At 71.8% G+C, this 53,893-nt stretch carries 47 protein-coding genes (1 of these 47 cut by a window edge); 23 read left to right on the forward strand and 24 right to left on the reverse strand.

The window, feature by feature from the left end:
- The 3 genes from ACFY6U_RS01030 to ACFY6U_RS01040 form a co-directional block, all read right to left on the reverse strand.
- Positions 1–2,188, reverse strand: the 5' portion of a protein-coding gene (locus ACFY6U_RS01030) for a SpoIIE family protein phosphatase (protein ID WP_390034437.1). It extends 260 nt beyond the left edge of the window; only the first 2,188 of its 2,448 coding nucleotides appear in the window; the start codon lies at positions 2,186–2,188; its stop codon lies beyond the left edge, outside the window.
- Positions 2,189–2,363: 175 nt separating this feature from the next.
- A complete protein-coding gene (locus ACFY6U_RS01035) occupies positions 2,364–4,751 on the reverse strand; it encodes an MFS transporter (protein WP_390034438.1) in 2,388 nt (795 codons plus the stop codon).
- Positions 4,752–4,932: 181 nt separating this feature from the next.
- The gene (locus ACFY6U_RS01040) at positions 4,933–5,376 is read right to left on the reverse strand and encodes an SRPBCC family protein (RefSeq protein WP_390034439.1); all 444 of its coding nucleotides are present in this window, start codon (positions 5,374–5,376) and stop codon (positions 4,933–4,935) included.
- Between the two features lie 192 nt (positions 5,377–5,568).
- On the opposite strand from ACFY6U_RS01040, the gene ACFY6U_RS01045 reads away from it, so the two are divergent.
- From ACFY6U_RS01045 to ACFY6U_RS01055, 3 genes are all read left to right on the forward strand, one after another.
- The gene (locus ACFY6U_RS01045) at positions 5,569–6,609 is read left to right on the forward strand and encodes an Rv2578c family radical SAM protein (protein WP_390034440.1); all 1,041 of its coding nucleotides are present in this window, start codon (positions 5,569–5,571) and stop codon (positions 6,607–6,609) included.
- Between the two features lie 151 nt (positions 6,610–6,760).
- Positions 6,761–8,329, forward strand: a complete 1,569-nt coding sequence (locus ACFY6U_RS01050; RefSeq protein WP_390034441.1) for an alpha/beta hydrolase — start codon at positions 6,761–6,763, stop codon at positions 8,327–8,329.
- Positions 8,330–8,401: 72 nt separating this feature from the next.
- Positions 8,402–8,935: a GNAT family N-acetyltransferase gene (locus tag ACFY6U_RS01055; protein WP_390034442.1), complete on the forward strand. Its 534-nt coding sequence runs from the start codon at positions 8,402–8,404 to the stop codon at positions 8,933–8,935.
- Here ACFY6U_RS01055 and ACFY6U_RS01060 read toward each other — a convergent pair.
- Positions 8,922–9,497 carry an adenylosuccinate lyase gene (locus ACFY6U_RS01060; RefSeq protein ID WP_390034443.1) on the reverse strand — a complete coding sequence of 192 codons (576 nt, stop codon included), beginning with the start codon at positions 9,495–9,497 and terminating at the stop codon, positions 8,922–8,924. The two genes, ACFY6U_RS01055 and ACFY6U_RS01060, sit on opposite strands and share 14 nt — an antisense overlap.
- A 379-nt stretch (positions 9,498–9,876) precedes the next feature.
- On the opposite strand from ACFY6U_RS01060, the gene ACFY6U_RS01065 reads away from it, so the two are divergent.
- The 10 genes from ACFY6U_RS01065 (at position 9,877) to ACFY6U_RS01110 (ending at position 22,407) form a co-directional block, all read left to right on the forward strand.
- Positions 9,877–11,682, forward strand: a complete 1,806-nt coding sequence (locus ACFY6U_RS01065; protein WP_390034444.1) for a 3-hydroxyacyl-CoA dehydrogenase family protein — start codon at positions 9,877–9,879, stop codon at positions 11,680–11,682.
- A 136-nt stretch (positions 11,683–11,818) separates the two neighbouring features.
- A complete protein-coding gene (locus ACFY6U_RS01070) occupies positions 11,819–12,634 on the forward strand; it encodes a TetR family transcriptional regulator (RefSeq protein WP_390034445.1) in 816 nt (271 codons plus the stop codon).
- Between the two features lie 526 nt (positions 12,635–13,160).
- Complete coding sequence (gene ccrA, locus ACFY6U_RS01075; RefSeq protein ID WP_390034446.1) at positions 13,161–14,504, forward strand: crotonyl-CoA carboxylase/reductase; 1,344 nt, start codon at positions 13,161–13,163, stop codon at positions 14,502–14,504.
- Positions 14,505–14,521: 17 nt separating this feature from the next.
- On the forward strand, positions 14,522–16,570 hold the full coding sequence (locus ACFY6U_RS01080; protein WP_390034447.1) for a protein meaA: 2,049 nt from the start codon (positions 14,522–14,524) through the stop codon (positions 16,568–16,570).
- A complete protein-coding gene (locus ACFY6U_RS01085; protein WP_361299735.1) occupies positions 16,567–17,529 on the forward strand; it encodes a CoA ester lyase in 963 nt (320 codons plus the stop codon). Before ACFY6U_RS01080 ends, ACFY6U_RS01085 begins: the two co-directional genes overlap by 4 nt.
- A 5-nt stretch (positions 17,530–17,534) precedes the next feature.
- The gene (locus ACFY6U_RS01090; protein WP_351959935.1) at positions 17,535–18,047 is read left to right on the forward strand and encodes a MaoC family dehydratase; all 513 of its coding nucleotides are present in this window, start codon (positions 17,535–17,537) and stop codon (positions 18,045–18,047) included.
- A gap of 3 nt (positions 18,048–18,050) precedes the next feature.
- Positions 18,051–19,256: an acyl-CoA dehydrogenase family protein gene (locus ACFY6U_RS01095; RefSeq protein WP_390034448.1), complete on the forward strand. Its 1,206-nt coding sequence runs from the start codon at positions 18,051–18,053 to the stop codon at positions 19,254–19,256.
- Positions 19,257–19,425: 169 nt separating this feature from the next.
- Positions 19,426–20,082, forward strand: a complete 657-nt coding sequence (locus ACFY6U_RS01100) for a phosphatidylserine decarboxylase (protein WP_294001328.1) — start codon at positions 19,426–19,428, stop codon at positions 20,080–20,082.
- 22 nt (positions 20,083–20,104) lie between these two features.
- A complete protein-coding gene (gene pssA / locus ACFY6U_RS01105) occupies positions 20,105–20,929 on the forward strand; it encodes a CDP-diacylglycerol--serine O-phosphatidyltransferase (RefSeq protein ID WP_294001429.1) in 825 nt (274 codons plus the stop codon).
- 233 nt (positions 20,930–21,162) lie between these two features.
- Positions 21,163–22,407: an alpha/beta fold hydrolase gene (locus tag ACFY6U_RS01110; protein ID WP_390034449.1), complete on the forward strand. Its 1,245-nt coding sequence runs from the start codon at positions 21,163–21,165 to the stop codon at positions 22,405–22,407.
- A 6-nt stretch (positions 22,408–22,413) separates the two neighbouring features.
- On the opposite strand, the gene ACFY6U_RS01115 is transcribed toward ACFY6U_RS01110, so the two are convergent.
- A complete protein-coding gene (locus tag ACFY6U_RS01115; RefSeq protein ID WP_390035170.1) occupies positions 22,414–23,532 on the reverse strand; it encodes a glycerate kinase in 1,119 nt (372 codons plus the stop codon).
- A gap of 159 nt (positions 23,533–23,691) precedes the next feature.
- On the opposite strand from ACFY6U_RS01115, the gene ACFY6U_RS01120 reads away from it, so the two are divergent.
- The 3 genes from ACFY6U_RS01120 (at position 23,692) to ACFY6U_RS01130 (ending at position 26,089) form a co-directional block, all read left to right on the forward strand.
- On the forward strand, positions 23,692–24,786 hold the full coding sequence (locus tag ACFY6U_RS01120; protein ID WP_390034450.1) for an ADP-ribosylglycohydrolase family protein: 1,095 nt from the start codon (positions 23,692–23,694) through the stop codon (positions 24,784–24,786).
- On the forward strand, positions 24,783–25,277 hold the full coding sequence (locus ACFY6U_RS01125; RefSeq protein WP_390034451.1) for an NUDIX domain-containing protein: 495 nt from the start codon (positions 24,783–24,785) through the stop codon (positions 25,275–25,277). The genes ACFY6U_RS01120 and ACFY6U_RS01125 overlap by 4 nt, the downstream gene beginning before the upstream one ends.
- Before the next feature lie 83 nt (positions 25,278–25,360).
- Complete coding sequence (locus tag ACFY6U_RS01130; protein WP_390034452.1) at positions 25,361–26,089, forward strand: NAD-dependent deacetylase; 729 nt, start codon at positions 25,361–25,363, stop codon at positions 26,087–26,089.
- Here ACFY6U_RS01130 and ACFY6U_RS01135 read toward each other — a convergent pair.
- From ACFY6U_RS01135 to ACFY6U_RS01145, 3 genes are all read right to left on the reverse strand, one after another.
- Positions 26,086–26,568 carry a methylated-DNA--[protein]-cysteine S-methyltransferase gene (locus tag ACFY6U_RS01135; RefSeq protein ID WP_390034453.1) on the reverse strand — a complete coding sequence of 161 codons (483 nt, stop codon included), beginning with the start codon at positions 26,566–26,568 and terminating at the stop codon, positions 26,086–26,088. The two genes, ACFY6U_RS01130 and ACFY6U_RS01135, sit on opposite strands and share 4 nt — an antisense overlap.
- Positions 26,569–26,588: 20 nt before the next feature.
- Complete coding sequence (locus tag ACFY6U_RS01140) at positions 26,589–28,055, reverse strand: AlkA N-terminal domain-containing protein (RefSeq protein ID WP_390035171.1); 1,467 nt, start codon at positions 28,053–28,055, stop codon at positions 26,589–26,591.
- 113 nt (positions 28,056–28,168) lie between these two features.
- Positions 28,169–29,059, reverse strand: coding sequence for an SDR family oxidoreductase (locus tag ACFY6U_RS01145; RefSeq protein ID WP_390034454.1), 891 nt, complete (start codon positions 29,057–29,059; stop codon positions 28,169–28,171).
- Positions 29,060–29,218: 159 nt separating this feature from the next.
- On the opposite strand from ACFY6U_RS01145, the gene ACFY6U_RS01150 reads away from it, so the two are divergent.
- Both ACFY6U_RS01150 and ACFY6U_RS01155 read left to right on the forward strand, forming a co-directional pair.
- Positions 29,219–30,139: a LysR family transcriptional regulator gene (locus ACFY6U_RS01150; protein ID WP_390034455.1), complete on the forward strand. Its 921-nt coding sequence runs from the start codon at positions 29,219–29,221 to the stop codon at positions 30,137–30,139.
- A gap of 29 nt (positions 30,140–30,168) precedes the next feature.
- Positions 30,169–31,068 (forward strand): LacI family DNA-binding transcriptional regulator, encoded by a 900-nt coding sequence (locus ACFY6U_RS01155; protein ID WP_390034456.1) that lies wholly within the window; start codon positions 30,169–30,171, stop codon positions 31,066–31,068.
- Positions 31,069–31,106: 38 nt separating this feature from the next.
- Here the strand turns inward: ACFY6U_RS01155 and ACFY6U_RS01160 are convergent, their stop codons facing one another.
- The 5 genes from ACFY6U_RS01160 to ACFY6U_RS01180 all read right to left on the reverse strand — a co-directional run bounded on the left by ACFY6U_RS01160 (position 31,107) and on the right by ACFY6U_RS01180 (position 36,526).
- Positions 31,107–31,553: a hypothetical protein gene (locus ACFY6U_RS01160; protein WP_351493628.1), complete on the reverse strand. Its 447-nt coding sequence runs from the start codon at positions 31,551–31,553 to the stop codon at positions 31,107–31,109.
- Positions 31,554–31,586: 33 nt separating this feature from the next.
- Positions 31,587–32,063: an SHOCT domain-containing protein gene (locus ACFY6U_RS01165; protein ID WP_390034457.1), complete on the reverse strand. Its 477-nt coding sequence runs from the start codon at positions 32,061–32,063 to the stop codon at positions 31,587–31,589.
- Positions 32,064–32,374: 311 nt separating this feature from the next.
- A complete protein-coding gene (locus ACFY6U_RS01170; RefSeq protein WP_351493632.1) occupies positions 32,375–32,578 on the reverse strand; it encodes a hypothetical protein in 204 nt (67 codons plus the stop codon).
- 212 nt (positions 32,579–32,790) lie between these two features.
- Positions 32,791–35,469 carry a LuxR C-terminal-related transcriptional regulator gene (locus tag ACFY6U_RS01175; protein ID WP_390034458.1) on the reverse strand — a complete coding sequence of 893 codons (2,679 nt, stop codon included), beginning with the start codon at positions 35,467–35,469 and terminating at the stop codon, positions 32,791–32,793.
- Between the two features lie 130 nt (positions 35,470–35,599).
- Positions 35,600–36,526: a YhjD/YihY/BrkB family envelope integrity protein gene (locus tag ACFY6U_RS01180; RefSeq protein WP_390034459.1), complete on the reverse strand. Its 927-nt coding sequence runs from the start codon at positions 36,524–36,526 to the stop codon at positions 35,600–35,602.
- A 141-nt stretch (positions 36,527–36,667) separates the two neighbouring features.
- Here ACFY6U_RS01180 and ACFY6U_RS01185 point away from each other — a divergent pair, with 141 nt between their 5' ends.
- The 3 genes from ACFY6U_RS01185 to ACFY6U_RS01195 all read left to right on the forward strand — a co-directional run bounded on the left by ACFY6U_RS01185 (position 36,668) and on the right by ACFY6U_RS01195 (position 38,216).
- Positions 36,668–37,348 carry a GAP family protein gene (locus ACFY6U_RS01185; RefSeq protein WP_390035172.1) on the forward strand — a complete coding sequence of 227 codons (681 nt, stop codon included), beginning with the start codon at positions 36,668–36,670 and terminating at the stop codon, positions 37,346–37,348.
- A 114-nt stretch (positions 37,349–37,462) separates the two neighbouring features.
- Positions 37,463–37,927: a DUF6325 family protein gene (locus tag ACFY6U_RS01190; RefSeq protein ID WP_351500518.1), complete on the forward strand. Its 465-nt coding sequence runs from the start codon at positions 37,463–37,465 to the stop codon at positions 37,925–37,927.
- A 16-nt stretch (positions 37,928–37,943) separates the two neighbouring features.
- Entirely contained in the window at positions 37,944–38,216 is a 273-nt protein-coding gene (locus tag ACFY6U_RS01195) for an SHOCT domain-containing protein (RefSeq protein WP_390034460.1), read from the forward strand.
- A gap of 13 nt (positions 38,217–38,229) precedes the next feature.
- Here ACFY6U_RS01195 and ACFY6U_RS01200 read toward each other — a convergent pair whose 3' ends face one another.
- From ACFY6U_RS01200 to ACFY6U_RS01225, 6 genes are all read right to left on the reverse strand, one after another.
- Positions 38,230–38,739, reverse strand: coding sequence for an O-acetyl-ADP-ribose deacetylase (locus ACFY6U_RS01200; RefSeq protein WP_390034461.1), 510 nt, complete (start codon positions 38,737–38,739; stop codon positions 38,230–38,232).
- Positions 38,736–40,145 carry a phytoene desaturase family protein gene (locus ACFY6U_RS01205; protein WP_390034462.1) on the reverse strand — a complete coding sequence of 470 codons (1,410 nt, stop codon included), beginning with the start codon at positions 40,143–40,145 and terminating at the stop codon, positions 38,736–38,738. Before ACFY6U_RS01205 ends, ACFY6U_RS01200 begins: the two co-directional genes overlap by 4 nt.
- An 84-nt stretch (positions 40,146–40,229) precedes the next feature.
- A complete protein-coding gene (locus ACFY6U_RS01210; RefSeq protein ID WP_390034463.1) occupies positions 40,230–41,078 on the reverse strand; it encodes an inositol monophosphatase family protein in 849 nt (282 codons plus the stop codon).
- 131 nt (positions 41,079–41,209) lie between these two features.
- A complete protein-coding gene (locus ACFY6U_RS01215; RefSeq protein ID WP_390034464.1) occupies positions 41,210–43,024 on the reverse strand; it encodes a gamma-glutamyltransferase family protein in 1,815 nt (604 codons plus the stop codon).
- Between the two features lie 102 nt (positions 43,025–43,126).
- A complete protein-coding gene (locus tag ACFY6U_RS01220; RefSeq protein ID WP_390034465.1) occupies positions 43,127–44,836 on the reverse strand; it encodes an LCP family protein in 1,710 nt (569 codons plus the stop codon).
- 236 nt (positions 44,837–45,072) lie between these two features.
- On the reverse strand, positions 45,073–45,435 hold the full coding sequence (locus ACFY6U_RS01225; protein WP_351500532.1) for a metalloregulator ArsR/SmtB family transcription factor: 363 nt from the start codon (positions 45,433–45,435) through the stop codon (positions 45,073–45,075).
- Positions 45,436–45,702: 267 nt separating this feature from the next.
- On the opposite strand from ACFY6U_RS01225, the gene ACFY6U_RS01230 reads away from it, so the two are divergent.
- Both ACFY6U_RS01230 and ACFY6U_RS01235 read left to right on the forward strand, forming a co-directional pair.
- Entirely contained in the window at positions 45,703–45,969 is a 267-nt protein-coding gene (locus tag ACFY6U_RS01230; RefSeq protein WP_390034466.1) for a GlsB/YeaQ/YmgE family stress response membrane protein, read from the forward strand.
- Between the two features lie 259 nt (positions 45,970–46,228).
- Positions 46,229–46,912 (forward strand): hypothetical protein, encoded by a 684-nt coding sequence (locus ACFY6U_RS01235; RefSeq protein ID WP_390034467.1) that lies wholly within the window; start codon positions 46,229–46,231, stop codon positions 46,910–46,912.
- 40 nt (positions 46,913–46,952) lie between these two features.
- Here ACFY6U_RS01235 and ACFY6U_RS01240 read toward each other — a convergent pair whose 3' ends face one another.
- The 5 genes from ACFY6U_RS01240 to ACFY6U_RS01260 form a co-directional block, all read right to left on the reverse strand.
- Positions 46,953–48,473 carry an NCS1 family nucleobase:cation symporter-1 gene (locus ACFY6U_RS01240; protein WP_390034468.1) on the reverse strand — a complete coding sequence of 507 codons (1,521 nt, stop codon included), beginning with the start codon at positions 48,471–48,473 and terminating at the stop codon, positions 46,953–46,955.
- Positions 48,474–48,604: 131 nt separating this feature from the next.
- Positions 48,605–49,624, reverse strand: coding sequence for a TIGR03842 family LLM class F420-dependent oxidoreductase (locus ACFY6U_RS01245; protein ID WP_390034469.1), 1,020 nt, complete (start codon positions 49,622–49,624; stop codon positions 48,605–48,607).
- Positions 49,625–49,635: 11 nt separating this feature from the next.
- Entirely contained in the window at positions 49,636–51,039 is a 1,404-nt protein-coding gene (hydA, locus tag ACFY6U_RS01250; protein ID WP_390034470.1) for a dihydropyrimidinase, read from the reverse strand.
- A 99-nt stretch (positions 51,040–51,138) separates the two neighbouring features.
- On the reverse strand, positions 51,139–51,981 hold the full coding sequence (locus tag ACFY6U_RS01255) for a nitrilase-related carbon-nitrogen hydrolase (RefSeq protein ID WP_351500544.1): 843 nt from the start codon (positions 51,979–51,981) through the stop codon (positions 51,139–51,141).
- Positions 51,982–52,136: 155 nt separating this feature from the next.
- A complete protein-coding gene (locus ACFY6U_RS01260) occupies positions 52,137–53,717 on the reverse strand; it encodes a PucR family transcriptional regulator (RefSeq protein WP_390034471.1) in 1,581 nt (526 codons plus the stop codon).
- Positions 53,718–53,893 lie beyond the last annotated feature (176 nt).

Here is a 53,893-nt window from a genome sequence, read left to right on the forward strand (position 1 = left end):
GTTCGGCCGGGTCGGCGAGCCGGGCGAGACCCCAGTCGTGGAGCTGCTCGCGGACGACGGCGCGGGCCCGGCGGACCTCGGCGGGGTCGAGGGCGAGCCGCCACTCCGCGACGTCCTCGGGCGCGATGCCGTTGAGGCGGGCCATCAGCAGCGCCACGTCGTCCTTGCGGCCGCCGCGGGTGTTGAGGGCGCGGATGATGGTGTCGCAGGCGTCGTCCATGGAGGCGGCCGGGTGGGCGGCGGACTCGCAGAGGGTGGCGAGGCCGACGCCGATGTCCTCGCCGCGCATCTCGACCAGTCCGTCGGTGCACATGACCAGCCGGTCGCCGGGTTCCACCCGCACCCGCAGCGACTCGAAGGCGACCCCGCCGACGCCTATGGGCGCCCCGGTGGGCAGGTCGAGGAGTTCGCTGCGCCCGTCGACCGCACGGACCAGCACGGGAGGGATGTGGCCCGCGTTGGCGAGGTGCAGCTCGCTCTCGATCGGGTCGTAGACGGCGTAGAGGCAGGTGGCGAGGTAGCCGTCGCCGAGGCGCTGCGCCAGGTCGTCGAGGTTGCGCAGGAGTTGGGCGGGCGGCAGGTCCAAGGCCGCCATGGTCTGCACGGCGGTCCGCAACTGGCCCATCATCGCGGCCGAGTTGAGGCCGTGGCCCATCACGTCGCCGACGACCAGGGCGGTGCGGGCGCCGGGGAGTTTCACGGAGTCGAACCAGTCGCCGCCGACGCGGCCGAGCAGGGTGCCCGGCAGATAGCGGGTGGCGATGTCGCAGCCCGCCATGCGCGGCGGGATGTGCGGCAGCATGCTGTCCTGGAGGGTCTCGGCGACGCTCTCCTGGTACGTGTACATGCGCGCGTTGTCGAGCACGAGCCCGGCGCGGGCGGCGAGTTCGGCGCCGGTGACCCGGTCCATGTCGTTGAACATCTCGCGCTCGGGGTGGCGCAGCAGGATCATGAAGCCGAGCACGACATTGCGTGCCTTGAGCGGTACGACCAGCATCGAGCGGCCGGTGATCAGCGGCCGGATGTCACGCTTCTCGAACTGGGAGGCGATGGCGTGACCCATCTCCACGCTGATCCGCGGTACCAGGACCGGTTCACCGGTGGTCATGCACTGGAAGAACGGGGTGTGCGCCGGGAACGGCATGGCCTCGCCGACGGGGACGACGTCGTCCCAGCGGCCGGGTTCGTCGGTGTGCTCCAGGGCGACCCGGTGCCACATGGTGGTGGTGTCGGGCACGCCGTCCGGGAACCCCTCGCCGGCGACCACCTGTTCACGCAGGTAGGTGCCCGCGACATCGGTGAAGCGGGGTACGACGGCTCTGCTGACCTCGACGATGGTGCGGGACAGGTCGAGCGAGGTGCCGATCTTCCCGCTGACCTCGGTGAGGAATTCGAGGCGTTCGCGGACGGCCGTGTACTCCAGGTCCTCGCCCTCGTCGTCGGCGAGTTCGGCGGGCACCGGCAGCCCCTGGGCGGCGACCCGCGCCGCGCGCTCCCGGCGTGCCATCCGCTCGGTGCGCCGGGCGACACCCCAGTCGGGGGTCACGGGCACCCGGTCGTTCTGGCTGAACTCCAGGATGGGATAGCCGAGTTCGAGGACCTGGGCGACGATCCGGGCGCTTTCGTCGACGCTCATGCTGGGCAGGATCTCGGGCAGCCTGCGGGCCAGCTCCTCCGCGCCGGGGAAGTCGGTGTGCAGGGCGAAGCCGGGTGCGATGCGCTCGAAGGCGATGCCCTCGTCGCGTTCGGCCTGGCGCAGCCGCTCGGCGTCGGCGGCGAGCACCAGCAGCCGCTCGTTCCCCGGGCCGACCAGCGGGTAGGCCCACCAGAGCACGTCGACGCGGTCGTGGTCCGGCACGGTGAGCCGGGCGCGGCCGGCGGCCGGGAAGTTGAGCCGCCCGTCGAGGGAGGACTCCAGGTCGGGGCCGAGTCCGTCGTACGCCGCGTAGGCGCCGTACGGGGTGATCTCGTCGTCCTCGGGGAGCGCGCCGGAGACGGGCAGCAGGTCGAGGACGGAGCGGCCGATGGCCTCCTCCTTGGCGGCGCCGAAGAGCCGCCGGGCGCCGGTGCTCCAGTGCGAGACGTCGCCGTCGCGGTCGACGACGACCACGGCCAGGGGGATGCGGCCCGACGCGCCGTCCCCAGCACCGAGGCCGGGATGTGTGTCCCGCTCGCTGCCATGGTCCATGGCCCAGGCCCTCTCTCCCCACGGCTCCGCAAAAGATCTGTGCCGCCCGCCACTACGGTACGGTGGCCGCCCGTTGCGATGTGTGCCAATCCTGGAATTGGTTTCACCCGATCGCACCGGCGCGCAGGTCCGCGCCCCGCGGCCGTGCGCGGCCGCTCCCCTGCCGGTCCTCTTCTCAGTCCTCGTGGCCGAGCTGGAGGTCCCGTTCGGTACGGCCGCCGCCCGCGACCTGCAGGACCGTGGCGACCGGTGGGTAACCTGCGGCGATGACGGTGTACTCGCCGGAGGAGAGGTCGACGAACCGGAACGTTCCGTCGGCGCCGGTGGTCAAGGTGTCCACCACGTTCCCGGCGGCGTCGAGCAGCGTCACCCGGGCGTCCTCCACCGGACGGCCGCCCCCGGCCCGGACCGTGCCCTTCAGCACGGCGCCGCCCGCGAGTTCGACGTTCTGCCGGGTCTCCCGGGAGGCTTGGACGGTGACCGGGAGGGCGGCCGGGCGGAAGGCGGGGGCGCTGGCGGCGAGGGTGTACTCGCCGGCCACCAGCTCGGTGATCACGTAGCCGCCCTCGCGGCCGCTGCGGACGGCGGCGACGACCTCGCCGTGCACGTTGGTGAGGGTGACGGTGGCGTCCCGCACGGGGGTGCCGTCGGCGGTGAGCACGCTGCCCGCGAGCCGCCCGGCGCCGCCGAGGACGACGTCCAGCTCGACGGGCCGTTCGCCGACCGTCACGGAGACGGCCTGCGGCTGGTGGCCGCCGGCGGCGGCGATCAGGACGTAGGACCCGGTGCCGGGCGTGGCCAGCGCGTAACGGCCGTCCTCGGCGCTGGCGCCGCGGCCGACCTGCCGGCCGACGGCGTCGATGAGGGTGAGCGCGGCGCGCGGCACCACGGTCCCGTCGGGGTGCTGCACCGTGCCGCAGACCGGGACCCCGGCGCCGGTGCGGGGCGACCGGGCCGGCGGGATCGGGGCGTTGGCGGATGTCGGTTCCGTTTCGGCGGTGGGGTGGGACACCAGCGGTTTCTCCTTGAGGAAGCAGGCGACGAGCAGGCCGAGGACGAGAACCGGGACCAGGTAGAGGAAGATCCTGGGCATCGCGTCGGCGTAGGCGCGGATGTAGGCGTCGCGCAGCGCGGGGGGCAGCGCGTGGACGAGCTGCGGGGTGAGGGACTCGGGGTCGGGCAGGCGGGCGCCGGCATGGGCGGGGAGGCGTTCGTGCAGGGCGTCGGTGAGCCGGTCGGCGAAGAGGGTGCCGAAGACGGCGGCGCCGACGCTGCCGCCGATCTGCCGGAAGTAGTTGTTGGCGCTGGTGGCGGTGCCGAGGTCGGCGGGCCGTACGGAGTTCTGCACGGCGAGGACGAGCACCGGCATCACCATGCCGATCCCGGCGCCGAGGACGGCCATCCAGATGCTGTACTGCCAGCGCGGGGTGCCGACTTCGAGGCGGGACAGCAGCCACATGCCCACCACGGACACGGCGCCGCCGAGCACCGGGTAGACCCGGTAGTGCCCGGTGAGGCTGATGAGCTGTCCCGCGACGATCGAGGCGCCGACGATCCCGCCCATCATGGGCAGCATCAGCAGCCCGGACCCGGTCGCCGAGGCGCCGTCGACCATCTGCAGGAAGGTCGGCAGATAGCTGGCGGCGCCGAACAGGGCGACCCCGACGACCAGTCCGACCAGGCCGGTGACGTTGAAGACGGAGTCGCGGAACAGCCGCAGCGGGATGAGGGGTTCGGCCGCGTGGTACTCGGCGACGGCGAACAGCACCCCGGCGGCCAACGCGCCCGCGCCCAGCCCCAGGATGACGCGCGAGCCCCAGGCGTGCTCCGTCCCGCCCCAACTGGTGAGCAGTACCAGGCAGGTCGAGGCGGCGGCGAGCAGCAGGGTGCCCAGCACGTCGAAACGGGCGCGGAACTGAGGCTTCGGCAGCTTGAGCACGAGGGTGATGACGGCCAGCGTGATCAGCCCGAAGGGCACGTTGACGTAGAAGCACCAGCGCCAGGAGAGGTGGTCGGTGAAGTAGCCGCCGAGCAGCGGCCCGGCGACGGAGGCGAGGCCGAAGGCGGCGCCGATCAGGCCCATGAAGCGGCCGCGCTGCCGGGGCGGCACGATGTCGGCGATGATCGCCTGCACTCCGATCATCAACCCGCCCGCGCCGACGCCCTGGACGGCGCGGAAGGCGATCAGCTGGTCCATGTTCTGCGCCCGTCCGGCCAGCGCGGACCCGACGGCGAAGACGAGGATGGCGAACTGGAAGACGCCCTTGCGGCCGATGAGGTCGCCGAGCTTGCCGTAGACGGGGAGGCCGACGGTGGAGGTGAGCAGGTAGGCGGTGATCGCCCAGGACATCTTGTCCAGGCCGTGCAGTTCACCGACGATCTTCGGCAGCGCGGTGGCGACGATCATCTGGTCCAGCGCGGCGAGGAGCAGGGCGAGCATCAGCCCGCAGAACACCAGCCGGGTGCGGCGCGGCCCGAGTCCGGCGACCGGGGCGGGTTGCGGCACGGGGTCCGCGGACACCGCGGCCGGCTCCTCGTACTGCACCAGCGTCGTTCCGCCCACGTACCGCTCCCCTCGTCGCACCTGCGCACAATTGCCGCCTTATTTCCCGTAGGGCGACAACTGCGAGCAAGCACGACGAGTTACGGCACGAGACCGGTCGGTCCGGAGATCCACTCGAACCGGTGAGGGAGCCAACGCCCCCTGTCCGTCCGGAGGTTGCTCACCTCCGCACGAACCGGTACTACTTCTCGACCTCGGTGGCGAGCTTGTCGAGCACGGCGTCATAGATCCGACCGAGGCCCTTGGGCGCGAAGGTCTTCTCGAAGAAGCCGCCGATGCCGCCGGCACCCTGCCAGGTGGTGTGCACGACGACCTTGGACTTCCCCTCGCCGGCCGGGGTGACGCGCCAGGTGGTGACCATGGAGGAGTTGCGGTCCTTCTCGACCAGCTCGCCGTCGGTGGGCTCGCTGACCTCCAGGAGGCAGTCCCGGACCCGCTTGCTGGTGGCCTGCAGCTTCCAGTGGACGAGGGTGCCCTCGCCGTCGCCGCCCTCGCGCACCTCGTACTCGCTGAAGTGTTCGGGGAGCAGCTTCGCGCGCGTGCCGCTGTAGTCGGCGATCGCGTCGAACACCGTCTCCGCGTCCGCGGTGACGACCCGCTCCGTAGTGGCCTCGACCTGCGCCATCGCTTTCCTCCAGCACCTGAGTTCTCGGGGTTGCGCCAAGCCAACCACCCCGGCACCCGGCCGCCCAAATCGGGGTGCCGCAAGCGATCGGAAACGTGATCGGAAACGGCGTCCGCGCGGTCTCCACAGATCGTTCGCACGATCATGGGAACAGATGTTCTATTCTCTGTGCAGTGCTACCGAGGAGGCGTCATGCGCTGGGAGAACCTCACCGAGGAGGCCGGTCACGGCCGGGCCGGGGCCGCGTTGTTCGGCGCGGACGCGGTCACGACCCGGACCTTCGACACGCCTGAATTCCGGGGAATCACGTTCCACGAGGTGCGGGCACGGTCGATCATCAACCGGGTGCCGGGCGCCTCGCGGATGCCGTTCGAGTGGACGGTGAACCCGTACCGGGGCTGCTCGCACGCGTGCGTGTACTGCTTCGCCCGCAAGACCCACAGCTACCTGGACCTGGACACCGGGATCGGCTTCGACACCCAGATCGTGGTCAAGGTCAACGCGCCGGACCTGCTCCGCCGCCAGCTGGGCTCGCGCCGCTGGCTCGGCGACCACATCGCGATGGGCACCAACGTCGACTGCTACCAGCGCGCCGAGGGCCGCTACCGGCTGATGCCGGGGATCATCTCCGCCCTCACCGAGCACGCCAACCCGTTCTCGATCCTGACCAAGGGCACCCTGATCCTGCGCGACCTGGACCTGCTGCGCCGGGCGGCGGACGTGACGGACGTCGGCATCTCGGTCTCGGTCGGCTTCGTCGACCCCGAGCTGTGGCGCACGGTGGAGCCGGGCACCCCGGCCCCCGAGCGCCGCCTGGACGTCGTCCGCGCCCTCGCCGGGGCCGGTATCGGCTGCGGGGTCCTGATGGCGCCGGTGATCCCCTTCCTCGGCGACCACCCGGCCCAGCTCCGGGCCACCGTGCGGGCCGTCGCGGCGGCCGGGGCCACCTCGGTGACGCCCCTGGTGCTGCATCTGCGGCCGGGCGCCCGCGAGTGGTTCATGAGCTGGCTCGCGGCCCACCACCCGCACCTGGTGCGGCGCTACGAGCGGCTGTACGCGGAGGGCGCCTACGCGCCCAAGTGGTACCAGCGCCGGATCACCCGTCAGGTGCACGAGCTGGCCGAGGAGTACGGCATCGGGCCGAACCGCGCGGGCACCGCCCGCCGGATCCCGGTACCGGCGGCGGAGGAGGAGCCGGCGCTGCCGGAGCCGACCCAGCTCACCCTGCTCTGACCGGCTTGCGGACCCGGTGGCGTTCGGGCGCAAGCCTCGGACCAATTGGGTCATTCATCGTCAGAATGCGTTCTTCCGGGCCCCGTTTCCGGGACGATGCGGCGAGGACCGTGGCACGTGCGGTCCGCGACCCTCCGTCCTGGGAGGACCCATGCGAACACGCGCAGCCGTGCTGTGCGCCGTCGCCGCCGTCGTGGCCGGTTCGTTCACCGCCCTGCCCGCGACCGCCGCCACCCGAGCCCCCGTCCAGGTCTCCGCGGTGACCTGGAAGAAGTGCGGCACCACCGACTACCCGACGCTGCAGTGCGGCTCGGTCAAGGTGCCCCTCGACCACCGCAACCCGCGCGGGCGGCAGATCACGCTCGCCCTCTCCCGCGTCCCGCACACAGCGTCGGCCTCTCAGGGGCCGCTGCTGGTCAACCCCGGGGGCCCCGGCGGCAGCGGGCTGGCCCTCGCGGGCTTCGTGGCGTCCACGCTGCCCAAGAAGGTGGCCGCCCAGTACGACGTCATCGGCTTCGACCCGCGCGGCGTCGGGAAGAGCAGCCCGGCGATCGACTGCGCGCCCGGCTACTTCAAGCCGGTGCGCCCCGACTCGGTCCCGGCCACCCCCGCCCTCGAACAGGCGAACCTCCAGCGGGTGCGCTCGTTCGCGGCGGCCTGCGGCAAGAAGTACGCGAACCTGCTGCCGTACCTCGACACGGTCGACGCCGCACAGGACCTCGACTCGGTCCGCCAGGCCCTGGGCGCCCGGCAGATCAGCTACTTCGGCTACTCGTACGGCACCTACCTGGGCGCGGTCTACGCGAAGCTGCACCCGGACCGGATCCACCGCCTGGTCCTGGACTCGATCGTCGACCCCACGGGCGTCTGGTACGACGACAACCTGAGCCAGGACTACGCCTTCAACGACCGCCAGCGCGCCCTGATGGCCTGGATCGCGAAGTACGACTCGACGTACAAGCTCGGCACCGACCCGGAGAAGGTCGAGGCCAAGTGGTACGCCATGCGGGCCGCGCTGGCGAGGAAGCCGGCCGGCGGCAAGGTGGGCGCCGCCGAGCTGGAGGACACCTTCATCCCCGGCGGCTACTACAACGGCTACTGGCCCTACCTGGCCGACGCGTTCTCCGCCTACGTCAACGGCAAGAAGACGGCGGCCCTGGTCGAGGCGTACCAGAACTTCGCCGCCGTCGACGCGTCCGGCGACAACGGCTACAGCGTCTACGCGGCCGTCCAGTGCCGGGACTCCTCCTGGCCGCGGGACTGGAACCAGTGGCGCAAGGACAACTGGGCGGCGTACGCGAAGGCGCCCTTCATGGTCTGGAACAACGCCTGGTACAACGCGTCCTGCGCGTACTGGCCGACGAAGGCGCTCAAGCCGCCGAACATCGCCAACGCGAAGCTCCCGCCCGTCCTCCTCTTCCAGGCGACGGACGACGCGGCCACCCCCTACCAGGGCGGCGTCACGGTCCACCGCCTGCTGACCGGCTCCAGCCTGGTCGTGGAGCAGGGCGGCGGCAACCACGGCATCACGCTCAGCGGCAACACCTGCCTGGACACCCGCCTCGCCGCCTACCTGACCGACGGCACGGTCCCGCACGGCACCGGCACCGTCGACGCGGTCTGCAGGAAGACCCCCGACCCGAAGCCCCTCACCGCCAAGGCGGCCTCGACGTCGTCCCGCGGCTCGACCCTGCACGGGCTGCTGGGCTTCCGCGGCTGAGCGGCGCACCTGCGGCCCCGGTGACCCGGAAACGCCGGGCCGCCGGGGCCGTTCGCCGCCTAGGGTGCCGCCATGAACGACGCCCCCCTCCGCATCCGCCCGATGACCCTCGACGACTGCGACCGTGTCTCGGAGATCCGCATCCGGGGCTGGCAGTACGCCTACCGGGGCCTCATGCCGCAGCCCTTCCTGGACGGGCTCGGTGTCGAGCGGGACGCCGAGCGGCGCCGGGCCCGGTTCCGGGACGGCGGGGACGGAGTGACGGAGCTGGTCGCCGTGCGAGGCGGCACCATCGTGGGGTGGGCGGCGCACGGGCCGTACCGGGACGGTGAAGTGCGCACCGGTGACGCCGAGTTGTACGCCATCTACGTGGACTCCGCACACCTCGGCACGGGCGCCGGGCGGGCACTGCTCGCGACGGTGCTGGAGCAGTGCGCCGGGCACCCGCGCCTGTACCTGTGGGTGCTGAAGGAGAACGCGCGCGCCCGGCGGTTCTACGAGATCGCGGGTTTCGCGGCCGACGGCGCCGAGGAGCCGTACGAGGTCGGCGGGGTGCCGGTGCCCGAGGTGCGGTACGTCAGGGAGCTCGGCATCACCGCTGCCTAGGAATGCGGGCGAGGGCCTGGACCGCCGCCTCGGCGAGGGTGGGGTGGGCCAGGGCCTCGGTCAGGACGCGGCGGGCGCGGGTGTCGCCGAGGGCGCCGAGACCGTCCACGCAGGCGAGGGCGACCCTGCGGTAGGGGTCGTGCGGGCGCAGCCGGCGCTCCAGGGTGGTGATCAGGGCGGGGACGGACTCCGGGGCACGGAGTTCGACCAGGAGACGGACGGGGTGCAGGGCGTAGGCGACACGGAGTTCGTTGGTGGCGAGGGCGGCGGCCGCGCGGGCGGTGCGCGGGTCGTGCAGGCGAGCGAGGGCGTAGGCGGCGGAGGCGCAGCGGGGTGGGTCACGGTGGTTGAGGAGGAGGACCAGGGTCTCGAAGGCCCGCCGGTCACCGGCCTCCCCCAGCCGGAACGCCGCCAGCTCCCTGGCCCACAGCGGCTGTCCGGCCGCGGTGAGCACCTCCGCCAGTGCGTCGTGGTCCTCGGTGGCCAGAAGCCGGTCGAAGGCGGCCGTCCCCTGCGACTCCTGCCGCAAACGCTCCGTGAGTGATCGCAACTCTTCGTCCACGAAGCCCAGCGTAGAGGGGTTGCGGTGAGCGAGGGACGTACATCACAAAGTCGGAGGGCTGGCGCGCTCGTTACCCGCCGGTTAAGCTCAATCGAGCGAGTCACCCACTCGCACTAACGCTCACGCCGGTTTGGTGACGCAGCCGCCGTGAGTACGAAGGTCGGTTCGGTACCTCGTACCGCAGTACGACCCGGCTCCGGGACAGGGCCGGTCGGAATCCGCCGCTGCCGGGCGTGTGCGCGCCCGTGGCGGCAGCACCGGGCGTGTGCGCTCGCAGCCCGGCACCACCCGCATTCACGCAGCTCTCTCCGCACCCGGTGCGCCCCTCGGCGCACCCGGGCGCGTTTCCAGTCGTCACCCTCATTCCTGGAGTCCCGCGATGGCCACTCCCCAGTCCGACCCTTCCCTGTCCCCGCTCCAGACGATCGCCGTCGTCGGCCTCGGCACCATGGGCACCGGTATCACCGAGGTCCTCGCGAGGGCCGGCCGCCAGGTGATCGGCATCGACGTCGGCGAGGCCCAGGCCGCCCGGTCCGTCGCCGCGCTGGAGTCCTCCACCGCCCGTGCCGTGGCCCGCGGCAAGCTGACCGAGCAGGAGCGCGCCGACATCCTCGGCCGGGTCCGCACCGGCACCGACCTGTCGGCCGCCGCCGACGCCGACCTCGTCATCGAGGTGGTCCCGGAGTCGTACGACATCAAGCACCAGGTCCTGCGGGAGCTGGACGGCATCGTCCGCCCCGAGACCATCCTCGCCACCGGCACCAACGCGCTCTCCGTGACCCGGCTGGCCGCCGACTCGGCCCGCCCCGAGCGCGTCCTCGGCCTGCACTTCTTCAACCCGGCCCCGGCGATGAAGCTGGTCGAGGTGGTCTCCTCGGTGCTCACCGCGCCGGGCGCCGTCGCCGCCGTCACCGACCTGGCGATCGAGCTGGGCAAGGAGCCGGTCGCGGTCGGCGACCGCCCCGGGTTCGTCGCGGACGGGCTGCTGTTCGGCTACCTCAACCAGGCCGCCGCGATGTACGAGGCGAAGTACGCCTCCCGCGAGGACATCGACGCGGCCATGCGGCTCGGCTGCGGCCTGCCGATGGGCCCGCTGGCCCTGCTGGACCTGATCGGCGTCGACACGGCGCGTACGGTCCTGGAGGCCATGTACGCCGAGTCCCGCGACCGCCTGCACGCCCCGGCGCCCATCCTCAAGCAGCTCAGCGAGGCCGGCCTGACCGGCCGCAAGTCGGGCCGCGGCTTCTACTCCTACGAGGCCCCGGGCAGCGCCACCGTCGTCCGGGACGCGCTCACCCCGCTGGACGGCGCCGCGCTCACCCCGGGCCGTACGGTGCGCTCGGTCGGCGTCGCCGGCTCCGGCACCATGGCCTCCGGGATCGCCGAGGTCTTCGCCAAGGCCGGGTACGAGGTCGTCCTCGCCGCCCGCAGCGAGGAGAAGGCACAGGCGGCGAAGGCCCGCATCGGCAAGTCCCTGGACCGCTCCGTCGGCAAGGGCCGGATGACCGCCGAGGCGGCCGCGCAGACCCTGGACCTGATCACCCCGGCGGGTTCGTACGACGCCTTCGCGGACGTCGACCTGGCCGTCGAGGCGGTCGCCGAGGACCTGGAGGTCAAGCGGCAGCTGTTCCAGACCCTGGACAAGGTCTGCAAGCCGGGCGCGGTCCTGGCCACCACCACCTCCTCGCTGCCGGTCGTCGCCTGCGCCCGCGCCACCTCGCGTCCGCACGACGTGATCGGGATGCACTTCTTCAACCCCGCGCCGGCCATGAAGCTGGTCGAGGTCGTCCGCACCGTGCTGACCGGCGAGGACGTCCACGCGACCGTCCGCGAGGTCTGCGGCCGCATCAGGAAGCACGCGGTCGACTGCGGCGACCGGGCCGGGTTCATCGTCAACGCGCTGCTGTTCCCGTATCTCAACAACGCGATCAAGATGGTCGAGGAACACTACGCGTCCCTCGACGACATCGACGCGGCGATGAAGCTCGGCGGCGGCTACCCGATGGGCCCGTTCGAGCTCCTGGACGTGGTCGGCCTGGACGTCTCGCTCGCCATCGAGAAGGTGCTGCACCGGGAGTTCCGCGACCCGGGCCTCGCGCCCGCGCCGCTCCTGGAGCACCTGGTGGCCGCGGGCTGCCTCGGCCGCAAGACCGGCCGTGGCTTCCGCGAATATGCCCGCCGCTGACGGCGTCGGCGACTGGTTCCGGGACGAGAAGGACTGGGGCGGACTGCTCGACCCCGCCGACGGTCCCCCGCCCTTCGCGGGTGGGGGAAACCCCGGACCTGCGCATCAAGCTGCGCACATGCAGTACGTTCGGGTCATGTCCCAGCCCGCCAAGTCCTCACGTACCCCCGCCACGCCCGACGCGCCGGAGAGCGCCGCGGGCAGCCGCGCGGCGGCTCAGCGGCTCAAGATGCGCCGGGAGCTGGCGGCCGCCGCGATGGAGCTCTTCGCGACGAAGGGGTACGAGGCGACCACCGTCGACGAGATCGCGGCCGCGGCCGGGGTCGCCCGCCGCACCTTCTTCCGCCACTTCCGCTCCAAGGAAGAGGCGATCTTCCCGGACCACGACGACACACTGATCCGCGCGGAGGCCGTGCTGAACGCGGCCCCGGCCCACGAGCACCCGCTCGACACGGTGTGCCGCGGCATCAAGGAAGTCATGAAGATGTACGCGGGCCGGCCGGACATCTCAGTCGCCCGCTACAAGCTCACCCGCGAGGTGCCCACCCTGCGCGAGGCGGAGATCGCGTCGGTGGCCCGCTACGAGCGTCTCTTCACCCGCTACCTCCTCGGCCACTTCGACGAGCACGCCCACGCGGACGACGCGAACGACGACCCGCTGCTGGCCGAGGTCGCGGCGTCGGCGGTGGTCACCGCCCACAACCACGTGCTGCGGCGCTGGCTGCGGGCCGGTGGCCAGGGGGACGTCGAGCTCCAGCTGGACCATGCCTTCGCGATCGTACGGAAGACGTTCGGGAACGGGATCGGGGCGGGCAGAGAGGCTGCGCCCCGCCCGGCCGCGCCGGCCTCGGTCTCCTCGCAGGGGGAGGTGCTGGTGACGGTCGCTCGCACCGACGCGCCCCTGGACGAAGTGATGCGGACCATCGAGCAGGCGCTGAAGGAGCGCTCCTAGCGTGACGGTCGCGGTGGGTCGCGGTCACCGAACCGCGGCTCCGCCGCTCGTCCTCAATCGCCGGACGGGCTGAGTTGGTGGCCCCGGCGACCGGCCGCCCCGCCGCCGACGCCGGCATGCGCTGCCGGGTGCGTCACACCGTTCGTGTGATCGACGCCCCACAGCCCGCCCCCAGCATCCGGACGTCTCCCACAAGACGGGCCATTTTCCCCTACCCGTCAGTAGGTTTGATCGATCATCGCTCATTTGTTACGTAAAGATTTCATCTGAGAGCGATTCCTGGCACTCAGTGCCTTGCCACCTGACACGCGGTGTCATACCTTCGAGGTGTTCGGCCTGTCCCGGTGAGCCCATCGGCCCACCCCGCCGGACGCCTGCGTCACAGGCAACCTCCCGCGCCACAAAGCGCTGCCGAAGCACCACCCCCGCCGAACCGACGGCATCTTTCCCGAAACCCTCAGCAGCACCGACGTAACCCTCAGCGCCCCTTCCCTCAAGGGGCGCAAGCATCGCCGGAGGCAACACCGTGACCACTCAGGCCATTCTGGACGCCATCCAGTCGCCGGACTCGACGCCGGCCGACTTCGCCGCCCTGCCGCTCCCCGAGTCGTACCGCGCGATCACCGTGCACAAGGACGAGACGGACATGTTCGCGGGCCTGGAGACCCGCGACAAGGACCCGCGCAAGTCGATCCACCTCGACGAGGTCCCCCTGCCCGAGCTGGGTCCGGGCGAGGCCCTGGTCGCCGTCATGGCATCGAGTGTCAACTACAACTCGGTGTGGACCTCGATCTTCGAGCCGCTGTCGACGTTCGGCTTCCTGGAGCGCTACGGCCGGCTCAGCGAGCTCACCAAGCGGCACGACCTGCCGTACCACATCATCGGCTCCGACCTCGCGGGCGTCGTCCTGCGCACCGGCCCGGGCGTCAACGCCTGGAAGCCCGGTGACGAGGTCGTCGCGCACTGCCTGAGCGTGGAGCTGGAGTCCAGCGACGGCCACAACGACACGATGCTCGACCCCGAGCAGCGCATCTGGGGCTTCGAGACCAACTTCGGCGGCCTCGCCGAGATCGCGCTCGTCAAGTCCAACCAGCTGATGCCGAAGCCGGACCACCTCAGCTGGGAGGAGGCCGCCGCCCCGGGCCTGGTCAACTCCACCGCCTACCGCCAGCTGGTCTCCCGCAACGGCGCCGGCATGAAGCAGGGCGACAACGTCCTGATCTGGGGCGCGAGCGGCGGGCTCGGCTCGTACGCCACGCAGTTCGCGCTCGCGGGCGGCGCCAACCCCATCTGTGTCGTGTCCTCGCCGCAGAAGGCGGACATCTGCCGCGCGATGGGCGCCGAGGCGATCATCGACCGCAACGCCGAGGGCTACAAGTTCTGGAAGAACGAGCAGGAGCAGGACCCGCGCGAGTGGAAGCGCTTCGGCAAGCGCATCCGCGAACTCACCGGCGGCGAGGACGTCGACATCGTCTTCGAGCACCCGGGCCGCGAGACCTTCGGTGCCTCCGTCTACGTCACCCGCAAGGGCGGCACGATCGTCACCTGCGCCTCCACCTCGGGCTACAACCACGAGTACGACAACCGCTACCTGTGGATGTCCCTGAAGCGGATCATCGGCTCGCACTTCGCCAACTACCGCGAGGCCTGGGAGGCCAACCGGCTGATCGCGAAGGGCAAGATCCACCCCACCCTGTCGAAGGTCTACTCCCTGGAGGAGACCGGCCAGGCCGCCTACGACGTGCACCGCAACCTGCACCAGGGCAAGGTCGGCGTCCTCTGCCTCGCCCCCGGGGAAGGCCTCGGCGTGCGCGACGGGGAGATGCGTGCCAAGCACCTCGACGCCATCAACCGCTTCCGCAACATCTGAGACACCCGAGGTCATAGATGACTGAGCGTCAGAATGCCGAAGGCAGGCGGGAGAAGGACCGGCCGTGGCTCATGCGCACGTACGCCGGGCACTCCACGGCCGAGGCGTCCAACGAGCTGTACCGGCGCAACCTCGCCAAGGGCCAGACGGGTCTGTCGGTGGCGTTCGACCTGCCGACGCAGACCGGCTACGACCCCGACCACATCCTCGCCCGCGGCGAGGTCGGCCGGGTGGGCGTACCCGTCTCGCACCTCGGTGACATGCGCCGGCTGTTCCAGGACATCCCCCTGGAGCAGATGAACACCTCGATGACGATCAACGCCACCGCCATGTGGCTGCTGGCGCTCTACCAGGTCGTCGCGGAGGAGCAGGGCGCGGACGTCACCAAGCTCCAGGGCACGACCCAGAACGACATCGTCAAGGAGTACCTGTCCCGGGGGACGCACGTCTTCCCGCCGGGGCCCTCGCTCCGGCTGACGACGGACATGATCGCGTACACGGTCTCCCACCTCCCGAAGTGGAACCCGATCAACATCTGCAGCTACCACCTGCAGGAGGCGGGCGCCACGCCGGTCCAGGAGATCGCGTACGCGATGTCCACCGCCGTCGCCGTCCTCGACGCGGTGCGCGACAGCGGCCAGGTGCCGCAGGAGCGCATGGGTGACGTCGTCGCCCGCATCTCCTTCTTCGTGAACGCCGGCGTCCGGTTCGTCGAGGAGATGTGCAAGATGCGGGCGTTCGGCCGCATCTGGGACCAGGTCACCCGCGAGCGGTACGGCATCGAGAACCCCAAGCAGCGCCGCTTCCGGTACGGCGTCCAGGTGAACTCGCTCGGGCTGACCGAGGCGCAGCCGGAGAACAACGTCCAGCGGATCGTCCTGGAGATGCTCGCCGTGACGCTCTCGAAGGACGCACGCGCGCGTGCCGTGCAGCTTCCCGCCTGGAACGAGGCCCTCGGCCTGCCCCGGCCCTGGGACCAGCAGTGGTCGCTGCGCATCCAGCAGGTGCTCGCCCATGAGAGCGACCTGCTGGAGTACGACGACATCTTCGAGGGCTCGCACGTCATCGAGGCGAAGGTCGCCCAGCTGGTCGGGGACTCGCTCGCGGAGATGGACCGGATCCAGGAGATGGGCGGCGCCATGGCGGCCGTCGAGTCCGGCTACCTGAAGTCGCAGCTGGTGGCGTCGCACGCCGAGCGGCGGGGCCGGATCGAGTCCGGCCAGGAGAAGATCGTCGGCGTCAACATCTTCGAGACCACCGAGCCGAACCCGCTCACGGCCGACCTGGACACCGCGATCCAGACGGTCGACCCGGCGGTAGAGGCCCGGGTCGTCGAGGCGATCGGGCGCTGGCGCGACACGCGCTACCAGCCGCCGTTCAACCACCCGCGGCCCTGCAAGGCCCTGGAGCGGCTGAAGGAGGCCGCCAAGGGCACCGACAACCTCATGGAGGCCACCCTGGAGTGCGCCCGGGCCGGCGTCACGACCGGCGAGTGGGCGGGCGCGCTCCGGGAGGTGTTCGGCGAGTTCCGGGCGCCCACCGGGGTCTCCTCGGCTCCGATAGCCGTTCCCGTCGAGGCGGGCTCGGCGCTGGCCGAGGTGCGGGCCAGGGTGGACGCCACCGCACGCGACCTGGGCAGCGGCAAGCTGCGCTTCCTGGTCGGCAAGCCGGGTCTCGACGGCCACTCCAACGGCGCCGAGCAGATCGCCGTCCGCGCCCGGGACGCCGGCTTCGAGGTGGTCTACCAGGGCATCCGGCTCACCCCCGAGCAGATCGTGGACGCGGCCCTCGCCGAGGACGTGCACGCGGTCGGCCTGTCGATCCTCTCCGGGTCGCACGCCCAGCTGGTCCCGGACGTCCTGGAACGACTCCGTGTGGCCGGTGCCACAGATATACCCGTGATCGCCGGTGGCATCATCCCGAACGGTGATGCCGAGCAGCTGCGGGAAGCCGGAGTGGCCGCGGTCTTCACCCCGAAGGACTTCGACATCACCGGAATCATCGGCCGCATCGTCGACGAGATCCGGAAAGCGAACAAGCTCGACCCCCTGGAGGTCCCCGCATGACGACCGTCAACCGTCTCCGCCCGCGGCGCTCGTGCCTGGCCGTACCCGGTTCGAACCCCCGCTTCCTGGAGAAGGCGCAGGGTCTCCCGGCGGACCAGGTCTTCCTCGACCTGGAGGACGCGTGCGCGCCGCTCGCCAAGCCCGAGGCGCGGCACACCATCGTCAAGTTCCTCAACGAGGGCGACTGGACGGGCAAGACGCGCGTGGTGCGGGTCAACGACTGGACGACCGAGTGGACGTACCGTGACGTCGTGACCGTGGTCGAGGGCGCCGGGCAGAACCTCGACTGCATCATGCTGCCGAAGGTGCAGACGGCCCAGCAGGTCGTCGCGCTCGACCTCCTCCTCACCCAGATCGAGAAGACCATGGGCTTCGAGGTCGGCAAGATCGGCATCGAGGCGCAGATCGAGAACGCCCAGGGCCTCAACAACGTCAACGAGATCGCCACCGCGTCCCAGCGCGTCGAGACGATCATCTTCGGCCCGGCCGACTTCATGGCGTCCATCAACATGAAGTCGCTGGTCGTGGGCGAGCAGCCGCCCGGCTACCCGGCGGACGCCTACCACTACATCCTGATGAAGATCCTGATGGCCGCCCGCGCCAACAACCTCCAGGCGATCGACGGCCCCTACCTCCAGATCCGCAACATCGACGGCTACCGCGAGGTCGCCCAGCGCGCCGCCGCGCTCGGCTTCGACGGCAAGTGGGTGCTGCACCCGGGCCAGGTCGAGGCGTCCAACGAGATCTTCTCGCCGTCGCAGGAGGACTACGACCACGCCGAGCTGATCCTGGACGCGTACGACTACTACACGTCCGAGGCGGGCGGCAAGAAGGGCTCCGCGATGCTCGGCGACGAGATGATCGACGAGGCCAGCCGCAAGATGGCCCTGGTCATCTCCGGCAAGGGCCGCGCGGCCGGCATGCAGCGCACCAGCAAGTTCGAGATCCCGGAGGGCTGAGCGCGATGCAGTTCGGACGCACGTACGAGGAGTTCGAGGTCGGGGCGACGTACAAGCACTGGCCCGGAAAGACGGTCACGGAGTACGACGACCACCTGTTCTGTCTCCTCACCATGAACCACCATCCGCTCCACATGGACACGAACTACGCCGAGAAGACGACGGACTTCGGCAAGAACGTGGTGGTCGGGAACTACATCTACTCGCTGCTGCTGGGCATGTCCGTGCCGGACATCTCGGGCAAGGCGATCGCCAACCTGGAGATCGAGTCGCTCAAGCACGTGGCGCCGACCTTCCACGGCGACACGATCTACGGCCAGACGACCGTGCTCGACAAGTGGCCCTCCAAGTCGAAGGACGACCGCGGGATCGTCTACGTCGAGACCAAGGGCTACAAGCAGGACGGCACGCTGGTGTGCATCTTCCGCCGCAAGGTGATGGTGCCGACCGAGACGTACATCAAGGAGCGCGGCGGCGAGCAGCCGGGCCGCCCCGAGCTGAAGGAACAGGGGAAGTAAGCGATGGCCCGTCTCGCCCAGACCGCCGGTCTGACCGACGTCCAGCAGGAGATCCTCTCCACCGTCCGCGACTTCGTGGACAAGGAGATCATCCCGGTCGCCACCGAGCTGGAGCACCGCGACGAGTACCCGCAGCAGATCGTCGACGGCCTCAAGGAGCTCGGCCTGTTCGGCCTGATGATCCCCGAGGAGTACGGCGGCCTGGGCGAGTCCCTCCTGACGTACGCGCTGTGCGTCGAGGAGATCGCCCGGGGCTGGATGTCCGTCTCCGGGATCATCAACACGCACTTCATCGTGGCGTACATGCTCAAGCAGCACGGCACGCAGGAGCAGAAGGAGCACTTCCTGCCGCGGATGGCGGCCGGCGACATCCGGGGCGCGTTCTCGATGTCGGAGCCGGGCCTCGGCTCGGACGTGTCTGCGATCACCTCGAAGGCGGTGAAGGACGGCGACGAGTACGTCCTGAACGGCCAGAAGATGTGGCTGACCAACGGCGGGACGTCGTCCCTGGTGGCCGTCCTCGTGCGGAGTGACGAAGGCCACCCCGAGGGCACGGCCCCGCACAAGTCGATGACGACCTTCCTGGTGGAGAAGGAGCCCGGCTTCGGCGAGGTCCGCCCCGGCCTCACCATCCCGGGCAAGATCGACAAGATGGGCTACAAGGGCGTCGACACCACCGAGCTGATCATGGACGGGCTGCGGGTCCCGGCCGATCGGGTGCTCGGCGGGGCCACCGGCCGAGGTTTTTACCAAATGATGGACGGGGTCGAGGTCGGTCGCGTCAACGTGGCGGCGCGTGGCTGCGGTGTCGCGCAGCGTGCGTTCGAACTGGGCGTCCGGTACGCCCAGCAGCGTCACACTTTCGGCAAGGCGATCGCCCAGCACCAGGCCATCCAGTTCAAGCTGGCGGAGATGGCCACCAAGGTCGAGGCCGCGCATGCCATGATGGTCAACGCTGCACGCAAAAAAGACTCCGGGGAACGAAACGACCTCGAGGCCGGGATGGCGAAGTACCTCGCCTCCGAGTACTGCAAGGAGGTCGTGGAGGACGCCTTCCGGATCCACGGCGGCTACGGCTTCTCCAAGGAGTACGAGATCGAACGTCTCTACCGTGAGGCGCCCATGTTGCTGATCGGCGAAGGTACCGCCGAGATCCAGAAAATGATCATCGGGCGAAGGTTGCTCGAAGAGTATCGATTCCAGGGCTGATTGTCCCGGTACGGGGTGTTTTCTTCGAGAAGAAGATCACACCCCGTCAACGGTCTTCGGCCGCCGACTCGGCTTCCTGGCTTGCCCAGTTGCGGCCCCCGACCGGTACGATCCCGGAAAGCCGCCGTCCCCATTTCCCGCGCGGCATCATCCGCTACGAAGGTCATCCATGCCCCACAGCCAAACCTCTGCACATCGAGACAGCCTGGCCGGCGTACGCCTCGCGCGCGGAGCATCGCCGTGGCTTCTCCCGACCGTCGCCACCGCAGCCGTCAGCCTCCTGCGCGCCCGTCGCTCCGGCGCCGCCAAGGCCGTCGCCCTGCCCGCCACCGCGCTCGCGGCGGGCATGCTGTGGTTCTTCCGCGACCCCGAGCGGGAGATCGCCCAGGGCCGTGTCATCTCCCCTGCCGACGGCGTGGTGCAGAGCATCATGCCGTGGAAGGACGGACGCACCCGGGTCGCGATCTTCATGAGCCCGCTCAACGTCCACGTCAACCGCGCGCCCCTCGCGGGCGAGGTGACGTCGGTGGAGCACATCCCCGGTGGCTTCGTTCCCGCCTTCAACAAGGAGAGCGAGAACAACGAGCGCGTAGTCTGGCATTTCGACACCGAACTCGGCGACATCGAGATGATCCAGATCGCCGGCGCGGTGGCCCGCCGCATCGTCCCCTACGTCCCGCAGGGCACGAAGGTCGAGCAGGGCGACCGCATCGGTCTGATCCGCTTCGGCTCGCGCGTCGACATCTACCTGCCGGAGGGCGTGGAGGTCGCGGTCGAGGTCGGCCAGAAGACCGTGGCTGGGGTGACTCGCATTGACCGTGATTGATCCTGAGACCCAGGCGGGCTGGGTGCCCGAGGCCGACGAGATCGGCGACGACGAGGAGGAGATGCCGCTCTCTCTCCGCCTCTCGATAGCGGACACCCTCACGCTCGGCAACGCCACGTGCGGTTTCATGGCGGTGTACTTCACCACCACCGGCATCCTGATCCCGCACCTCACCGGGGACGACCAGTCGGCCGGCATGGCGCGCCACAGCGCCGCGACCGCGGTCATCCTCATGCTCTGCGCGGCGGTCTTCGACCTGTTCGACGGCCTGGTGGCACGCAAGCTGCGCTCCTCCCCCATGGGCGCGGAACTGGACAACCTCTCCGACCTGATCAGCTTCGGCCTCGCGCCGGCGTACTTCGTGCTCGTCTACGGCATGGTGGCCGACGACGCGTACCAGAAGGTGGCCGCGGTCGGAGCGGTGGTCGTGCTGCTCGCCGTGGTGCTGAGACTCGCCCGGTTCTCGTGCGTGACACCGCCGAACGGCATGTTCCAGGGCATGCCGAGCCCGTTCGGTGCGCTGACGGTGGTCTCCATCGTCCTGCTGGAACTCCCCTTCGTCGCGACGCTTCTCGCCATCCTGGGCACGGCCTGGCTGATGGTGAGCCGGGTGGAGTACCCGAAGCCGCGTGGCCGCCTCGCGGTCGCGATGCTCGCGTGGATCGTCCTCTCGATGGGGCTCCTCGTCTCCTGGGCCTTCGACGCGCCCAGCGGCCAGCTCCTCCTGCAGACCGGCTGCGCGCTGCAGCTGGTGATGGGCGCGGTGATCCCGCTGTTCGCCACGGCCCGCCGGGTGAACAACTTCCGCGACAACAGGCGCGAGGCGCGGGCGGCACAGCTGCCCTGACCCTCGTCGGAACGCGAAACGGGTGTGGCCCGAGCCTTCGAGGCTCGGGCCACACCCGTTTCGGCTTCAAGTGCACACGGGGTTGGCCTTTGACCGGTCAACCACCCCAGGTCGCGGCCGAGTTGCGCAGGGCGAGGCTGGGGAGGACGGTGGAATTGGGCTGAACTTTACCGGGGTTTGCCCCAATTCGGGGGATGGGGACTGCCCCCCTCTTTTCGAACAGGAGGACCCCCATGCCCTCACTCACGGTGAAAGACCACTCCGTGCCGCACATCTCGACGCTCCCGACGATCCCGCCGAGTCCGGGCCAAACGGTGCAGCTGTTCGTGCGCGAGTACCGGAAGACCGGTGGCCCGCAGCCGCCTCCCGTGCTGATGCTCCACGGCCGGAGCGTGCCTGCGGTCGCGGGCTTCGACCTCGTGATTCCCGGTTCGGGCGGCTCCGACATCCGGTACAGCTGGGCACAGCAGCTGGCCCAGCACGGCTTCGACGTGTTCCTGATGGACCTCCAGGGCAGCGGGCGGACACCACGGCCGCTGCCGATGGACCAACCCTGCAACGCCAACCCTGCCCAGCAGGAGTCGGTCCTCGTGCCCAACCCGCTCTCAGCCAAATGCGCACCGCCGTACGGGTACCAGCTCGGCAACTCCGAGAGCGAGGAGGCGGAAGTCGACACAGTGGTCAAGTTCATCAAGACCCAGACCGGTACGACCGGCCCGATCGACTTCGTCGGCTGGTCCGCCGGCGCCCTTGTCATGGGCCCCTACACTCTCAAGCACCCCGAGAACGTCAAGAGCCTCTTCCTGCTCGCCCCGATCTTCCCGCCCAAGGGCCGCTGGTCCGGCGACGCCATGAATCCGTTTGGACGTCCTTCGGAGGCCGCGGTACTGCCCCTGTCCACGCCGGCCCTCACGTTCGGCTTCCCGATGCACGTCGCCAGCAAGACCGGCTTCAAGATCGGCTGGGACAAGGAGCAGGCCAGCCCGCTCCAGCGGGAACCCGACATGGGAGACATCGTGTGGGACGCGATGATGGCCAACGACGCCCTGGGCAGCACCTGGGGACCGATACCGCCAGGGGGCACCGCGGAGGGCGTCCTTCGGTACCGGAACACCTACTGGTGGGGCTGGAACAACCACACCGTTCCGCTCAAGGACGCCTCAGGCACGTACATCCTCGGTGACCGGGTGCCCGTGATGATCGTCTACGGCGAGACGGACCGGACGGCCAACACCCCGCCGGCCCCACCGCTCCCGGATGTCCTGACGTTCTCCGTCCCGGGCCTGTACAAGGCGATCCCGGGACCGAAGAAGCTGATGTTCGAGCTGGCCGACGCGGGACACTCTGTGGTCTGGGAGCGCCCCGCCAAGGTGGTCCAGCACATGTCCATGCAGTGGTTCGACAAGCACCGGGTGGAGGACCAGACGAGTGGCAGCTTCTACCGGGACGACGACGGGCTCCTGACCCAGCTGGACTAGGCGCCCTCAGCTCAGGAAGTCCCGCGCGATCTGCTCGGCGACCCGCTCCAGGATCGGCCCGGCCTCCGCGATGCACTTCACCACGTCCGGTTCGACCTCGGTCAGCGGGTAGGCACGGCGGATCCCGGCCCGCCCGAGCGCCTGTGGCGGGAGGGCGAGGCGGCCGCAGACCGCGACGACCTCCTTGCCGACGGCGCGCGCAGCGGCCGCGACCCCGGCCGGCGCCTTGCCGTGCAGGGTCTGCTCGTCGAGGGAACCCTCACCGGTGATCACCAGCGTGGCCCGCTCCAGCGCGGGCGCGAAGCCCAGGACGTCGAGCATGACGTCGATACCGGCCCGGAAGCGCGCGCCGAGCAGCAGGGCGCCGTACCCGATGCCCCCGGCCGCGCCCGCGCCCGGCGCGACCGCGTACTCGGCGGCACGCGGACCGACCTCGGTCTCCAGGACCTTCGCGAAGTTGGCGAGCGCGGCGTCCAGGAGCTCCACGTCGTCCGGCGAGGCGCCCTTCTGCGGGCCGTAGACGGCCGGCGCGCCCTTCGGGCCGGTGAGCGGGTTGTCGACGTCGCTGGCGAGGACCAGGTCGACGGTGGACAGGCGCGGGTCAAGGCCTGACAGGTCGGCACGGGCCACATCGGCGAGGCCGCCGCCGCCCGGCGGCACCGGCTCGCCGTCCGCGTCGAGGAGGCGGGCGCCGAGCGCCGACAGCATCCCGGCCCCGCCGTCGGTCGTGGCACTGCCCCCGACGCCGAAGACGATCGTGCGCGCGCCCGCGTCCAGCGCGGCCCGCAGCAGCTCTCCGGAGCCGTACGTGGAGGCCGTCAGGGGCGCGAAGACGCCGCGGGGCAGCCGCTGCAGTCCGCTCGCCTCGGCCATCTCCACGACCGCGGTGTCGCCGCGCAGCGCGAACGCGGCGGTGACCTCCTGCCCGAGCGGCCCGGCGACCTTACGCTCGTGGCGTTCGAAGCCGGCCGCGACCGCCGCGGCCACCGTGCCGTCCCCGCCGTCCGCGACGGGCAGCGCCTCGACGTCGGCGCCGGGCACGATCCGCCTGAGCCCGGCCGTGACCCGCTGGGCGACCTCCACTGCCGTCAGCGAGCCCTTGAACTTGTCCGCGGCGATGAGCACGCGCTGTGTCACCTGTATCCCCTTGCTCTCCGGGCCTCGCGCACGTCAAGGCCAGTCGCGCCGCTGTGACCTTAACCGGAGGACACCCTCGCCGTCATGCCCCGCCCGAAGCCTGGGAAGCGGCTGGGAACCGTCTGCGAAAACGGGTAGACCTCAGCCATGACCAGTCTGGGGCCCGACTACGCCGACCGCGTGCTCGGCGGCTGGCTCGGCCGGATCGCGGGCAACATGCTCGGCAAACCGGTGGAGCGGGGCGACCTGTGGACCCGGGAGCGCATCGACGGCTACCTGCGGCGGGCCGCCGCCCTGCCGCTCACCGACTACCTCCCCGAGCCCCCCGACGAGAGCGACGCGCTCGCCCTGCGCCCGGAGTGGCGGCAGTGCGTGCGCGGCCGGATCCACGGCAGCTGCCGCGACGACGACGTCGACTACGCGATCCTCGGCCTGCACCTCCTGGAGACCCACGGCTTCGGCTTCAGCACCGAGCAGGTGGGCGAGCTGTGGCTGCAGCGGCTGCCGTACCTCCAGACCTTCACGGCGGAGCGGGCGGCCTACCGCAACCTCACCAACGGACTGAAACCGCCCCTCACCGCCACCTACGACAACCCGCACCAGGAGTGGATCGGCGCCCTGATCCGCGCCGACGTCTTCGGCTGGACCTGCCCGGACGACCCGCACCGGGCCGCCACCCTGGCCCGTCGGGACGCGGTCCTCTCGCACTCCGGGAACGGGGTGTACGGCGCGATGTGGGCGGCCGCGCTGATCTCGGCGGCGTTCACCGCGCCGACGGTGCGGCAGGCGGTGGACGCGGCGCTCACCGTCGTACCGGCGGGCTGCCGCCTGGCCCGGACCGTGCGCCGGGTGGTCTCCCTGTACGAGGCCCGGATGGGCTGGGAGGACACCCTCACCACCGTCGCCGCCGAGACCGCCGGCCTCGGCTGGATCCACACCGTCCCCAACGCGGCCGTGCTCACCGCCGGACTGCTGTACGGCGAGGGCGACTTCACCCGGACCGTCGCCCTCACCGTGCGCGGCGGCCTGGACACCGACTCCAACGGGGCGACGGCGGGCTCGGTGGCCGGGGTGCTGACCGGCGCGGCGGCCGTCCCCGGCCAGTGGACGATCCCCCTCGAGGACACGGTCCGCAGCGCCGTCTTCGGTTTCGACGGGGCCCGCATCAGCGACCTGGCGGCACGCACCGTACGCCTCGCCCGGACCGGCGCGCAGTCCGCACTGGCTACGCTTCCCGAGTGACCACCACCGACGCTTACGCCGCGTACATCGCGAGCCTCCCCCGGATCCTCGCCGGGGCCGCCGCGCTCATCCGGGACACCGAGGGACGGATCCTGCTCGTCGAGCCGAACTACCGGGAGGGCTGGGCGCTGCCGGGCGGGACCGTCGAGTCCGACGACGGGGAGACCCCGCGCCAGGGCGCCCGCCGGGAGACCCTGGAGGAGATCGGCCTGGACCGCGAGATGGGCCGGCTGCTGGCGGTGGACTGGGTGCACGGCGCGGGCCGGCCACCGATCGTCGCCTACCTGTACGACGGCGGGGTCGTCTCCGACGCCGACCTCCGGGCGATCCGGCTCCAGGAGGAGGAGCTGCTGTCCTGGCGGCTGGTCTCCCGGGAGGAACTCCCCGCACACCTCCCGGGCTCCCTGGGCCGCCGGGTCCTGGCCGCCCTGGACGTCCTCGTGGCGGATGCGGGCACGGCGGAACTGGAGAACGGTCACCGGGTCGGCTGACCCGGCCGCCCCGGCTGTCTGCACCCCGGGCCGCCCCCGATAACCGCTGGCCCCGGCTGCCCGCCCGTCCTACCCTCGGCCCCATGAACAGGCCCCTCGTCGCCGTCCTCAGCGGCGCCGGCATCTCGACCGACTCCGGGATCCCCGACTACCGCGGCCCCAACGGGCTGTGGCGGAAGGATCCCGAGGCCGAGAAGCTCGTGACGTACGAGTACTACATGGGCGACCCGGAGATCCGGCGGCGGTCCTGGCAGATGCGGCATCGGAACCGGACCCTGCAGGCGGAGCCGAACGCGGCGCACCGGGCCGTCGCCGAGCTGGAGCGGTCCGGGGTTCCGGTGCGGGTGATCACGCAGAACGTGGACGGGCTGCACCAGCTCGCCGGGATGCCCGCCCGCAAGGTGCTCGAACTGCACGGCTCGGCACGCAGCGTGGTGTGCACGAAGTGCCATGCGCGGGGGCCGATGGCGGACGCGATCGCCCGCGTCGAGGCCGGCGAGGAGGACCCGCCGTGCCTGGAGTGCGGGGGCATCCTCAAGTCGGCGACCGTGATGTTCGGCGAGCGGCTCGACCCTGAGGTCCTCGGCGAGGCCGTCGCCATCAGCAAGGCCTGCACGGTGTTCGTGGCCGTCGGGAGCAGCCTCCAGGTCCAGCCGGCCGCCGGGCTCGCGGGTGTCGCGGCCGACCACGGCGCCCGGCTGGTCATCGTCAACGCCGAGCCGACGCCGTACGACGACCGGGCCGACGAGATCGTCCGCGAACCGATCGGCACGGCCCTGCCGAAGCTGCTCTCCGCGCTCCAGGCCGGTTAGAAGAGACCCGCTCCCCGTTCGAAGTCCAGCAGGCGCTGCTTGCGCGGCAGGCCGCCGCCGTATCCGGTGAGGCTGCCGTTGGCGCCGATCACGCGGTGACAGGGGACGATGATGCCGACCGGGTTCTTCCCGTTGGCGAGGCCGACCGCGCGGGAGGCCTGGGGGTTGCCGAGGGCTTCGGCGAGTTCGCCGTACGAGCGGGTCTCGCCGTAGGGGATCCGGCGCAGCTGTTCCCAGACGCCGCGCTGGAACGGGGTTCCGTTCAGGCGCAGTTCGACGGTGAATTCCTTCAACTCGCCCGCGAAGTAGGCGGTCAGCTGTTCCGCGGTCTCGGTGAAGAGGTCGTCGTCGCGGGCGCCGAAGGTCTCCTCGGGCGGGCGGTGGCGCTGGTCCTCCATGTAGAGGCCGCACAGGGTGCCGTCCTCGGCCACCAGGGTGAGGGGGCCGTAGGGGCTGTCGGTCACGGTGTGGTTCTTCACGGCAATGTCCTCGAACGTCCTTATACGGGCAGGAAGTTGATCGGGTGGCTGTCGGTCGCCCACAGGTACTGGACGGCGTACGCGCGCCAGGGGCGCCAGGCCGCCGCGCGGGCGGTGAGGGCCGCCGGGGTGCCGGGCAGGCCCAACTCCTGGGCGGCCCGGCGGATTCCGAGGTCGGTGGGGAGGAAGGCGTCGGGGTCGCCGAGGGCGCGCATGGCGACGACGTCGACGGTCCACGGACCGAAGCCGGGGAGGGCGAGGAGGCGGGCGCGCGCCTCGGACCAGTCGCTCTCGACGCCCAGGTGGAGGGTGCCGTCGGCGAGTTGGCCGACGAGGGTGGTGAAGGTGGTGCGGCGGGTGCGGGGCATCGCCAGGGAGTCCGGGGGTACGTCCGCGAGCGCCTCGGGGGACGGGAAGAGATGGGTGAGGCCGCCCTCGGGGTCGTCCACCGGGGTGCCGTGGGCGGTCACCAGGCGGGCCGCGTGGGTGCGGGCGGCGGCCGTGGAGACCTGCTGGCCGAGCACGGCCCGGACGGCGAACTCCGCCTCGTCGACCGTGCGCGGCACCCGCCGCCCCGGCGCCTTGTCGACCAGCGGGGCGAGGAAGGGGTCCGTGCGCAGCTGGTCGTCGACGGCGACCGGGTCGGCGTCCAGGTCGAGCAGCCGCCGGCAGCGGCTGATGGCGACGGGCAGGTCACGCAGGTCGCTGAGGGTGAGCCGGCAGGCGATGTGGTCGGGCTTCGGGGTGAGAGCGGCGATGCCGTGGCCGTACGGCAGCCGCAGGGTCCGCCGGTAGGCGCCGTCCCGCCACTCCTCCACGCCGGGCACGGCGGTGGCCGCGAGGTGGCCGAAGAGGTTGTCGGGGTTGAGGGGGGCGCGGAAGGGCAGGCGCAGGGTGAGCGTGCCGGGGGCGAGCTGGGCCGACCTGGGGCGGCGGTCGCGTAGTTCCGTCGGCGAGAGAGCGAAGACCTCGCGGACGGTGTCGTTGAAGGTGCGGATCGAGGAGAAGCCGGCTGCGAAGGCGAGCTCCGCCATCGGCAGCGCGGTCGTCTCGATCAACAGGCGGGCGGTCTGGGCGCGTTGGGCCCGGGCGAGGGCCAGCGGGCCGGCGCCGAGCTCGGCGAGCAGCTGGCGTTCGACCTGCCGGGGGCTGTAGCCGAGGCGGGCGGCGAGGCCGGGTACGCCCTCGCGGTCCACGATCCCGTCGGCGATCAGCCGCATGGCGCGGGCGACCAGGTCGGCGCGCTGGTTCCACTCCGGGGAACCGGGGCTGGTGTCGGGCCGGCAGCGCTTGCAGGCCCGGAACCCGGCCTGCTGGCAGGCGGCCGCGCTCGGGTAGAACGTCATGTTCTCGGGTTTGGGCGGTACCACCGGGCAGCTGGGCCGGCAGTAGATCCGGGTGGTCAGGACGGCGGTGAAGAACCAGCCGTCGAACCGCGCGTCCTTCGACTGCACGGCCCGTACGCAGTGCTCGCGGTCGAGCTGCATCCCTTTCTGCATGGGTCCAGCATCGGCCACCGGGTGCGGCCGATGCTGGCGGGAATCCGACACGAAGGTTCGCTGACCTTCGGGACCCCGACGGCCAGGAGGTTCTGCGGCCGTCAGGCGAAGTAGTGGTCCTGGTCGAGGTCGGCCAGCAGCCCCGGCTGCGCGGGCCGCCAGTCGTACCGCTCGCGGGTGGCGGCGCCGGATGTGGGGTTGTCGTTGCCGACGAAGGCCGCCATCCAGCCGAAGTGGTCGGACGCCTCCTCCCGTGCGAGGGACACGACCGGCACGTCGAGGCGGCGGCCGATGACCTCGGAGATGCCGCGGAGCGGGACGCCCTCGTCGGCGACCGCGTGCAGCACGGCCCCGGCCGGCGCCGTCTCCAGGGCCTTGCGGTAGAGGGTGGCGGCGTCGAGGCGGTGCACGGACGACCAGCGGTTGGTGCCGTCCCCCACGTGGGCGGCGACACCCTTGTCGCGGGCGACGCCGATCAGGAACGGGACGAAGGCGTGGTCGCCTGCTCCGTGCACCTGGGGGAGCCGGATCGCCGACACCCGCACCCCGCGGTCGGCCAGGGCCAGGGCGGAGCGTTCAGCTTCGGCCCGGTGGGCGCCGGGGCCCGCGGGGTCGGGCGTGTCCTCCTCGGTGCCGAGGCGTCCCGGGGCGAGGAGGCCGGTCACCGAGGTGACGACCAGGGGCCGGCCGGACCCGGCGAGCGCGTCGCCGAGGGCCTTCAGCACGTCGAGTTCGGTACGGAGAGCGCCGGGCATGTCGGAGAAGTCATGGTTGTACCCCGTGTGGATCACCCCGTCCACCGCTCCCGCCGCGACCCGCAGGCCGTCGACGTCGTTCAGGTCGCCGCGGTGCGCCTCCGCTCCCACCTCCTTCAGGGCCGCCTCGGCCGCGTCCGAGCGGGCGAGGCCGAGCACCTGGTGGCCGGCGTCGAGCAGTTCGCGGACCACCGCGCTGCCGATGAACCCGGTGGCGCCGGTGACGAACACACGCATGACGAATCACCTCACGGAGAGTGCATTGCTGGGATGACCTCAGCGTGCGCCCGGCCCCGGGGCCGGGTCCAAGACCTGTTCCGTACCCGGCGATGCCCGTCCGGTCATGACCGCAGCTCACGGCGGCGGGAGCCAGGACGCCGGGAGTAGAGTCGAGGGGTGCCCGATTCCTTCGTACCGCCGGTGGACCTGGAGCTGCGCCTGGTGCGCTACTTCACCGTGGTCGCCGAGGAGCTGCACTTCGGCCGCGCGGCCGACGCGCTGCATCTCGCGCAGCCGTCGCTGAGCCGTCAGATCCGGCGCCTGGAGCGGGAGCTGGGCGTCCGGCTGCTCGACCGCACCCCGCGCGGCACCCGGCTCACCGAAGCCGGGGAGACCTTTCTGCCGCAGGCCAGGGAGCTGCTGCGGACCGCCGCCCGGGCCGCCGCCAGCGCCCGCTCGGCCGCCGCGCACGGTCCCTTCACCGTCGGGTACACCACCCACCAGATCGTCACCCCGGCCGTGCGCGAGCTGCGCCACCACCACCCGGAGGCGGACGTCCGCACCCTGCACGTGGACTGGAACGAACCGCGCGCCGCGCTCCTTGACCACCGGGTCGACGTGGTGGTGACCCGGTTCCTGTTCGCCGCCGACGGCCTGGACATCACGGTCCTCTACGACGAGCCGCGGGTCCTCCTGGTGCCGCTCGGCCACCGGCTGGCCGGCAGGGACTCGGTCACCCTCGCGGACTTCGCCGACGAGCCGCTCCCCCGCTTCACCGGCGCCGACCGGATCGGCGCGAATCCCCCCGGCCACACCAACCTGGGCGCCCTGGTGGAGACGCTGGAGGACAAGCTGGAGCTGGTGGCGAGCGGTGAGGTGGTGTCCCTGGCGCCGGCCGGGTTCCGCGGCAACCTGCGGCCGGACATCGTCGCCGTCCCCATCGAGGACGCGGCCCCCCTCCAGGTGGTCCTCGCCGCCCGCGCCGGGGACCGGCATCCCCTGTTCCCGGCGTTCCGCCGCGCGGCGCAGACCCATCTGATCCCCTCCGGCGCCACCCGGACCGGGCGCCCGCACGCGGGGACCGGGGCCGGCCGATGAGCGGTTCCGGGAGGGTCACACTGAACGACGTGGCCGCCGCCAGCGGGGTCTCGCGCGCCACGGTCAGCTTCGTCCTCAACGACGACCCGCGCCAGACCATCTCGGCCGCCACCCGCGACCGGGTGCGGCAGGCCGCGCGCGACCTCGGCTACGTCCCGCACGGGGTGGCCCGGGCCCTGCGCGAGGGCAGCTCACGGGTGGTGGTCCTGGACCTGGACCGGGGCCTGGAGGGCAACTACTCGCGCAGCTACGTCCGCGGCCTCGACGACGAACTCGCCGCGCACGGGCACGTCCTGCTGGTCCGGCACGGCCGGCACTCGGCGGAGGCGACCCGGCAGGTGCTGGACGCGATCACCCCGCGGGCCGTGCTGCGGTTCGCCGAGCCGTATCTGACCGGTCACGACCTGGAGGACCGGGGCGGCGGCTGGAAGGACGGCCTCGCCGCGCACGCGGCCCTGCAGATCCGGTACCTCACCGAGCACGGGCACACCCGGATCGCGCTGGCCCTGCCGGCGGAGGACTCCGCGCTGGCACAGGCCAGGCGGCGGTTCGCCGAACACACCCTGCACAGCCTGGGCCTGCCGCCCCTGGTGCCGTGCACGGTGCCCCGGCCGCGGCAGGCGGGCACCGCGGCGGTGGCCGCGCTGCGCACGGCGCACCCGGACGTCACGGCGGTCGCCGCCTTCGACGACGACGTCGCCCTGCGCACCCTGACCGCCCTGCACGACCTCGGCCTGGCCGTACCCGACGACCTGGCGGTGATCGGCTACGACGACACCGAGTACGGCGAGCTGAGCACCCCCGCTCTGACCACCGTGCACATCGACGCGGAGGCCCACGGCCGGCTGGCCGCGCGGACCGCGCTGGGGCTGGACACGGCGGGGCTGGTACCGGTGCCGGCGCGGATCATCGTGCGGGACTCGGCCTGAGCGGAGTCCCGCACGCGGGAGCGGCACGCACCGGACCGTCAGCCCAGGTCCGCGCCCGTGTCGGCCGAGTCGTCGCCCCGCACCACGCACAGCGCCCAGATGATGAATCCGGACAGCGCGATCATCACGACGGACCAGACCGGGTAGTACGGCAGGGACAGGAAGTTGGCGATGATCACCAGTGCGGCGATGGCCACCCCGGCGCCGCGTGCCCACGCGGCCGGCTGGAAGAGGCCGATGCTGACGACCACGGCGATCACGCCGAGGACCAGGTGGATCCAGCCCCAGCTGGTGAGGTCGAACTTGAACACGTAGTTGGGGGTCGTCACGAAGACGTCGTCCTGGGCGATGGCCATGATGCCCCGGAACACCGCGAGCAGTCCGGCGATCATGAGCATGACGGCGGCGAAGGCGGTCAGTCCTCCGGCCCAAGCCATCTTGGCGGTGTGCTGGTGCGGGTGGTGCGCGGGATGTGTGGCGGTCATGCGGCTGCCTCGATTCGTTCTCGGTGGGGGTGCTCAGCGCCCGTGGGCGGTGGGCACCGAGCCGGAGCCGGAGCGCTCGGCCGACGGGTAGTCGCTCAGGACCAGTGCCTTGGCCCTGCGGAACTCCTCGTCCGAGATGTCACCGCGGGACTTCATCTCGGAGAGCCTGGCCAGTTCGTCGACGCTGCTGGTCTGGGCGGGGCCGCTCTTGGCGGTCTGCCGGATGTACGACTCGAACGCCTTCTGCTGGTCGCGGGCCTGGGCGATCTCCCGCTGTCCCATGCCCTTGCCCCGGGCGATCACGTAGACGAGGACGCCCAGGAAGGGGACCACGATGCAGAGGGCCAGCCAGCCGGCCTTGGCCCAGCCGCCCATCGAGTCGTCGCGGAAGATGTCCACGATGACCCGGAACAGCAGCACGAGCCACATGATCCACAGGAAGAGCCACAACATCGTCCAGAAGGCGCTCAGCAGCGGATAGTCGTATGCGAGGTAGGTCTGCGCGCTCATGTACGTCCTCCGTCCACGGCGCCGGCCGGTCGGCCGGGCCCTGCCGTCCCAGCGTGCGCACGGCGGGCGCCGGGGTTCCTCACCCGGTGCGGGTGATCGTGCGCGGTGCGGCACCCGCGGCGACCGGGTCGCTCCACGAAGCGGCGCCCCGTCCGGGACCGGACGACCGGTCGCCGAACGGGGTGGCAGGCGGAGTCCGGGCGGGCACGCCCGGTCGGGACGACCGCCCCGAACCGTCCGATGAGGGGTGTGCGGGCTCGGCGGCCGGGGCCACGGCTCACCCGCCGCGGGTGATCCCCGGGCGTTCCAGGTCACTCCGGTTCGGGCAGCCGCCGCATCTCCACGACCCGCAGCCCCAGCGACAGACAGCGGTCCAGCAGTCCGTAGAGCTGTGCCTCGTCGATGACGGGGCCGAACAGGACCGTCTGGCCGGACATCGTCACATGCTCCAGCTCCGGGAAGGCCCGCGTGAGCATGTCGGACATGGTCCCTTCGACGCGGATCTCGCAGTGCATGAGCCGTCTCCCGCCGCCGGCGTGCTGCGGTCTACCTCGCGATCCTGCGCCGTACGAGATCCTCGGGCCTCACCCGGCGCAGGTGAGTCTCGTCCCATGTCCGAGAGCGAGCACAGGGTCATCGCCCACGCCCCGGGCACCGGCCGACGCGGCGCCGTCCACGCCCTCCGGCGTGGGCGAGGCGGAACGCGGCGAGGCCGGCGGCATCGGGCTCACAGCAGTCCGCGCTCCCGGGCCCGGCGCACCGCGTCGCCGCGCCGGTTCACGCCGAGCTTCCGGTACACGCTCTTCAGGTGCGTCTTCACCGTGTTCACGGAGATGTACAGGTCGGCGGCCATCTCCTGCGTGGACATCATCTGCGCCAGCCGGGTCAGTACCTCCCGCTCGCGTCCGCTGAGCTCCTCGACGACCAGGGCCGGGGAGCCGGTGCCGGTTCCCGGGCCGTCCTGCGGCGCGGGGGCTTCGCCGAGCAGCCAGCCGGCGGCCAGGCCGTGCAGGTACGGGGTCTCCAGGAGACGCCGGATGCCGGGGCCGGCATCCAGGAACGGGCGCCGCAGCCGGTCCGGGCGGGCGTCCAGCAGAGCCCGGGCGAGCAGCTTGGCGGCGGCCGTGGTGTCCCCCGCCTCGCCCGCGGCCCGCGCCCGTACCAGCGTGGCCCGCACGGTGACCCCGGGGCCGGTCCGGTCGCTCACGCACAGCCGTTCGACGGTCTCGACGGCCTCCGTGCGACGGCCCGCGGCGAGCCGGGCCCAGGCCACGTCCACGGCGTACGCGGGCTCCCCGGAGCAGGGCATCGCGTCCAGCACCTCGGCGGCCGTGTCGGGCCGGCCCTCGGCGAGATGGACGGCCGAGGCGGCCAGTGCCGCGTGCGCCTCGGCCCAGGGCGAGGCCGTCAGCGCCGCGACGGCCGGGGTCGCGGCCCTCGCGGCCGCCTGCGCGTCGCCGAAGGCCAGCAGCAGCCGGGCCGTCGCCAGCGCCCGGCCCGCCTCGGTCACCGGGTCGGCTCCGACGGCGCCGCAGCCGGCCGCCTCGTCCAGCAGCGCCCGGGCCTGCTCCAGTTCGTCGCGGTCCACGGCCACGGCGGCCAGCACCAGCTGTCCGAGACCGGCTCCGGGGAACGGGCGTCCGCCGGCGTCGCGGGTCGCCTCCGCCGCAGCCAGGGCCTCGCTCTCCGCCTTGCCGACCCAGCCGTCGAGGTAGTCGATCAGTGCCAGATGGCCGAGGCAGTCATCCCGCGGCAGGGCCGTGGCGGTGTCGCCCGGGCCGTCGAGCACCTCGGTCAGGGCGGCGCGCGCCGCGTCGAAGCGCCCGGCCCACACCCGGGCCGAGCCCAGATGGGTGAGCAGCAGGGCGACGAGTTCGGGGTGTTTCGCCAGGAGCCGGGCAGGCACCTCGCGGCGCAGCCGTGCGGCCGTGGCCATCGCCTGCTCGGCCCTGCCGGGGGCACCGGTCAGGCGGGCGGCCAGGGATTCTAGGAGCATGCAGCTCAGCCGGCTCGCGTCGGCGGCCGCACCGGCGGGCAGGTGCTCCCCGGCGTGGCCGAGGTGGGCCAGGCCGTGGTCGAGATCGTACGCGGACAGCTCTCGGGCCGCCCTCACCAGGTCCGCCGCCGCACCCGTGGCCTGCGGATCCATCCGGGAGAAGAACTCGCAGAGGTGGTCCGCGCGCAGGCCCGTGAAGAGCTGGCCGATCGCCAGGTCGTCGACGAACACGCCGGCGGTGAACTCCCAGTCGCCGGCGGCGGCGCCGTGCGCCAGCGCCTCCGGCACGGCGCCGAAGTCCCGCAGCCACCGGGCGGCGCGCCGGTGCAGTTCCGGTTCGAGACCCGGCAGACGCGCCCGCAGATGCACCCGGAGGATCTCCCCGAACAGCGGGTGGAGCCGGTACCAGGAGTGGCCCAGGTCCTCGACGAACGAGTTCTGGCGGCACAGTCCGGCCAGGAGCGACTCGGCACCGGGGCGCCCCGTCAGCGCCTCCGCCAGCTCGGGGCGGAACCGGTCCAGGACGCTGACGCGCAGCAGCAGGTCCTGCGTCGGGGCCGGTTGCAGTCCGAGGACCTCGGCGAGGAGGAAGTCGGCGATGGTGCTGTGTCCGGCCTCGAACTCCTTCAGATACGTCTCGGGGTCGGTGCTCCGGCGGGCGGCGAGGGCGCTCAGCCGCAGCCCGGCCGCCCAGCCCCCGGTGCGCTCCACCAGGGCGCGGACGGCCGGGGCGGGCAGCCGCAGGCCGTGCCGGGCCAGCAGGTCGGTGGCCTCCTCGGGGGTGAAGGCGAGTTCGTCGTTCCTGATCTCGGTGATGGCGGCGGACGCCCGGTAGCGGTGCAGGGGCAGCAGCGGTTCGGTGCGGCTGACGAGGACCAGCCGCAGTCCGTCGCCGGAGTGGTGCAGGACGAACTCCAGCTGCTCGGCGTTCTCCCGGGTGGTCAGCCGGTGGAACTCGTCGAGCACCAGGACCACCGGGCGGTCGCGTCCGCTCAGCTCGGCGGCGAGGCGGGCCAGCAGCCGGTGGTCGACCCGGCCCGCCTGCCCGGGGCCCAGGCCCGCTCCGGCGGGCAGCGGGACGCCGGCGGAGTGCAGCGCGTGCAGGACATAGGCCCAGAAAACGCCCGGTTGCCGGTCTCCCGTCTCGCCGGTGAGCCAGGCGACCGGCGCTCCGAGTCCTGCCGCCCAGTCGGCGACGAGCAGCGTCTTGCCCGCGCCGGCCGCGCCGTTGACCAGGGTCAGCGGGGTGTCGAGGGCCTGGTCGAGATGGTGGGTCAGGCGGGGTCTGCGCACGAAGGTGGCGGGCCTGGCCGGCAGGGCGAACCGGGTGCACAGGAACGGCTCGCCCAGTGGATCGGCGTACGGGACGGCTTCCCGTACGCTGTCGTCCCTCGCGGCCACAGAGATCACCTCCCGTCACCGTCTCCGGCAGGCCGTGGTCGGCGCTCCTCCCGATCAGGATCGCAGTCCTGCCGCCACCGTGCAGGGCACGACGCCCCCGGGCCCGTCCACGGGGACCTTTCGCCACGGGCGCCCGCCGTCAGGAGGTCCCCGCGTCCCGGTCCCGGCGCGGCGGCGGGCTGCCGAGCGGGCCGGCGAGGACCGGTTCCTGTGCGAGGACCGCGCCGCAGCTGATGCTGAGGGTGGCGGCCAGGCACACCACGATCAGCCAGGACAGGAGCACGAACACCGACCCCAGCGGGCCGTATCCGGCCAGGGCCCGGTTGAGCGCCCGCGGCATGTAGAGCTGCGCGGTCACCGTCAGGGCGGTGAGGGCCAGGGCCGTGATCAGAGCGCCGGGCAGCAGGGGTTTCCAGCTGATGCCGCCGCCGAGCAGCAGGTGCTGCGTCCACCACCACAGGCCCACCTGGGCGGCGAAGGTGACCGGGAGGCCCAGCCAGGCGCCCAGGCCGAAGCCGTCGTGCAGCGCGCCCTGCAGGATCAGCGCCACGATCCACAGCGCGAGCCAGGCCACCCAGCGCCACGGTACGAGCCGGATGCCGCCCCGGGGGACCTCCCAGGCACGCAGGCACAGCCGTTGCACGGCCCGGCTGACGGCGGTGGCCGAGATCAGCACCATCAGCCCGCCGATCACGCCGGTGGTCTGCCGCAGGCTCTCGCCCTGGGGCTGCATCAGCTGCTGGAGCTGGGCGTCTGCCGGACCGGTCAGTCCGAACACCGAGCGCAGCGAGCGGACGAGCTGGTCCCGGATCGCCGGTGGGGCATAGGCGGCGAACACGAAGAGCAGCGGAACCGCGGCGAGGAAGCACTGGGCGGCCAACCTGGTGGCGGTGTCGAAGATGTTCACGGACACCATGCGGTCCGCGAGATGGGTGACGACGGGGAACCTGATCTCGGCCCGCCGGTGCGCCGCCTTCGCCCAGGCGAGCAGCCGCGCGGTCCGTCGGCGCCACCCGGACCGCAGCGGCCGGGCGCCGGTGCGCGGCACCCGACCGCTGGTCCGCATCGGCATCGTTCCTCTCCTGCGTCCAGAGTGCGGTCCGGGCGCGCCGGTGGCACTTCGGAGATCCCGCGCCGGGAACGGGCCGGGATGTCGTCCGGACACCAGGTGCCTACGCTCGTGGTATCCGAGACGCCGGGGGTCTGCGTGGTCCTCGACCTGATGCTCATCGCTCTGGCGATCACGCTCGACCCGCTGCCGCTGATGGCGTTCGTCCTGGTGCTGGCGTCGGACCGGGGGATCTGGAAGGGCCTGGTCTTCATCCTGAGCTGGCTGGCGTGCCTGACGGTGGTGATCGCGCTCGTCCTGGCAGCGACCGGGGGCCGGCCGCCACCGCCGAAGTCCCCGCCCTCCACCGCCGCCCTCGCGGCCAAGCTGTTGATCGGGGTGGGGCTCGTCCTGTACGGCGAGCGTCGGCGCCGGCGGCTCGGCGGGCTGCGCGGCAGGGGTGCCGTCCCCGGTCCGGCCGAGCCCGGGGCACCCTCGTCGGCGGCCTCGGAGACGGACCAGGCCACCGTCTGGGGAGCGGCAGGTCTGGCGGTGCTCCTGCAGCCCTGGGGGCTCGTGGCCGCGGGGGCGACGACGGTGGTGGAGGCCGACACCTCGCGCTTCACGACCTGGCTCGCCCTGTTCGGTTTCTGTTTGCTGGCCACCGCGAGCCTGCTGGCCCTTGAGCTGTACGGGGTGTTCGCCCCGGCGGCGGCACGGGCCCGCCTGCTGCGGCTGCGTGCCTGGCTGGTGCGTCACCAGGACCAGGCCCTGGTGACGCTCTGCCTCGTGCTGGGCTTCTGGCTGATGGGCAAGAGCCTCTATCAGCTGACCGGTTGACCCCGGCGGTGGCGGTGCCCGGCCGCGGAAGTGCGACGGCCCGGTGCGGGTGCTGAAATGAACGTGCGGTCGCACGGCCGTCCCACACTGCCGTGTCGCTCAGGAGGAGTGGTCATGGACAGCGTCGAAGACATGGGCCCGGTCGACTACCTCGTGATCGAGTTCCCGGGCAGCCGCCTGACCGGCGAAGCCCTGCCCCTGCTCGTCGATCTCGCCGACCGCCGCATCGTGCGGATCCTCGACCTCGCCTTCGTCCGCAAGAACGCCGACGGCTCGGTCGCCGCGCTGGAGTTGCGCGATCTCGGCGACGACACCGCCGACCTGACCGTCTTCGAGGGAGCCTCGTCCGGGCTGCTGGACGAGGGCGATCTCGCCGAGGCGGCGAACGCGCTGGAGCCGGGGAACTCCGCCGCGGTCCTGGTGTACGAGAACCTCTGGGCCGCACCGCTGGCCCGTGCGCTGCGGCGCAGCGGGGCCGAGCTGGTCGCGAGCGGCCGGATCCCGGTGCAGGCCCTGCTGGCGTCGCTCGACGCGGTGGAGGGGACCACCACGCCACCCGGCGGCTCCGCGGCCGCATGAACGGAGATGATCGACCATGCCCGGACTGCTGCGCGGAGTCGCGCGTACCGCCGTCGTCGCCGGCACCGCCACGGCGGTGTCCAACCGGGTCTCGCGCCGTCAGGCGGGCCGGTGGGCCCAGCAGGACTACGAACAGCGACAGCAGGCCGCCCCGCCGCCTGCCGCGCAGCCCGTCGCCGACGAGATGACCGTCAAGATGGACCAGCTCAAACGGCTGGCCGACCTGAAGGCGCAGGGCGTCCTCACCGAGGAGGAGTTCGCGGAGCAGAAGCGGCGGATCCTGGGCTGACGCGGATGTCCGGTCAGGGCAACTGCCCGGCGAACGCCTCGTAGGCCCGCTCGTCGAAGAGCACGAACCGCACCTCCTCGACGGCCGTGTCCGTCTCCCGGACCGTCGCGACGGCGATCCGGGCGCCGTCGTCCATCGGCCAGCCGTAGATCCCGGTGGAGACGGCGGGGAACGCGACCGTGCGGGCGCCGAGTTCGTCGGCGCGCCGGAGGGACTCGCGATAGCAGGAGGCCAGCAGGTCGGCGCGGTCCTCGCTCGTGGAGTGGACGGGGCCGACGGTGTGGATGACCCACTGGGCGTCGAGGTCGCCGGCCGTGGTGGCGACGGCCTGGCCGGTGGGCAGGCCCTTGCCGTACTGCGAGGCGCGCAGCTTGCGGCAGTCCGCCAGGATTTCGGGGCCGCCGCGGCGGTGGATGGCGCCGTCGACGCCTCCGCCGCCGAGCAGGGAGGAGTTGGCCGCGTTGACGATCGCGTCGACGCTCTGCCGGGTGATGTCGCCCTGGACGAGGGTGATACGGGTCATGACTGTCGCAACCTCCTCCACACGGCCTTCGCCGCGTTGTGCCCCGACATGCCGTGCACGCCCGGTCCCGGCGGGGTGGCCGAGGAGCAGATGAAGACGGCGGGGTGCGGGGTGCCGTACGGGAACAGGGAGAGCTTGGGGCGCAGCATGATCTGCAGGCCGGAGACCGCGCCGGTGCCGATGTCGCCGCCGACGTAGTTGGCGTTGCGGGCGGCGAGTTCGGCGGGGCCCGCGGTGGCGCGGGCCAGCACGCGGTCACGGAATCCCGGGGCGAAGCGCTCCAGTTGACGCTCCATCGCCTCGGTGAGGTCGCCGGTCCAGCCGTTCGGCACGTGGGCGTACGCCCAGAAGACGTGCTTGCCCTCGGGGGCGCGGCCCGGGTCCACCACGCTGGGCTGCACGGTGATCATGAACGGCCGGTCGGGGGCGCGGCCCTCGCGGGCGGCGGCGCGCAGGGCGGTGTCGATCTCCGCGCTGTCCGCGCCGATCTGCACGGTCCCGGCGCGGCGGGCCTCCGGCGCCGTCCACGGGACCGGGCCGTCCAGCGCGTAGTCGATCTTGAAGACGCCCGGGCCGTACCGGTAGTCCCGGTAGTAGTTGCCGAGGCCGGCGATGCGGGCGAGGGCGGTGGGCGAGGTGTCGAAGATGTACGACCGTGCGGGCGGCAGGTCGTCGAGGCGCTTGACCTCGTAGTCGGTGTGGATCGCGCCGCCGAGGTCCGTCAGGTACGCGGCGAGGGCGTCGGAGATGGCCTGCGAGCCACCGGCGGCCACCGGCCAGCCGCGGGCGTGCGCGGCGAGCGCGAAGACCAGGCCGACGGCGCCGGTGGCGAAGCCGCTCAGCGGGGCCATGACATGGGCGACGAGTCCGGCGAAGAGGGTGCGGGCCCGCTCGTCGCGGAAGCGGCGCAGCAGCAGGGCGGCGGGCGGCAGCCCGGCCAGGCCGAACCGGGCGAGGGTGACCGGGTCGCGGGGCAGCGCGGTCAGCGGCAGGGACATGAAGTCCCTGGCCAGGGTGTCCCACTTGGGCAGGAACGGCTCGACCAGCCTGCGGTAGGTGCCCGCGTCCCGGGGCCCGAAGGAGGCCGCGGTCTCGGCGACGGAACGGGCCAGCACGGCCGCGCGGCCGTCGGCGAAGGGGTGCGCCATCGGCAGGTCCGCGTGCAGCCACTCCAGGCCGTAGCGCCCCAGCGGCAGAGCCCGGAACGCGGGCGAGTTGATGCCCAGCGGGTGGGCCGCGGAGCACGGGTCGTGCCGGAAGCCGGGGAGCGTGAGCTCCTCGGTGCGGGCGCCGCCGCCCACGGTGTCCCGCGCCTCGAAGAGCGCCACGGAGAAACCGCGCCGGGCCAGCTCCACGGCGGCCGTCAGGCCGTTCGGCCCCGCCCCCACCACGACCGCATCGAGCATCGACGGCACCTTCGGACCCCTTCGTCAGCCGATGGCCACTCGGCTTCAGGATATGCCGGGGGACTGACACTGCCCTCGCTCGGGTTACCAGTGGGGGTTCAGCAGCAGGTCCACGATCCGGTGGGCGGTGGCGGCGTCGCGGGCGGCGGTGAACGGCAGGGCGTTGTCGCCGGTGATCCGGAACGGTTCGCCGGCGATCGTGAGGTGGGCGCCGCCCGCCTCCTCGACCAGCAGCAGCCCGGCCGCGTGGTCCCAGGCGGCCTCCCAACTGAACGCGACGCCGTCCAACTCACCCCGGGCGACGGCGAGATACTCCAGGCCCGCGGAGCCGCAGGCGCGCGGGGCGACGCCGTCGGTCCACAGGGCGAACAGGGCGCGCTTCTGCGCGTCGGTCGTGTAGTCCGGGTGGGAGGTGGCGACCCGGAGGTCCCGGCCCGCCTCGGGCGCACCGGCGAGCAGCCGCTCGCCGTCGAGGAAGGCGCCCTTCCCCCGCACCGCGGTGGCGAGTTGCTCGCGGGCCGGGGCGTAGGTCCAGGAGGCGAGCAGGACGCCCCGGTGGGCGAGCGCGACCAGGGTGCAGAAGCCGTCCTCGCCGCGCACGAACTGGCGGGTGCCGTCGACCGGGTCGACGATCCACACCGGCTGGTCGCCCTGGAGCGCGTCGTAGGTCTCCGGATCGGCGTGCACCGCCTCCTCGCCGACCACGACGGAGCCGGGCAGCAGAGCGGCGAGCTCCCCGGTGAGGTACCGCTCGGCGAGCCGGTCGGCGTCGGTCACCAGGTCGTGCGGGCCGCTCTTCTGGTCGACCTCGTGGTCGGCGAGCCGACGCCAGCGGGGCAGGATCTCGGTCCGGGCGGCCTTGCGGATGGCGTCCTCGACGTCACCGCCGTACTGGAGGAGAAACTCGTCGATGGTCTCCGTTGCTTCGATCATGCCTCCATGAGAGCACGCGCCACTGACAACAATCCCCACGGGTCGGATGTACGGCACATGGAATACGGACGAACAGGCGGTGCCGACGCTCACCGGACCGCCGGCGGACCTGCCAGGTCAGCGGGCCGGCGTCAGCGCCCCACCGCGTAGCCCTGCATCCCGCGCGGGTTGGCCGCCGCCGACAGCACCCCGGTCTCCGGGTCCCGGGCCACCGCGCACAGCCGTCCCTCCGACCAGCCCGGCCCCACCGTCACGTCGTGGCCGCGCCGCCGCAGCTCCGCCACGACCTCCGGGTCCGTGCGGGACTCGACGGTCAGGCTCCCGGGGCGCCGGCCGCGCGGGTAGAAGGAGCTGGGGAAGCTGTCGTTGTGCCAGTTCGGAGCGTCGATCGCGCCCTGGAGGTCCAGGCCGCCGCGGACCTCGCCGCGCAGCGCGACGGCGAGGAAGAAGTGCAGCTGCCACTGGTCCTGCTGGTCGCCGCCGGGCGTGCCGAAGGCCAGCACCGGGACACCGTCACGCAGGGCGATCGACGGGGTGAGGGTGGTCCGCGGGCGCCTGCCGGGCGTCAGTGAGTTGGGCAGGCCCTCCTCCAGCCAGGCCATCTGAAGCCGGGTGCCGAGCGGGAAGCCCAGCTCGGGGACGACCGGGTTGGACTGGAGCCAGCCGCCGCTGGGCGTGGCCGCGACCATGTTGCCCCAGCGGTCGACGACGTCCAGATGGCAGGTGTCGCCCCGGGTACGGCCGTCGTCCGCGACCTGGGGGTCTCCGGGTACCTGCGCGACGGTCGGCTCACCGGCGCCCAGCGGGTCGAAGGCGGTGTCCGACCGGGTCTCCACGCGCGCGTACCCCGGCAGCCGGGGCAGGCGCCCGCCGGGGCTGCCCGGCCGCAGTTCGTCGGAGGCCTTGGCGCCGACCAGCTCCCGCCGCCCGGCGTTGTACGCGTCCGAGAGCAGTTCGGCCAGCGGCACCTCGGCCGCGTCCCCGTACCAGGCCTCACGGTCGGCCATGGCGAGCTTGCAGCCCTCGACGAGGAGGTGGACGTAGTCGGCGGAGCCGTAGGCGGGCAGCCCGGGCGGCAGCAGGGCGAGCTGCTGGAGCAGGGCCGGGCCCTGGCTCCAGGGACCCGCCTTGCACACGGTCCAGCCGTTCCAGTCGTACGACACCGGGCTCTCGTAGCTCGCGGACCAGCCGGCCAGGTCGGCGGCGGTGAGGGTGCCGGTGTGCCGGGTGCCGCTGGTGTCCATGGTGGGGCGGGCGGCCTGCCGCACCAGCGCCTCGGCGATGAAGCCGGTGCGCCACACCTCGCGGGCCGCGTCGATCCGGGCCTCCCGGTCCCCGGCGCCCGCGGTCTCGGCGAGCAGCCGCCGCCAGGTGGCGGCGAGGGCGGGGTTGCGGAACAGCGCGCCGGGACGGGGGGCCCGGCCGCCGGGCAGGTAGAGCTCCGCCGACGACGTCCACTCGGTCTCGAACAGCTTCCGGACGCTCTCCGCCGTGGCGCCGACGTTCTCCACGGCCGGGTGTCCGTGTTCGGCGTAGCCGATGGCATACGTCAGGACCTCGTCCAGCGGCTTGGTGCCGTGGTCGCGCAGCAGGAGGAGCCAGGCGTCGAAGGCGCCGGGGACGGCCGCGGCCAGCGGGCCGGTGCCGGGGACGAGGTCCAGGCCGAGCCCCCGGTAGTGGGCGACCGTGGCGCCGGCCGGGGCCACGCCCTGCCCGCACAGCACCCGCACCTCGCCGCCGGCCGGGGCGAGCAGGATCGGCACCTCGCCGGCCGGTCCGTTCAGGTGCGGCTCGACCACGTGCAGGACGAAGGCGCCGGCGACGGCCGCGTCGTACGCGTTGCCGCCGTTCTCCAGGACCGCCATCGCCGACTGGGAGGCCAGCCAGTGCGTGGAGGACACCATGCCGAAGGTGCCCTGGAGGGTGGGACGGGTGGTGAACTGCATCTGTCACCTCGCTGTGCGCACGGCCGGGCCAGGTGTCTGGCGGTTACATGCTTTCACGGCCGTGGCGAGGCGAACCCCCGTCCGGGGGCTCGCCTCTCCCCGTCACTTGTCCGAGTCGGGCTTGTTCGTCGCCGCCGCGTACGCCTGGGACGGTGTCATGGCGATCCCGTTGAGGCTGACCGTCTTGTACTGGCTGACCTTGGCGCAGGTCTTGGAGTCGTCGGCGGTCGAGGCGTTGGCGTTGGAGACGGCCGCCTTGGTGTCGCCCGAGCTGGCCGGGTAGGAGGTTCCGCTGCTCCAGTCGCTGCCGATCACCAGGGTGACGCCGCTGCCGCTGCCCGACTTGATGTGCGAGCCGGGGATGTCCAGGGCCTTGGCGACGGTCTGCGCCTCGGCCTTGTCGCCGCTGCCGTAGGTCAGGGTGGTCGTGGTCGCGGAGTCCGGGGCGTTGGCCGTGCTGGTGCCGGTGCTGAAGCCCTGGGAGATCAGGGAGTTCGCGATGGCGGAGGCGCGGCCCGTGATGTCGGTGCCGTTCTCGACGGTCACGGCGATCTGGGAGGCCGGGACGGTCGCGGTGGGCGTCGGCTTCGCGCTCGCGGTCGCCGAGGCCGCCGACGACTTCTTGCCCGAACTCGTCGTCAGCGACTGGTCGTTGGCCATGGTGGCGAACAGGTCCTTGGCGCCCGCGCCGACCACCACGCGGTTGCTGTTGTTCGGGTCGGGCGCGGTCTGCATGGTGGTGAACGTCATCCGCTTGGTGGGGACCTTGTTCACGTCGGCCGCCAGCGATATCAGTTTCTTGACGCTGTCGAGGTCGTCGTCCACCGTCAGCGCCTTGGTGGCCGCGTCGGCGAGCTTGTAGACCGCGGCCGGGTCGGTGAGGGTGCCCGCGCTCTTGAACTTGCGGATCATCGCGCTGAGGAAGATGTGCTGGGAGACGGTACGGCCGAGGTCGCTGCCGTCGCCGAAGCCGTGCCGGGAGCGGACGAACTCCAGCGCCGCCTGCCCCTTGAGGGTGTGGGTGCCCTTGGACAGCTTCAGGTGCGAGTAGGTGTCGTACACGTTGTTGTTGACGCACACGGAGACACCGCCGACCGCGTCGGACATCTTGACCACGCCGGAGAAGTCCAGCTTGACGAAGTGGTCGATGGGGACGCCGGTGAGCTGGTGGATGGTGGCGACCTGGCAGGCGGCGCCGTACTGGAGGGCGCTGTTGACCTGGCCGTAGTAGCCGGAGGTGGACTGGCCGCTCGAACTGTCCTTGCAGGCGGGGACGTCGACCATGGTGTCGCGCGGGATGCTCATGACCGTCGCGTTGGAACGGTCGGCGGATATGTGGACGACCATCTCCACGTCCGCGTTGCCGTTGCCGGTCTGCACCCCGGTCTGGGAGCAGCCGCCGCCGAGCTTGCAGTCGGTCTTGCTGGTCCGCGCGTCCGAGCCGATCACCAGGATGTTGATCGGGGTCCGGCCGAACGCGTCCGCCTTCTCGGTGCCGCCCTTGCCGTCGAGGGAGACACTGTTGATGTTGCCGTTGAGGTGCTGGTAGAACCACCAGCCGGCACCGGCCGTGACCAGGACCAGGACGGCCGTGACCAGGCCCAGGATCTTGATGACCCGCTTGCCGCGGCCCGTCGGCTTGGCCCGCCGGGAGCCCCCTCTGCCGCCGCCGCGGGCCTTGGCCGCCTGCCGGGCGGCGGCCCGGCCGCCGGTCGGCCGCGTCCCGTCGGGCAGGGCCCCACGCTGTCCGGGCACCCGGTCGGTGCGGCTGCGTGTGGCCTGGCCTCCCGGGCCGTCCCACGGGTCGGTCATCTTCCACTCCCATGAACGGTCGGGTCCGTCTGCGGGTACGGTCGGGCAGGTCGGGCTTACGCGGCGGGACGCGGGCAGCCGCGACGTGGGCCCATTTGGGTTGCGTGATTGCGCAATCTAACAAACCCACAGCCCCGACAGCACAAGCCCCACCCGAATTCACAGGTGAGGCATCTCATGAAACCTCCGGGACACACCTGCCGTCCGCCCCCGCGTCCCGGCCCCTGTCCGCCTGGTCAGACCCCGGCCTCGTACAACCGCCGCACCGGCACCGGGGCCTGGTGCGAGCGCGCGGTCAGCTGTCCGACCGTCACGCGTACGACGGTCACGATGTCCGGATCGTCCACGTAGTAGACCTGCCGTCGGCCCTCCCGCCGGGACCGCACCAGACCGGCCAGCCTGAGCTTGGCCAGGTGCTGGCTGACCGCGGGCAGGGCGCCGCCGACCCGGTCGGCGAGGCGCGTCACGTCGCTCTCGCCCTGGGAGAGCGCCCACATGATGTGCAGCCGGGCCGGCGAGGCGAGCAGGCCGAACACCGCGGCCGCCTCGGTCAGCACCCCGTCGGAGGGGTCCGTGAAGCCATCGGTGCTCTCCGCCACAGCCCGCTCCCTCCCGTCACAGTCTCCGCACAGACGCCCACTCAGTGTAGGCGTACGGTCACCGCTCCCCGCAGGGCCTCCCCGCAATGTCCGCCACGTGTTCTCCGCATTGTCATGGGCGGGTGACAGATCATCGACGGCTCGGCGTCAGGCGTATCCGGCGGCCGCTCCCGTTCCTAAGCTTGCGCAACAACGCAACTCAGCGGGGCAGCACCCCGCGGAGCGGCGGCATTCACCGAGCAGCACGCGCACTGGAGGACAACGAACGTGGGCATCATCGGCTGGATCGTCCTGGGTCTCCTCGCCGGAGCCATCGCCAAGATCCTGCTGCCCGGCCGCGACCCGGGTGGCCTGATCGGCACCACCCTCATCGGCATCGCGGGCGCCTTCGTGGGCGGCTGGCTCTCCGCACGCTTCCTCGACCGCCCGGTGGAGAACCACTTCTTCGACCTCTACACCTGGGGCGCCGCGATCGCCGGCTCCCTGGTCCTCCTCGTCGGCTACCGGCTGCTGTTCGGCAACTCGCGCGACTGAGCACCGGACGGGCGTGACGGTGACCCCGGTCACCCTCACGGGCCGGATGCAGTCACGACATTCCGGATGTACAGGGACCCCGGACGCGCGACATTCCGGATGTACGGGGACGGCCCGCGGCCACCGTCAACAGGGCGCCGCAACCGGCCCACAGGCAAGGCACGGATTCCACTACCGCCCCACAGGGACTCGTGTGAAACTGGCGTCCCGTCCGCAGTGTGGACTCCTCCGCACACCGTCCCCCAGCGAGAAGTGCGACTTGCGTTCTCTTCCACTGCCGCTCGCCCTCACCGCGCGCCTGACGCCGGTCGCCGTGCTCGCCTGTGCGGGCTGGGTGATGGCGTCGGGTCCGGACAAGACGACGTCCACCAGCGCCTCCGGTGACACCTCGGCCCAGCAGACGGCCGGCCAGTCGGCGGGCGACTCCCCGTCGACGTCCTCCGCGTCCACCGCGGACACCAAGACGTACTCCGCCTCCCCCGCCCCCTGCGGCAGCATCCCGGTGGCCACCGTCAAGTCGCTGGTGCCCGGCGCGAAGACGGCCGGCAAGGAGATCCCCTCCACCGACACCAAGCTGCGCCGCACCTGCTCGTGGAACGCGCTCAAGGGGTACGACTACCGCTGGCTCGACGTCTCCTACGAGATCATGGACACGGACGCGGCGGCCGCGAAGGAGTACAAGGACCGGGTCGCCGAGAAGAGCGGCGGCGGGGCCGTGCCGGGGCTCGGCGACAGCGGCTACTCGGTCGTGAACCTCACCACCGAGGACAAGCAGCAGACCCGCGAGGGCGTGGTGATGGCCCAGGTCTCCAACGCGCTGGTGGTCGTCACCTACAACGGCAGCGACTTCGAGTCCAAGAAGGCGCCCAGCACGGACGTGATCAACAAGGGTGCCATCCAGGCGGCGAAGGCCGCGGTGACCGCGCTGAAGGGCAGCCAGTAGCCGGACCGGCTGCCCTTCGTACGGACGTCACGCCTCCTTCTCACGCCTCCTTGGGCCGTACCAGCGTCGTCAGCCCCAGGTACAGCACCAGGGACGTGCCGAGGCCGACAGCCCATCCGTAGTCGGCGAGCGAGGACAGGGCCGGGATGGGGCGGCCGTCGATCAGCGGTTTGAAGCTGGCGCCGCCGATCGCGAGGATGCCGCCGACGAGGAAGGCGACGACCGCCCGCCAGTTCCAGCCGCCGTCGTACCAGTAGCGGCCGCCCGTGCGGTACAGGTCGGTCAGGTCGAGGCGGGTGCGGCGCAGGATCCAGTAGTCGGCGACGAGGATGCCGGCGACCGTGCCGAGCAGCCCGCCGACCAGGCCGAGCCAGGTGAAGATGTAGCCCTGCGGGTCGGAGTACAGCTTCCACGGGAAGATCAGCACCGCGAGGACCGAGGTGATCAGGGCGCCGGTACGGAAACTGATCTTCCGGGGCGCGATGTTGGAGAAGTCGAAGGCGGGCGAGACCAGGTTGGCCGCGATGTTCACGGAGAGCGTCGCGACGAGGACGGTGACCAGGGCGTAGAGCAGGCCGACCACGTTGTCCGTCTTGGCGGCGAGCTGTACCGGGTCCCAGATCGGCTGTCCGTACACGGCCTGCGAGCCGGAGGTCACCAGGACGGAGAGGAACGCGAAGAGCGTCATGGTGGTCGGCAGACCGAGCGCCTGCCCCCACGTCTGGGCCTTCTGGCTCTTCCCGTACCGGGTGAAGTCGGGGATGTTCAGCGACAGCGTCGACCAGAAGCCGATCATGCCCATCAGGGACGGCCAGAAGATCTTCCAGAAGCCGCCGCCCCAGCCGAGCTTGGAGGGCTGGTCGAAGAGCGGGCCCAGGCCGCCGGCCTTGTTGCTCATCCAGATCAGCATCACGACGGCGCCGACGATGACGAAGGGCGCGGCCCAGTTCTCGAAGCGGCGGATCGTCTCCATGCCCCGGTAGATGATCGCGACCTGGAGCACCCAGAAGAGCGCGAACGACAGCCACATGGTCCAGGCGTAGCCGCCGATGTGCGAGGCGTTCGCCCAGCTGTCGCCGATCAGCTTGCCGGCCAGGAAGTAGATGGCCTCGCCGCCGATCCAGGTCTGGATGCCGAACCAGCCGCAGGCCACCAACGCCCGTACGACGGCGGGGAGGTTGGCGCCGCGCACGCCGAAGGAGGCGCGGGCGAAGACCGGGAAGGGGATGCCGTACTTGGGTCCGGCGTGCCCGGTGAGCAGCATCGGGACGAGGACGACGAGGTTGGCGAGGGCGATGGTGAACACGGCCTGTTTCCAGTCCATGCCGACCGCGATGAGCCCGGAGGCCAGGGTCCAGGAGGCCGTGTTGTGGGCCATGCCGACCCAGAGCGCGGAGAAGTTGTAGGTGGTCCAGGTGCGCTTGACGACGGGGACCGGCAGCAGGTCCTCGTTGGCGTAGGGACCGCTGGGCGGCGGGGAGCCCGGGGCGAGCTCGACGCGCCCGTCGGGGGCGGTGACTTGGCCGGACGTGGGTATGGCCGTGGGAGCGGTGTCGGTCATGGGCAGGCCAATCGGGGTGAGGCGGGACGGGAGAGAGGCCGTGCGGGCGGGGCGGGGGGGTACGCGGTGGGGTGCGCCCTGACCCCCTTCCCGGGACGGCGGGAAGGGGGAGACCAACTGCCAGGATTGGGCTAGCCGTTGACGGCCGGGATGACCTTCGTCCCGTACGCGTCGATGGTGGCCTCCTGCGCGTCGTGCATGTCGTAGACGGCGAACTGGTCGACGCCCAGCTCGCGCAGGGCGTTCAGCTTCTCGACGTGCTTCTCGGCCGGGCCGATGACGCAGAAGCGGTCGACGATCTCGTCGGGCACGAACTCGGTGTCGGGGTTGCCGCTGCGTCCGTGGTGCGAGTAGTCGTAGCCCTGGCGGGCCTTGATGTAGTCGGTGAGTTCGTCGGGTACCGCGGCGGAGTGCTCGCCGTACTTGGCGACCAGGTCGGCGACGTGGTTGCCGACCATGCCGCCGAACCAGCGGCACTGGTCACGAGCGTGGGCGAGGGCCTCGGGCGAGTCGTCCTCGGTCACGTACGCGGGCGCGGCGACGCAGATCTTCACCTCGGACGGGTCGCGTCCGGCGGCCACGGCCGCGTCCTTCACCGCCTTCACCATGTACTCGGTGAGGTAGAGGTCGGAGAGCTGGAGGATGAAACCGTCGGCCTCCTCCCCGGTCATCTTCAGGGCCTTCGGGCCGTACGCGGCCATCCAGACCGGGAGTTCGGCGCCCGGCCTGATCCACGGGAACCTGACGACGGTACCGCCGAGATCGGCCTCCTCGCCCCGGCCGAGGGCACGGATGACCTTCATGGCCTCGCTGATGCGGGCAAGGGTGTTGGGCTTGCGGCCGGCCACCCGCATCGCGGAGTCGCCGCGGCCGATGCCGCAGACCGTGCGGTTGCCGAACATGTCGTTGAGGGTGGCGAAGGTGGAGGCGGTGACCTCCCAGGTGCGGGTGCCCGGGTTGGTGACCATCGGCCCGACCGTCAGCTTGCTGGTGTTGGCGAGGATCTGACTGTAGATCACGAACGGCTCCTGCCAGAGCACGGCGGAGTCGAAGGTCCAGCCGTAGCGGAAGCCGTTGCGTTCGGCCCGTTTCATCAGGCTGATGACCCGGGAGGCCGGCGGGTCGGTCTGCAGGACGAGTCCGAAGTCCATAAGCGCCTCTCCTAGTTGAGGTACTGACAGGTGGAGCGCGGGGTGTAGACGCCGTGCCCGGCGTGTCCGGTGTACTCCCGCTCTGTGATGACGGGTACGCCGCGCGACAGGACCGTCTCGACGCGGCCGGTGAGGCGCTTGCCCTCGTACGCCGAGTAGTCGACGTTCATGTGGTGGGTCTCGGCGGAGACGACCTGCTCGGCGTGCGGGTCGTAGATGACGACGTCGGCATCCGCACCCGGGGTGATGGTGCCCTTCTTCGGGTACATGCCGAACATCCGGGCCGGGGTGGCGCAGGCGATCTCGATCCAGCGGCGGCGCGAGATGTGCCCGTCGACGACGGCCTGGTGCAGCAGGTCCATCCGGTTCTCGACGCCGGGCAGGCCGTTGGGGATCTTCGAGAAGTCGCCGCGGCCGAGTTCCTTCTGGCCGACGAAGCAGAAGGGGCAGTGGTCGGTGGAGACGACCTGGAGGTCGTTGGTCCTGAGGCCCTGCCAGAGCTTGGCCTGGTGCTCCTTGGGGCGCAGCGGCGTGCTGCACACGTACTTCGAGCCCTCGAAGTCGGGCTCGGCGAGGTTGTCGGTGGAGAGGAAGAGGTACTGGGGGCAGGTCTCGCCGAAGACGGGGAGCCCCTCGTCGCGGGCGCGGGCCAGCTCGGCGACCGCTTCCATCGCGGAGACGTGCACGACGTAGAGCGGGGCCCCGGCGACCTGGGCGAGCCTGATGGCGCGGTGGGTGGCCTCGGCTTCCAGGAGGGCCTTGCGCACCTCGCCGTGATACCTCGGGTCCGTCTCGCCGCGCGCCAGCGCCTGTTCCACCAGCACGTCGATGGCGATGCCGTTCTCGGCGTGCATCATGATCAGGCCGCCGTTCTCGGCGGAGCGCTGCATGGCGCGCAGGATCTGGCCGTCGTCGGAGTAGAAGACGCCCGGGTAGGCCATGAACTGTTTGAAGGAGGTCACTCCCTCCTCGACCAGCAGGTCCATCTCCTTGAGCGTCTCCTGGTTCACGTCGGAGACGATCATGTGGAAGCCGTAGTCGATGGCGCAGTTGCCCTCGGCCTTGGCGTGCCAGGCGTCGAGGCCCTCGCGCAGGCTGTGCCCGACGCTCTGCACGGCGAAGTCGACGATGGTGGTCGTACCGCCCCAGGCGGCGGCCCGGGTGCCGGTCTCGAAGGTGTCGGAGGCGAAGGTGCCGCCGAACGGCAGCTCCATGTGGGTGTGGGCGTCGACGCCGCCCGGGATGACGTACTTGCCGGTGGCGTCGATGGTCCGCTCGGCGGTGAAGGCCTCGGCGGCGGGGGTGCCGGTCGCCGCGAGGGCGGCGATGCGGCCGTCCTCGATCAGGACGTCGGCGTGGATCTCGTCGGACGCGGTGATGACGAGTCCGCCACGGATGAGAGTGCGGCCGACCATGGGTTCACGCTCCGTTCGGTTGTCGGGAAAGTGCCGGTCGTCTGTGGCTGGTCGCGCAGTTCCCCGCGCCCCTTCGGGGCGCGAATGGCGCCGTCTGCTTTACGGCGCCGTCAGCGGGCCGTACGCGTCCGGGCGGCGGTCGCGGAAGAACTGCCAGCGGTCGCGGACCTCGCGGAGCTTGGCCAGGTCCAGGTCGCGGACGACCAGTTCGGTCTCCTTGTCGGAGGCGACCTCGCCGACGAACTGGGCCTCCGGGTCCACGAAGTAGGAGGTGCCGTAGAAGTCGTTGTCGCCCAGGTCCTCCACGCCGACCCGGTTGATCGCGCCGACGAAGTACTCGTTGGCCACAGCCGCCGCCGGCTGCTCCAACTGCCAGAGGTAGCGGGAGAGTCCGCGCGAGGTGGCGGAGGGGTTGAAGACGATCTCGGCACCGCCGAGGCCCAACGCCCGCCATCCTTCCGGGAAGTGGCGGTCGTAGCAGATGTAGACGCCGATCTTCCCGACGGCCGTCTCGAAGATCGGCCAGCCCGCGTTCCCCGGGCGGAAGTAGAACTTCTCCCAGAAGCCGGGGACCTGGGGGATGTGGTGTTTGCGGTACTTGCCGAGGTACGAGCCGTCGGCGTCGATCACGGCGGCGGTGTTGTAGAGGACGCCGGGCTGCTCCTCCTCGTACACCGGCAGGATCAGGACGAGGCCCAGTTCGCGGGCGAGGGCCTGGAAGCGCTGGACGATCGGGCCGTCCGGGACCTGCTCGGCGTACTCGTAGAAGGCCTTGTCCTGGACCTGGCAGAAGTAGGGCCCGTAGAACAGCTCCTGGAAGCACAGGACCTGGGCGCCCTGCGCGGCCGCGTCGCGGGCCGCCTGCTCGTGGACCTGGATCATCGACTCCTTGTCGCCGGTCCAGGCGGTCTGGAAGAGGGCGGCACGAATCACTCGGCTCATCGGGACCTCCGGTCGCTCGGTGTGCGAGAAGGCTAGAAAGCCCGGAAGTCCTGTTTGAGTTGCACCGTGTCACGTCTGCGAGCGCCCGGCGTGGCACCGTGTCACGCTGCCGTCGGCCCATGTTTCACCGCCGTTTTCCCAGGTCGTCGCATGTTTCACTGCTGTTGCGCGTCGTGCGCGAGGAGTGCGATGTGCACGGAGGCCGCCTGCTCGAAGTCGTCGAGGTCGACGCCGAGCCGGGTCTGTATCGCCTCCAGGCGGCGGTACAGCGCGGGGCGGGAGACGTGGTGGAGCTGAGCGGTGCGGGACTTGTTGCGGCCGGTGGCGAGGTAGGTCCGCAGGACGCCGAGGAGGTCCTGGTCGGTGCCGTTCCCGCACAGCAGGCCGTCCAGCTCGCGCTCGGCGAAGGACTGGACGTGCGGGTCGTCCCGCAGCAGCCGGATCAGGCCGCGCAGGTGGACGTCCCTGAGCCGTACGACGGCCGGCAGGTCGAGGGCGGCGGTGGTGTCGGCGACCGCGTCGGCGACGTGCTGGGCCTCGCGCAGGCCGACCGGCACGTCGTCCCAGACGGTACGGGCGCCCGCGGCGGCGACCACCGCCCGGGGGCCCGCCGACTCGCCGTGCAGCCGGACGGCGAAGTGCGCGGCGAGGGCGTCGGCGTCCTGGTCCCGGGCGAGGCTGAGGAGGACGGCGGTGGTGCGCTCGGTGAGCTCGGCGACGAGTCCGGGCAGGCCCAGCAGGCGCAGGATCCGCTCCAGTTGGGCCGGTTCGGCGTCCCGTACGACGAGGGGGACGAAGGTCCGCCGGTTGACCGGGAGACCGGCCGCCCGGGCCCTGGGCAGCAGCTGGCGGGCCGGTACGACCCCGGAGACCAGGTCGGTCAGCAGGCTCTGCGCGGACTGCTCCTCCCAGGTGTGGGCGGAGCCGCCGCCGAGCATGCGGTGCAGGACGAGGGCCTCGGCGCCCCGGTCGGCCAGGAGCCGGCCGGTGGCGGTGTCGCCGCGGTAGCCGCAGAGCATGATCTGGCCCCAGCGCTCTCCCCGGCCGCCCAGTTCGGCGCGGATCCAGCCGTCGCCGGCGCTGCCGCCGGCCTGCCGGGCGATGCGCTCCCAGTCCCGCAGCACGTCGTCCACGGCCGACCGCTCCCCCGCGGTGGCGAGGACCCGGTGCGCGAGGTTGGTGACGACGACCGGGCAGGCGCTGTGCACGGCGACCTCGTCGAGGAGCCGTTGGAGGGGGGCGCCGGCCGTGATGAGGCCGGTGAGGGCGGTGCGGACGGACTCGGAGAGGCTGACGGCGGCGAACTTCCGCCGGACCAGGCGGGACTGGACCTCCTCCGTCAGCTCGGCGAAGGGGAAGGGGCGGTGCAGGACCACCAGGGGGAGGCCGCAGCGGTCCGCTGCGCGGCGCATGGCGTCGGGCGGGGCGGGGAAGGCGCGGCCGAGGCCGAGGACGACCGCGGCGGCCTCGGCCCGGTGCAGGGACTGGATGTACTCGGCCTGTTTGTGCTCGTCGCCGGCGAGCAGGACGCCGGTGGTGAGGACCATCTCGCCGCCGGTGAGCATGACGCCGACGTCGGGGGCCTCGGCGACGTGCACCCAGCGGACGGGGCGGTCGAGGTGGGAGGCGGCGGCCACCACCTCGGGGTCGCCGGCCAGGACCCTTTCCAGGGCGAGGATCTGGCGGACCGACAGTATGGGGTCTGTGGCGTTCGGAGGATCCCAGGTGGCGGTCATCTTGCGTGATCCCTTGGTCGGGTTCGGTGCGTTCGGAGACTGCGGGCCGGTGGTGGCTGGTCGCGGGGGTGCCCCCCCCCCCAAAAAAAAGGGGGGGGCCGGCGCCCCCACACGGGGGCGGGGGGCCGCCCGCCCCCCCCCCCCCCCCCCCCCCCCCGGCCCACGGGGGTAGCGGC

Origin of the sequence: Streptomyces sp. NPDC013157 (assembly GCF_042899865.1) — a bacterium.
Classification (GTDB): domain Bacteria; phylum Actinomycetota; class Actinomycetes; order Streptomycetales; family Streptomycetaceae; genus Streptomyces.

Bases quoted from the DNA above. Each gene is read 5' to 3' on its own strand.
- ACFY6U_RS01040 (WP_390034439.1), bottom strand. From the start codon at position 5,376: ATGGCGCAGGTCGAGGCCACTACGGAGCGGGTCGTCACCGCGGACGCG.
- ACFY6U_RS01045 (WP_390034440.1), top strand. From the start codon at position 5,569: ATGCGCTGGGAGAACCTCACCGAGGAGGCCGGTCACGGCCGGGCCGGG.
- ACFY6U_RS01050 (WP_390034441.1), top strand. From the start codon at position 6,761: ATGCGAACACGCGCAGCCGTGCTGTGCGCCGTCGCCGCCGTCGTGGCC.
- ACFY6U_RS01055 (WP_390034442.1), top strand. From the start codon at position 8,402: ATGAACGACGCCCCCCTCCGCATCCGCCCGATGACCCTCGACGACTGC.
- ACFY6U_RS01065 (WP_390034444.1), top strand. From the start codon at position 9,877: ATGGCCACTCCCCAGTCCGACCCTTCCCTGTCCCCGCTCCAGACGATC.
- ACFY6U_RS01070 (WP_390034445.1), top strand. From the start codon at position 11,819: ATGTCCCAGCCCGCCAAGTCCTCACGTACCCCCGCCACGCCCGACGCG.
- ACFY6U_RS01080 (WP_390034447.1), top strand. From the start codon at position 14,522: ATGACTGAGCGTCAGAATGCCGAAGGCAGGCGGGAGAAGGACCGGCCG.
- ACFY6U_RS01085 (WP_361299735.1), top strand. From the start codon at position 16,567: ATGACGACCGTCAACCGTCTCCGCCCGCGGCGCTCGTGCCTGGCCGTA.
- ACFY6U_RS01090 (WP_351959935.1), top strand. From the start codon at position 17,535: ATGCAGTTCGGACGCACGTACGAGGAGTTCGAGGTCGGGGCGACGTAC.
- ACFY6U_RS01095 (WP_390034448.1), top strand. From the start codon at position 18,051: ATGGCCCGTCTCGCCCAGACCGCCGGTCTGACCGACGTCCAGCAGGAG.
- ACFY6U_RS01100 (WP_294001328.1), top strand. From the start codon at position 19,426: ATGCCCCACAGCCAAACCTCTGCACATCGAGACAGCCTGGCCGGCGTA.
- ACFY6U_RS01110 (WP_390034449.1), top strand. From the start codon at position 21,163: ATGCCCTCACTCACGGTGAAAGACCACTCCGTGCCGCACATCTCGACG.
- ACFY6U_RS01120 (WP_390034450.1), top strand. From the start codon at position 23,692: ATGACCAGTCTGGGGCCCGACTACGCCGACCGCGTGCTCGGCGGCTGG.
- ACFY6U_RS01130 (WP_390034452.1), top strand. From the start codon at position 25,361: ATGAACAGGCCCCTCGTCGCCGTCCTCAGCGGCGCCGGCATCTCGACC.
- ACFY6U_RS01140 (WP_390035171.1), bottom strand. From the start codon at position 28,055: ATGCAGCTCGACCGCGAGCACTGCGTACGGGCCGTGCAGTCGAAGGAC.
- ACFY6U_RS01145 (WP_390034454.1), bottom strand. From the start codon at position 29,059: ATGCGTGTGTTCGTCACCGGCGCCACCGGGTTCATCGGCAGCGCGGTG.
- ACFY6U_RS01160 (WP_351493628.1), bottom strand. From the start codon at position 31,553: ATGACCGCCACACATCCCGCGCACCACCCGCACCAGCACACCGCCAAG.
- ACFY6U_RS01165 (WP_390034457.1), bottom strand. From the start codon at position 32,063: ATGAGCGCGCAGACCTACCTCGCATACGACTATCCGCTGCTGAGCGCC.
- ACFY6U_RS01170 (WP_351493632.1), bottom strand. From the start codon at position 32,578: ATGCACTGCGAGATCCGCGTCGAAGGGACCATGTCCGACATGCTCACG.
- ACFY6U_RS01180 (WP_390034459.1), bottom strand. From the start codon at position 36,526: ATGCGGACCAGCGGTCGGGTGCCGCGCACCGGCGCCCGGCCGCTGCGG.
- ACFY6U_RS01190 (WP_351500518.1), top strand. From the start codon at position 37,463: ATGGACAGCGTCGAAGACATGGGCCCGGTCGACTACCTCGTGATCGAG.
- ACFY6U_RS01195 (WP_390034460.1), top strand. From the start codon at position 37,944: ATGCCCGGACTGCTGCGCGGAGTCGCGCGTACCGCCGTCGTCGCCGGC.
- ACFY6U_RS01200 (WP_390034461.1), bottom strand. From the start codon at position 38,739: ATGACCCGTATCACCCTCGTCCAGGGCGACATCACCCGGCAGAGCGTC.
- ACFY6U_RS01205 (WP_390034462.1), bottom strand. From the start codon at position 40,145: ATGCTCGATGCGGTCGTGGTGGGGGCGGGGCCGAACGGCCTGACGGCC.
- ACFY6U_RS01210 (WP_390034463.1), bottom strand. From the start codon at position 41,078: ATGATCGAAGCAACGGAGACCATCGACGAGTTTCTCCTCCAGTACGGC.
- ACFY6U_RS01215 (WP_390034464.1), bottom strand. From the start codon at position 43,024: ATGCAGTTCACCACCCGTCCCACCCTCCAGGGCACCTTCGGCATGGTG.
- ACFY6U_RS01220 (WP_390034465.1), bottom strand. From the start codon at position 44,836: ATGACCGACCCGTGGGACGGCCCGGGAGGCCAGGCCACACGCAGCCGC.
- ACFY6U_RS01240 (WP_390034468.1), bottom strand. From the start codon at position 48,473: ATGACCGACACCGCTCCCACGGCCATACCCACGTCCGGCCAAGTCACC.
- ACFY6U_RS01245 (WP_390034469.1), bottom strand. From the start codon at position 49,624: ATGGACTTCGGACTCGTCCTGCAGACCGACCCGCCGGCCTCCCGGGTC.
- hydA (WP_390034470.1), bottom strand. From the start codon at position 51,039: ATGGTCGGCCGCACTCTCATCCGTGGCGGACTCGTCATCACCGCGTCC.
- ACFY6U_RS01255 (WP_351500544.1), bottom strand. From the start codon at position 51,981: ATGAGCCGAGTGATTCGTGCCGCCCTCTTCCAGACCGCCTGGACCGGC.
- ACFY6U_RS01260 (WP_390034471.1), bottom strand. From the start codon at position 53,717: ATGACCGCCACCTGGGATCCTCCGAACGCCACAGACCCCATACTGTCG.